Genomic DNA, 56,203 nt, shown 5'->3' with positions numbered 1-56,203 from the left:
GGAGAAGATGGCGTGATCGGTCAAGGGCAGCAGCCGCTCGAATACCTCGGCATCGGCCATGTCGCCGTCGAGCACCGTCGGAATGCCGCGCGATCGCGCTTCCCGGAACAACGTCGCGGCGCCTTCGACCCAGCGCGGATCGGCCAGCACGGACGATGCGCGCGCCACGGCTTCGAGCGGAAGCCAGTCTGCGGTTTCCGGGTAAAGGCCACGGAAATTCACGATCTGCCGCTCGCCGGAGCTGTCGACGATGACCCCGGACACGGACGAGCGGCCGTCGGGAAACAGCCGGAAATTCTCGACATCGACGCCTTCAGCCGTGAAGGCCGACTTCATCTCGTGGCCGGCGGCATCATTCCCTGCCCGTCCCCAGAACGCGACGGATGCGCCGAGCTTTGCCACGGCTACGCTCGCATTGGCGGCCATGCCGCCGCCGAGCGTGCCGTACTCGACGGCCTTGATCTTCTCGCTTCCACCCGCGAACGGCCGATCGACGCGCCAGACCTGGTCGAGCGCGGACAGCCCGAGGCAGATCACGTGCACGGGCCTCGCGCCGGACGCGACGTCGGCCAGCGCCGAGAGATCGCCGATGTTTGCCGACGCACTCACCGCAAGACCTGTCCGTTGGATGCAGCGAACAAATGCGTCTTGCCCGACTGTGGGCGCAGATTGATGCGATCACCAACCTTCGGCCGCAGCGCCGGATCGACCCGCGCGATGGCGGAGCCGCCGGCGAGATCGAAATGGATCAGCGTGTCCGAGCCGAGCGGCTCGACCAGCTTGACGTTGATGGCGATGCCATCGGCGGCATCAGTGGCGATGGCAAAGTGTTCGGGGCGAATGCCCAGCACGGCGTTGCCGGCCTTGCTCAGGCAGCCAGCGGTCTCGCCGTCCAGCGGCACCACCGTTCCGCCTTGCGACAGGATCGCGCGCTCCTGACGCCATTCGACCGGGAAGAAATTCATCGCGGGCGAGCCGATGAAGCCGGCGACGAACTGGTTGGCGGGCCGCTCGTAAACCGTCTCCGGTGTATCGTATTGCTGGATCGTGCCGCTCTGGAGCACGACGATCCGGTCGGCCATGGTCATGGCCTCGATCTGGTCATGCGTCACGAAGACCATGGTGGTCTTCAGCTCCTGCGACAGCGCCTTGATCTCCGCCCGCACCTGCCCGCGCAGCTTTGCATCGAGATTGGAGAGCGGCTCGTCGAACAAAAAGGCCTTGGGATTGCGCACGATGGCGCGGCCCATGGCGACGCGCTGGCGCTGGCCGCCGGACAACTCCTTCGGCTTGCGGTCGAGATAGGGCTCGATGTGCAGCAGTGCGGCCGCACGCCTCACGCGGGCGTCGATCTCGGCCTTCGGTGTGCCTCTCAGCTCCAGCGCAAACGACATATTGTCGTAGACCCGCATGTGCGGGTAGAGCGCGTAATCCTGGAACACCATCGCGATATCGCGCTGCGCAGCCTGGACGCCGTTCACGCGCTTGTCGCCGATGTAGAGATCGCCGGACGAAATCGGCTCGAGGCCGGCGATGATGCGCAACAAGGTCGACTTGCCGCAGCCGGACGGGCCGACGAAGACGACGAATTCGTGGTCCGCGATCTCCAGATTGAGATCGGGGATCACGGTGAAATTGCCGTAGCGCTTGGTGAGGTTGCGGATCGAGATCGAGGCCATGATCGCTCAGTCCAGCGCCAGCACAGGCTTGATCAGTTCGCCCTTGGCGAAGCGGGCGAAATTCTCGGGGAGAGCCTGCAGGCCGAACTCACCGTCGACGAGGACGCGGTACTCGTCCTTGTATTTGCGCAGCAGTTCGACATTGGGCTCGAAATCCGAGACCGGGAAGTAGAAGGTCCGGATCATGTAGAAATCCTTGCGGCGGAAGACCTTGCCTTCCTCGATCGTCCAGGGCGCGGCGTTCTCGCCGACCAGCACCAGCGCCCCGCGCGGCAGGACCAGCTCGATGCCGAGGTTGCGCGCCGCATGAGCGCCGGAGCATTCCATGATGAGGGCGAAGCGCTTCGAGGTATCTCCGACCGGGTGCGCCTTTCCGCCAAAGGACTGTGCGATCTTCAGCCGTGCCGCGTTGGGATCGGCGACGTAGATGTCGTTGTAACCGAGCGCGCGGAGCGCCAGCACGACGCCGAGGCCGACAGGCCCCGCGCCCATGACGAGGACCGGCCCCGCCTCGTTCGGCGGCACCACGCGGCTGACGAAGCGCACGGCGTGGCCCGACGTGCCGATGGTGTCGAGCAGCAGCGGCGCAAGGCTGTCCTCGATATCGTCAGGCACCGGCAGCAGGCAGTTCTCCGGCACCGGCACATATTCGGCATAGCCGCCGGGCCTGTTCCAGCCGATCAGGCTGGAGACTTCCAGGCACATCTGGGTATCGCCGCGCTTGCAAGCGGCGCAGTGACCGCAGTGCAAGGGGATATAGACGGCGCAGCGGCGACCGTGCAGGCGATGACCGGGCTGTTCGACGACACCAAAGATCTCATGGCCGGCGGTGAACTCGGCGCCCTTGTGCCAGAGCTTGAAGTCGGAGCCGCACAGCGCGGTGCGCGAGACGCGGACGAGCACTTCACCTGTGCCGACATCGGGCATCGCGACGCGCTCGATGGTGATGCGGTCATTGCCGTGGAAGACCGCGGCCTGCATGATCGAATTCGGACGGGGCGACACGTTCATTTCGATACCTAGCCTTTCACCGCACCGAGCGTCAGTCCGGACACCAGCCAGCGCTGAACCAGGGCCGCCAGCACCAGCGGCGGCAACGCGATCAGCGTCGCCGCAGCCATGAGGGCGCCCCATTGCGTCGAGCCTTCGCCGATGAAGTTGAAGGCCGCCGCGATCAGCGTCTTGGTGTCGCCGTTGGAGAGCACCAGCGCAAACAGGAAGTAGTTCCACGAAAACACGAAGGCGAGGATCGCCGAGACGGCGACGCCTGATGCCACCAGCGGCAGCGCGATGCGCCAGAGGATGCGCGTGACGCTGCACCCATCCACCTGCGCCGCCTCGAACACGCTGCGCGGAATGCCGTCGAAGGACGGCAGCAGAACCCAGATCACGATCGGCAGCGTGATGACGGCGTGACTGAGGATCAGGGCGGTGTAGGAGCCGATCATGCCGATTTGCCGGAACATCACGTACCACGGCAGCAGGAACAACGTGCCGGGCGCCATGCGCGCGGCGAGCGTCAGGATGGCCGGCCACGAAATCCGCGTCCATGAGACGGCGAAGGCAGCGGGAATTCCAAACAGCAGACCGAGTGCGGTCGAGCCCACGGTGACGATGAGACTGTTGAGCGCGTAGCTGAGGAACGGCGTGGTCCTGGTCAGCTCGACATAATTTTCCAGCGTCGGCGAGAAGCTCAGCGTCGGCGGATAGGCGGTGACCTCGAACGACGGCTTGAACGAGGACAGCACCATCCAGACCGTCGGCGCCATGATGAGCACGCCGGCAAGCACGAGCTGCACCGTGTTGAGCCAGCGGATCCAGCGGTCGGTGTTGGCGGCATCGTTCATGACATCACCAGGCCACTGCGCCGCGCAGGCGGTTGAAGGCGAGCACGGCGCCGAACACGATCGCCGTCAGCGTCAGCATCAGGGCACTGGCATAGCCGATGTTGAAAAACTCGAAGCCGACCCGGAAGCCGTAGATGTTGAGCGTGTTCGAGGCGTTGCCCGGGCCGCCCTGGGTCGTGATGTAGATGATGTCGAAGAAGCGCAGCAGATCGACACTGCGCAGGATCGCCGCGGTGACGATGGTCGGCAGCAGCAGCGGCAGCGTGATGCGCTGGAAAGTCCTGAATGGCGACGCGCCGTCGATCTGTGCCGCCTCGTAGACGCTCGGCGGCAGGGATTGCAGGCCGCCCAGCACGATCAGGGCGACATAAGGCGTCCACTGCCAGCTGTCGATCAGAGCCACGGTCGGAATGACCCAGGTCGGCGAGGCCAGCCAGTCCGACGGCGGCAGGCCGAACGACTGGAGGATATAGTTGGCAGCACCGAGCGACGGATCGAGGATCACCAGCCACATCATGCCCGCCACCACCGGCGGCATCATGAAGGGCGAGATGAACAACGAGCGCACGATGCCCGGCAGACGCTTGGCGTGGAACAGCACCAGCGCCAGCCAGACGCCGAAGACGAGTTGCAGCACCAGCGACAGCACGAATAGCGCAATGGTGATCCACAGCCCGTGCCAGAATTCGTAATCGGAGATCAGCTTCGAATAATTGGCGAGGCCGGCGAAGGACTGCTTGCCGGTCGAGGAGAAGGTCTGGAAGCCGAGCCAGATCGTATAGACGACCGGAAACGCGATCATCGCGACAGTGAAGATCACGGCCGGCGCCGAGAGCGCCGCCATCTCCAGCTTCTGCCGGTCCTGCGTGAGTGTCGCAGCCGTATCAGACATGCGTTCGTGTCCTCGATCGAGTTGGGTGCCGGCAGGCAGTAAGCCTGCCGGCATGAGGCCGTTAGTTCGGCGCGATCAGCGCATCCAGGGCCTTGTCGGCATCCGCGCAAGCCTGATCGACGGTCTTCTGCTTCAGGATCAGATCTTGCACCGCCTGCCCGATGAACTCGCGCGATTGCGGGTTGGCGACGATGGGATAGCCGACCTCGGAGGAGCCCTTGGTGGCGAGCACGTCGAGCGCGGCCTGCCATTCCTTGCGGACCGGCTCCTCGTCGATCCACTTGCGATATTCGGGATCCTTGGCAACCGACGGACGCGGCGGGGCAATGCCCTGAAGCGCCATCTTCTTCTGCACCTCTGGGCTGGTCGCCCACTGCACGAAGTACCAGGCCGCGTCCGGCTGCTTGCTGTGCGAGGACACTGCCATGCCCCAGCCGATCGTGGTCGGCACCTGGCCGGCATCGCCCGCCGGGAACGGCAGCAGGCCGGTGTCCTTCAGGCGCGCGCCGCCTTCCATCACCGTGCGCAACTCATTCGACGACTCAAACGCCATCGCGGCGCGGCCGCTGCGGTAGAGCGCCGAAATCTGCTGGAAGCTGTAGTTGACGACGCCAGGCGGTCCGAAATCTCGCAGCAGCCGGCTATAGGTGTCGAGCGCTTCCTTGCCCTTGGCCGAGCAGAGGTTCGACTTGCCGTTTGCGACATAGCTGCCGCCGACATTGTGCAGCATGTTGCTGAAGGTATAGGCAATCGCGGGCTTGAGACCGCGCGAGACGAACGGCGTCACCGTGCTGTCGCAGCTCTTGATCTTCTCGGCAGCGGCCTCGACGTCCTTGATCGTCTTCGGCGCCTCGAGGCCGCACTTTTTGAAGATGTCGGTGCGGTAATAGAAGATCGGGCCTTCGATGTTCATGGGCATGCTGGTCAGCTTGCCGCCGAAGGTCGCGGCCTTCAGCAGGGCCTGGCTCAATCCGTTGGGGTCGTATTCCTTGGCGACCTCGTTCTTGGCCATCGCGGTGAGATCGCCGTACCAGCCGGCGGCGGCGAACTGCTCGCCCTCGCGCGAGGGCAGCGTCATGAACACGTCCACCTCGTCGCTGTTCGCATTCATGACGGTCACCAGACGCTGGCGCATCTGCTGTTCCTGATAGCCGTCGACCTTGAGGGTCATGCCGGTCAGCTTCTCGAAATCGACCTTGTAAGTCAGCAGCGCCTGCGACACCGGATTGTTGTTGGCGAGAAAGGTGACGGTCTTGCCCTTGAACTTCATCCAGTCGAAATCGGCGGCGTGCGCCTGCGCGGTCGCCGCAGCAATCGCGAGAACGGGCAACGCGACGTGGGTCGCGAGCATCCTGGCCTTCATCGAACTCTCCTCCCGGCTGGCCGCCTTAAGCTGGCGGACCATTTTGAACACGTTAGAGTGGCACTTGAAAACGGTTACAAAATAGACCTCGCATCCGCCGTGTCAAGCGATGGACAAGTCGCACAATCTTCGGCAGATTCGCGACATTGCCGCTACCATGCGGCTCGCTACGCCCGATGTAACGTTACATTCATGAGACTGACCAACGCCAAGTCTGTTAAACAGGGCATCCGCGCCGTGGCGGCCCGCGCCGGCGTCTCGACGGCGTCGGTCTCGCGCGCCCTCAACAACCCCGACGCGGTGAGCCCTTCCTTGCGGGCGCGCATCGAGCAGGCCATCGACGCGCTCGGCTACATCCCGCATGCGCCGGCGCGCATCCTGTCGTCACGCCGCTCGCGCACGCTTGGCGCAATCGTACCGACGATCGACAACACGATGTTCGCACGCGGCATCGCCTCGCTGCAGCAATATTTGTCGTCGGTCGGATACATGCTGTTTCTCACCACGAGCGGCTACGATCTCGATGTCGAATTGCAGCAGGCGCGCAATCTGATCAGCCGTGGCGTCGACGGCCTCGTGCTGCGCGGCGATTGCCATCACGACGGCTTGCGCAAGCTGCTGGCGGACAAGGCGGTGCCCTTCATCAATGTCGGCATCTACCAGCCCGACCGGCCCTATCCCTGCGTCGGCACCAACAATGAAGCCGCCGCCCATCGCGCCGCCGCGCATGTCATCGAGCTCGGCCACCGCCGCATCGGGATCGTCTCGGCGCTCCAGCGCAACAACGACCGCGCCACCGCGCGCGTCGCCGGCTTTCGCCGCGCGCTGACGGAGAACGGGCTCGAATTGCCTTCGCAATGGCATGTCGAGGTGCCCTATACGCTGGACGACGCGCGCGAGGCGGCGCGCTATCTCCTGGGCCTCGAGGACCGCCCGACAGCCGTGGTGTGCGGCAACGACGTCATCGCCTATGGCGTGCTGCTCGAAGCCGAGCGCAGCGGTTTTTCGGTGCCGCGTGACCTGTCGGTGGTCGGCTTCGACGACCTCGACTGGAGCCGGCATTTGCGGCCGAGCCTGACCACGATCCACGTACCGACCGGAGAAACCTGGCAGCGCGCCGGCGAATATCTGGTGCGCAGCCTCGCCGGCGAGCAAACCATCATGCATCGCGAGATCGACTTCTCGCTGGTCGTCCGCGAGTCGACGGCTGCGCCTCCGAAATCCCTGAAGTGAGACACTCCCGATGAATCCGAATTTTTCTCTCGCCCCCGGCTTTCATGCCGTCGTGATCGGCGGCGCCGGCGACATTGGTGCCGCCATCAGCAATCAACTCTGCGATCTGGGTGCGACGGTGACTGCAACGGGTGCGAACGAGGCCGATCTTGCCCGCACCCTCCTCAAGCCACGCGCGGGCCTCACGCTCGCGACGCTCGATGTCACCGATGATGCGGCCATCACGTCCTTCGCCCGGAAACACAGGCGCGTCGACGCGCTGATCAATTGCGCCGGCATTCTTGCGCGCGACAAGGAATTCGAGATCGAGACCTTCATGAAGGTGCTCGACGTCAACCTCACCGGCACGTTCCGGACCTGCATGGCCTTCCATCCCCTACTCGCGCAGCAGACGGGATCGATCGTCAACATCGCGTCGATGAATGCCACACTGGCGCTGCCGCGGATTCCCGCCTATTGCGCCAGCAAGGGCGGCGTCGTGATGCTGACCAAGGCGCTGGCTTTGAAGTGGGCCGAAGAAGGCATCCGCGTCAACGCGGTCGCGCCCGGCTATATCGAAACCGCGATCAACGCCGCCGGCCGCGGCGACCTTGCGCATTATCAGCGCATCGCCGATCGCACCGCCTTCAAGCGCTGGGGACAGCCGGAGGACATTGCCGGCGCCGTCGCTTTCCTCTGCATGCCGGCTTCGCAATATGCGACCGGCACCGTCGTTGCCGTGGATGGCGGCTTTCTGGCGGGGTAGCGCGCGGGTCTATACGCCCAGCGCCTTGCGGTTGAACGTCCGCAGGAAGCGCAGCGACAACGTCCGCACGTTCGCGACGTTGAGCAGCCAGGCCGCAGCGGCGTAAGCAACCCCGCCCGCGGAGCTGACGACCATCAACGCCACGATACCGGTACCGCCGGCCTGCGTCCGCGCAACGAGGATAGCGCCCGCCATCGCCGCAGCCGAAGCCGCAACGCCGGCGAGGCGGTTGATGTCGAACGGCACGGGATGGGCGCGGTGCATCAGGGCAACGGCGATGACGAAGCCGAGCGCTTCGGTGGCGAGGGTGGCCAGCGCCGCGCCGTAAAGGCCGTAGCCGGCCACCAGCGCGAACATCAGCGCCACGCTCAGAACGAGCGTGAGGAACGACTGCGCCGCCAGCATGAACGGCCGCTCGGCGAGCTGAAAGCTGATCTGCACATAGAATTGATTGGCGATGCCGAAGAAGCGCGCGAGCACCAGCGTCGGCAGCAGCGCCGACACGCCGGCGCGGAAATCGACGCCGACGAGCGTGCCCGCGACCTGGTCGGCCGCCAGCGCGAGCCAGATGGCGACGGGTGCGACGACGACGAGCAGCAGCTCGAGGCTCTCGCTCAGGCGCTCCCGCGTCGCCTCGTTGTTCTTCTCCGACAACGACCGGAACACCAGCGGCACGGTTGCCGCGGCGACGCTGGAGGCGATCATGACCATGAACTGGCGCGGCAGATCGGCGGCGACGCCGAAAATGCCGGCGGCGTCCTTGCCGAGCAGATAAGCGACGATGAGCCGGTCACAGGCCGAATAGACCGCAACGGACAATCCGGCCAGCGTCAGCGGCAGGCCGTAGCGCGCCAGCTGCATGAACTGGCTGCGCTCGAAGCGCGCGATCTTGGTGCGGTCGCCGACGAGATTGAGAATGATGCCGGTGAGCGAGCCCAGGCCGAACGCGGCGAGCAGTCCCAATCCACCCCAGCCGAGCCAGATGCCGAGCAGGCCAAAGCCGACGCTCGACACGCTGCGGACGATCGAGATCGCCGCGAACCTGTAGGGGCGCAGTTTGGCGCGTTCGAATTCCTGGCCGACATCGACAGCATTGGCCATGATCGCGACGAACATGCTGGCGAGCAGCAGCTCGACACTGAGGTCGCTGCGGAACAGAATGACCAGCGGCGTGGTGGCGCAGAGGACCGCGGCCGTCAGCCCGAAGGCGACCATCGCCGTGCCGCGAAAATCCACCTCCGCCGATATCGCCTGATAGCGGGACACCGACAGCTTGATCCAGGCGAAGAAGATCGCGCCCAATATGCCGGCAAGGCTGATGCCGACGACATAGACGCCGTACTCGGCCGGCGTCAGCAGCCGCGTGTAGGCCGTGACCGCGAAGAAGCCCACCGCTGCGGGCAGGATGTAGGCAACGAGATAAATCGAGAAATGGCGGTTCAGCATGCGAGCACAGGACCGGCAACGGTGTTGCGATGGTGACGGCCGTTAATCAATGACCTTGGCGGGGCGAACGAACTGCGCCGCAGCATCTCTCAAGAGTGTCACATAAGTCTGCAGATCGGGCGGCGAATGAGGCTGAGAGGCCGCTTTCGCACGTTAGCGTTAAATTTGCCCTTTCCCTGGGGCGGTTCGAGCGATCACGACACGAAACCCTGATCCAGACTGGAACAGCGATGCAGCGCCACGCGCGTTGCGCACCGGACATCCGCAAAGGTTAACCCAACGACAGGAAACCCCGGCGTCGCAAGGCGCCGCTTGGTACGATGGCGCGTTGGTTCCAAAAGGAACGTCCCACCGTGACCAGGCTCGACAGACGCGAATTTCTCCTCGGCGGCGCCGCAGCACTCGCGGCGGGGGCAACGGCGTCCGCCGCGCCGGCATCAAAACTCGCGCAACGCCGTCCGGGCTTTGGCGCTGCGGCGACGCTCTGGGACCTGCAAGCCGATCCCAGGCTCGGTGATGCCATCAGTACCTATTGCACCCAGGTGGTGCCGGTGCTCGAGCTGAAATGGCCGATGCTGCGGCCGAACGCGCACACGTTCAACTTCGAGCGCGCCGACGCGATCCTGGATTTCGCGCGGGAGAACGATCTGACGATGCGCGGCCACGCGCTCGCCTGGTATCACGACATTCCGGACTGGGCCAAGCAGATCAAGGACACCAAGGGCGTCGAGCGCGCCTATGTCGACCACATCGGCACCGTCGTGTCCTACTACAAGGACAAGCTGACGTCGTGGGACGTCGTCAACGAGCCGATCCCGGACAATCCGAAGAAGATCACCGACCGGCGCGATACGTTCTGGACGCAGCATCTGGGCAACCGCTGGATTCCGCTGGCCTTCCGCACGGCGGCCGCGGCCGATCCCTTCGTCAAGCTCGCGATCAACGAATATGACATCGAGTCGGCGAAGGACTCGTTCATTGCCAAGCGCGCGGCGTACCGCAACCTGATCATGGACCTGCTGGACCAGGGCGTGCCGCTGCACGCCGTGGGCCTGCAATCGCATCTGCATGCCGAGCTCGAGATCGACACGCATGGGCTCGCCGAATTCGTCACCGAGTTGCGCTCCTGGGGCCTCGATGTGCTCGTCACCGAGCTCGATGTCGACGACCAGAAGCTGACAGGCAATCCGGCGGAGCGCGACGCCATCGTCGCCAAGCGCGTCGACGACCTCCTGACCGCGATCTCGACCAGCGGCCCGGTGCGCTCGATCCTGACCTGGGGCCTCTCGGATCGCTATAGCTGGATCAACGGCACCTTCGCCCGCGCGGACAAGCAGCCGAACCGCCCCTTGCCGCTCGACGGCGAGTTCAAGCCGAAGCCGTTCATGGACGTCATCAGCAAGTTCACGAGAGACGCCTGAGACGCGGCCTTAGCGCGTCTTCGCCGGCACTTCGAATTCGGCCGCATCACCCATATCTTCAGGAGACAGGCTCGGGCTGCGTCGATCCCTCGAGCTAAGGCGGAACACATCGCGGATGTCGTCGATCGAGGTCGACGAATAGGACTGGATGCAGAGCGCGACCTGTTCGGGCGAGGCCGCGCGCATCATCGCTTCGATGGCGGGACGGTCGAGGGGCGTGTCGTCCCAATGCGAGACCGCAATGCTGTCTTCGGTGACCCGATGGGTGGCCAGATGCGCGGGCGAGTTCGCGACGAAGTGTCCGTACATCAGATACTCCGAGAACTTCTTCTTCCGGCACAGCGCCAGAACCCAGTTCAAGCCCGTCGCCGCCTTGATGGCGTCGGTCATCGCGCGCGCGGTGTCCTTGTCCCAGACCAGTGCGTTACCGACATAGTCATCGGCGGGGAACGAGCGCTCCTTGATTCCGAGAAGCTGATCGACGGTGCGCAGCCACAGCCCGTGCAACGGGTGGTCGGCGCCGATGTCCTTCGGGGTGACGAACAGCGGCGTCTTCTCAGCGCCGGCATATTGGCCGACGTCGAATTCGCGGAAGAACAGATTGTCCGAGTCCAGGATGCAGACGCGCTGCTCCGGCGCGTTGAGGACGCCGGCGATCTTGAGGATCTGCTGGATGTGCCAACCATGCACCGGCGACGACAGCAGCGACAGCCAGACCCGGCGCTTGCTGAGGAACTGAAGCGCCGGCGGCAGCGCCCAGAGCCATTTCGGCAGATAATTCGAGGCCGGAACGATGACGCGCTTGTCGGACGCGAACCGCGCGAACAGCGGTACGTCCTCATCGTTAACGAGAACATAATGCCGCGTGTATCCCGAGAGCCAGGTGTCGATGCTCTCGCTGAGCAGCGAAAAGCGTTCGATATCCTTGGCGTAGCTGGCGGTCAGCAGGGCAACGGAATGCATGGAGCGCGCTCGAATGGCCATCAAGCCGCACTCATAGCCGCACCGCGAGATGCTGGAAACTCACAAACGGAATCAAGGTAAAACGAAACCAAGCATTAGCCATCCGACGGCAGCCCCTGCTCGATGGCGCGAAAACGCAGTGGCGCCAGTGCGGAGGCGCGCTGCCACCAGTCGGCGACGCGGTCGTCGAGTGCGGTCACACCGCGACCCTGGCCGGGGAAGATCCGGATCTGCTGCACCGCCTCGGCCTCGAACCCCCTGCCCTTGCGCGTGATCTTGAGGGCGGCGCCCTCACGGTCGCGCTGCGTCAGCGGCGCCAGGAGACGGCCGCGCGGACGGAGCGACTGAAGCCAGAGCGGATGCGGGTGCGGGAAGCCGGCATGCACGATGATCACGTCGGCCGGTTCGCCGATCTCCTCGCATCCATCGCCATGCACGACCTCGACATTGCGATAGGGGCGAAGGAAGTTCGCGGCACGCGCCGCAAGCCGCCCGTCGCATTCGATTGCACGCACCCTGCCCCTGGGCCCCACGATCTTCGACAACACCGCGGAAAAATAGCCGAGACCGCAGCCGATCTGGACCACGCGGTCCTTCTTCCCGACGTCGAGCAGATCGATGAAGTGCGCCCACAGGCTCGGCAGCCCGGTGTCGAGCTTGCGGCGCGCATCGATCGCGACCAGCACATTGTCGTAGAGATGAACGGGATCGGCATCCGGCGTCAGCCGGTAGCTGCGAGCCGCCTCGCTCTTGATGCGCCAGGGTCCCTTCGCCAGAAAATCCTCGCGCGGGATGGCGGCGAGCGCTTCGAGCAGGCGTGGCGAGGCGATCCGCTCTCGCTTCGCGATCAACTCGACGTAGCGCGCACGCGCGGCGGCAAGATCGCTCATTTCATCGCATCGGCCTGTTCAAGGACGGGCACGTCTCCGCCGAGCTCGCTGAGGAGCTGCATCGCCTGCTTCAGGTCCGGAGTATAAAAGCCCTCGCTGAACTTGCCGACGATCGGCAAGAGCAGAAGACTTGCGTGCTGGCGCTTGCCGGCTTGGTGCGACAGGCGCGCAAGACTGACGGCGGTCCGAAGCTCCCATGACAGCGCGCCCTGCTTGCGCGCGGTCTCCAGCGACAGGGCGAACAGGTCCTCCGCCTCCTGCACCGATGCCGGGTCACCGTCCGACATCGTGATCTCGCCCTGCAGCCGATAGACCTCGGCGAGATAGGAGTGATCGCCGGTCCGTCTCGCGGTCGCGAGCGCGCCGTCCAGCGCGCGCAAGGCGGCATCGCGCATCCCGACCTTGGCATAGGCTTCCGCAAGGAGGCAGCGGAACCAGCAGCCGGCGAGCCAGGAATCCATCGCCTCGTATTCGTCGAGGCCGAGGCGCATCTGGCTGAGACCTTCGTCGGCCTCGCCGAGCTGGGCCAGCGCCCAGCCGCGCAGGATCGCCGCCTGCTGCTTCCAGTGCAGGAAATTGTGTTCGGTTGCGATGATCATGGCGCGGTTGGCGTGGTCGCGCGTACCCTCGACGTCGCGCAAATGCTGGCACAGATAGGCGCCGAACACGAGCGCGAAGGCGAGCGTGAAAGGATGGCGGATCTTCTCGGCATTCGCGATCGCCTGCTCGCTGTGCTGGCGCGCCGCGTCGGGCCGGCCGAGGAACCAGAGGAGATAGCCGAGATAGGACAGCGAAACGACGCCGGGATCGGTACCGTGCCGCTCCATCAGATCGGAGTGCAGATCGGGACTGTAGAGGTTGATGCAGCGGTGCAGATGGTGCTGGGAGGCGGCAAAGCGGCCGCGATAGAGCATCGTCATCGCGATCGAGCGGTGCGCCTCGATCAGATATCCGGTCTGCTGCGCCGGCTGCGTGCGCTCGTTCAGCCGCTCGCGCTTGGCGAACTTCAACAGCTCGACGCTGAGATCGTGCGCGCGGCTGAGATCGGCACGGATGAAATGGCAGACCCAGAGCCCGCGCGTGGCGGCGAAGGCCTTCTCGTCGTCGTCGAGCTGCTGACCGAGCTCAAGCGCGCGGATGTAGTTCTCCTCGACCTCCTGCACGGCGTAGCCCTTGGCGGCAATCAATGCGTTGCCGAGCGCGATGCGCAGCTCCAGCTCCATCTCGTCGGCGCCCTGCATGCGCGCATTGGCCTGCACGACGCTCAAGCCCCGGCGCAAATGCCCGATCGCCTCCAGATTGGCACCGCTCTTGGCCGCCTGCTTGCCGGCCTTGAGCCAGAAGCTGGCGGCGCCCTCGCTCTGGCCGGATTCGGTGAGGTGATGGGCCAGCAGCTCCGGTTCGCGCTCGGTCTTCTCCGGATACATCTCGGCGAGCACCTGCGCGATCCGCGAATGCAGCTTGCGCCGCTCACTGTGCAGCAGGCTGTCGTGCGCGGCGTTCTGGATCATCACGTGCTTGAAGGAGTAGAGCGCGCCGGGCGGATGGCCGCGGCGCATGATCAACCCGGCCTCCTCCAGATGATTGAGCGCGGCCTCGATCTGCTCCGCCGGCGTGTTGGCGACCGCGTGCAGCGTCGCGTAGGAGAACTCGCGACCGATGGTGGCGCCGATCTGCGCGATGCGCTTGAACGGCCCCATCCGGTCCAGCCGCGCCATCAGCGAGTCGGTGAGGGTCGCCGGGATCGCGAGCTGCCGCCATGGACCCGACAGCACGTAGCGCCCGTGCCGCTCGGTCAGGAGGTTGGATTCGAGAACGGTCTTGGTCAGCTCTTCCAGGAACAGCGGCACGCCGTCGGTCTTGACGATGATCTCCTCGACCACCTCCTTGGGAAGCTCGCGGCCCGCGACGCGCTCGACCAGCGTCGTGCGCAGCTGCCGGCTCAGGCGGTTCAGCACCAGCGTGGTGATGTGCGAATGCGCGTTCCAGCTCGGCTGGAATTCGGAGCGCGCGGTGATGATGACAAGGACCGGCTGGTTCTGCACCCGGGCGACGAGGAGGTCGATCACCTCGCGGGAGGTCGGGTCGATCCAGTGCAGATCCTCAAGCGCGATCACCAGCGGCATGTCGCGCGCAAGGCCGAGGAAATGATTGACCAGCGCGGCGACGGTCGCATCCTTCTGCTGCTGCGGTGACAGGTCGAGCGGTGGATAGCGGTCTCCGGTCGGGATCGACAGCAGCGCGGCAAACAGCGGCGTGACCTGCTCGATGTCGCCATGGGCGGCGGCGATCGCGGTCTCCAGACCCGCCAGCGACGTCGCGGATGGATCCTCGCGGTCGAGGCCGAGCGAGAATTTGAGCTGCTCGGAGAACGGATAGAACGCCGTGGAGGTGTAATAGGGCGAGCACTGGAACGAGACGTGTCCATGGCGGTCGCCCGCGATCCGGTCGAAGATCTCCTGGATGATGCGCGACTTGCCGATGCCGGGCTCGCCGAACTTGACCACGACCTGGCCGTCGCCGTCCTTGACCTGCTGCCAGCGCCCCATCAGCAGCGCGATCTCCTCCTCGCGGTTGACGAGCGGGGTCAACCGCCCGCCCATGGCAGCGGCGAAGCGGGTCTCCGCCCGCGAGGCGCGCACCACGTGCCAGGCCTGCGTCTTCTCCGAGATGCCTTTCAGCGCATGGACACCGAGATTGCGGTAGTCGAACTTTCCCTTCAGCAGCGACTGTGTCGAGGACGAGATCACGACGCCGTTGGGCGGCGCCAGACCTTGCAGGCGTGCGGCGAGATTGACGGTTTCTCCGACCGCGGAATCGCGCTCCTCGGTGCCTTGGCCAACGAGGTCGCCGACCACGACGAGACCGGTTGCGATTCCGATGCGGACGGCGGGGGCGTGGCTCAGCGCACCGCGCGGCTCGATCGCGCGCGCAGTCGACAGCACCCGCACGATCTCGAGCCCGGCGCGCACCGATCGCTCGGCATCGTCCTCATGCGCGGTCGGATAGCCGAAATAGACAAGGATACCGTCGCCGACGAAGCGCGCGGCAAACCCCTCATAATGTTTCACCACACGGACACAGGTCTCGCGAAAGCTCGCGATCATGTCGCGCACGTCTTCCGGGTCGAACTGCACCGACAGCGAGGTGGAATCCACCATGTCGCAGAACATGGTGGTGAGCTGACGCCGTTCGGCACCGACTTCCGCCCGGACTTGCGGGCGCGCGGCCGTATCGGGCTTCTCGGCGGTCTCAGCGTGGAATAGCGCCGACATCGCGCGCTGAAGCCGCTTGCGATCGCCGAGCGGCAATCCGAGCTCGACCAGGTCGGATTCCGTCAGGTCCCCCATCACATCGAGATCGAGGCGGTGCTGCGCGAAGAGATCGGTGTAATGTCCAAGACCGACGCCTTCGAGCCAGCGCTTCAACCCGCCTTCAGTCCCCGTAACAGGCTCATTCTCCAGCATGGTGATTCTGCCCGACCTTCACTCCGTCGAAGGGCTTTAGGCCCCTCAACCACAGATTTTGGGGCCCGAACTTCACCTCAGACTGGACGCGTTCCCTAAGTCTTGGGAAGAATAGCTCAATCAGATCAAAAGGGAATGGCATTGTCCCATATTGCATCCGTAGCGGGAGAGGATTCGGACAGCGCAGGCGCCGAAACCAGGACCTTTGCCGATATCGGCGGCCTTCTCGACTTTTATGCGCGCAAGACGCCGGCGGCACCGGCTCTCCTCGCACCGGGCCGGCCGGCCCTCACCTACGGCAAGCTGGGTGAGTTGATCCAGCAACTGGTCCGCACCCTGCGGGGGCTCGGCATTGCCCCTGCCGACCGGATCGCCGTTGCGCTGCCGCGCGGCGCCGACAGCGCGCTGGCGCTGATCGCGGTCGCCTCGGCCGGCGCCTGTGTCCCGGTCAATCCCGATCTGACGGCCGACGAGCTGCAGCGCTATTTCAGCGAATTGAAGCTGACCGCGCTCGTCACCCGGGCCGACATGAACTCACCAAGTCGTGACGTTGCCAAGGCGCTCGATATCGCGGTGATCGATTTCGTGCCGGGGCCGGACGACAATCTCGGCGGCTGCGCGTTCATCGGCCCGGCAGTCGGGCCGGCCAGCACGAGCGGCGCCTCGCGCGGCGACGATGACGCCTTCATCCTGTTGACGTCAGGCACGGCGGCGCGGCCGAAAATGGTGCCGCTGACGCAGCGCAGTGTGTGCCTGTCCGCATACAATGCCGGCCGCGTGCTGTCGCTCGCAGCCCACGACCGCCTGCTCAATGCCCTGCCGCTGTTTCACGCCCATGGCCTGATCTCCGGCCTGCTGACGGCGCTGGCCGCGGGCTCCAGCGTGATCTGCACCAACGGTTTCGACGCATTGTCCTTCTTCGGCTGGATGCGAGAGCTGCGACCAACCTGGTACACGGCGGTGCCTACCATCCATCGCGCGCTGCTGACGGCGGCCGAGGCCGACCCGGACCGCGCCCGCTCGTCGTCGCTGCGCGTGATCCGCTCGGCCTCATCCTCGCTCGCGCCTGCGATCCTGAACGGGCTGGAGGCGATGTTCGGCGTTCCCGTGCTCGAGACCTACGGCATGACGGAAGCGGCCTCGCAGATCTCCGCCAATCCGTTCGAGCTGCGCAAGGTCGGATCGGTCGGCCGCGCTGCGGGCCCCGAGATCGCGATCATGGACGGGGCGGGCCGCACGCTTGCGAGCGGCGAGCATGGCGAGATCATGCTGCGCGGGCCGAACATGAGCCGCGGCTATTATAATGACGAGGCGGCGACACGGGCCGCCTTCCGCAACGGCTGGTTCCGGACCGGCGACCTAGGCTATCTCGACGCCGACGGCTACCTCTTCATCGTCGGCCGCATCAAGGACGTCATCAACCGCGGCGGGCAGAAGATCTCGCCCTTGGAGGTCGAAGAGGTCCTGCTGAGCCATCCGGCGGTGCTGGAGGCCGGCGTGTTCGCCGTCCCGCACCAGAAGCTCGGCGAAAACGTCGCCGCCGTCGTGGTGCTGCGCCCGAATTCCGAAGCAACTCCGGACCAGCTTCGGCAGTTCGCGCGCAAACGTCTTGCGGCGTACAAGGTGCCGAGCCTGATCCGCGGCGTGGCCGCACTGCCGAAAGGCGCGAGCGGCAAGGTCAAGCGCAACGCGCTGGCCGATCTGATCGCAACCGCGGAGCATGGCGTCGAAGCGCAATTGCCGCGCAACGCGCTGGAGACCCAGCTCGCGGGGATCTGGGCCGGTCTGTTGGAGCTGCCGCAGGTCGGCATCGACCAGGATGTCTTTGCGCTCGGCGCGGACTCGCTCGCGGCGACGCAGATGCGCTCGCGCTTGCGCGAACGCTTCAATGTCGACTTCTCCTTCGAGGACATCTTCGATTGCGCCACGGTCTCAGCGCTTGCGGCCCGGATCGAGACCGCCACAACCCATCGCGAGACGATGGTGCCCGCATGGCGCCAGGCGGCGGCAGCCGACGCGCCGCTGTCGTTCCAGCAGCAGCGGATGTATGTGCTCTCGCGGCTCGATCCGACCCGCTACAATTACAACGTCGTCGAGGTCGCCGTTCTCAAGGGCCTGGTCGACGTCGCCGCGCTTTCTGCGAGCCTCGCCTCGATCTGCGCGCGCCACGAGGCGTTGCGCTCGGTCTTCATCGAACGCGAGGGCGAGCCGGCGCAGCGGGTGCTGCAATCAGCTCCGCGGTTCGAGCGGATCAAGCTCAAGCCCTGCGCGGCGGACAAGCAGGGCGCAATCATCCGGCGCGAGGCGTTCGAGCTCGCGCAATATCCCTTCGACCTGGCGCACGAGCCGCCGCTCAAGGTTACCCTGCTGTCGTTCGACAAATCCAGCCACGCGCTGGTGGTCAACGTCCATCACCTCGTCACCGACGGCTGGTCGCAGCGGCTGTTCTGGGAGGAGCTTGCCGCCCATTATTCCGCTGCGCGCAAGGCAAGCGCGGTGACGTTGCCCTCGCCCGCCTTCCAGTATCGTGACTTTGCGCTATGGCAGCAGAGCTGGGCTCAGACGCCGGCGGCGAAGGAGCAGCTCGATTACTGGCGGACCCAGCTCGACGGTGTCACCACGCTGCCGCTGCGGACCGACCGGCCACGGCCGGAGGTCTGGAGCGGTCACGGCGCCCGTCACTATCTCGAATTCTCCAAGGCACTGTCGGCCGATCTGCGCGCGCTCAGCCAGGACCAGGGCGTCACGCCTTTCATGACGCTGCTCGCGGCTTTCCAGTGCCTGTTGTTCCGCCACACCGGACACGAGGATGTCGCGACGGGATCGCTGATCGCTAACCGCAACCAGATCGAGAGCGAGCGACTGATCGGGCTGTTCGCCAACACCCTGATCCTGCGCAACGATTTCGGCGGCGATCCGGGTTTTGGCGAGATGTTGCGGCGGGTGCGGCAGGTCACGCTGGATGCCTACCGCAACCAGGACCTCCCGATCGAGGAAGTGCTGCGCGCGCTGCAGATCGCGCGCCGGAGCGACGGCAATCCGCTGTTCCGGATCATGTTCATCCTCCAGAACGCCTCGATCGAGGCGGCACGTTTTCCCGGCCTGTCGACGCGGCGGCGGGAGGTCGACCCGAAAGTCGCGCGTTTCGACATCACGCTCGAACTGGTCGAGGCCGACGGCCGCTTCACCGGCTTCTTCGAATACGCCACGGATCTGTTCGACGCGGCGACCATCGAAGGCATGGCCGCTCAGTTCAAGACCCTGCTCAAGGCCGTGATCGCCAATCCGGAGCAGCGCATCTCGCGCCTGCCGCTTCTGACGGAGGCCGAACGCCGACAGTTGCTGGCGAAAGGCCAGGGCGTGGTGGCCAATTTCGCCACGCGCGGCAATCTTTGCGAACGCCTCGAGCGCCAGGCGAAGAAGACGCCAAACGCAATCGCCGTCTCCGACGGCCGCACCTCCCTGACTTATCGCGAGCTGGCGCGCCGCAGCCAGGCGGCGGCGCGCTGGCTCGCGCGCGAAGGTGTCGGCACCGAGAGCGTTGTCGCCTTGCTTGCGGATCGCGGGCCCGATCTGCTCGCCGCAATGATCGCCGCGCAGCGCGTAGGCGCAGCCTTCCTCAATCTCGATCCCGACCAGCCACCGGCGCGGCTTGCGACCATCCTCGGATCGAGCTGCGCCCGCATGCTGCTGACCGGGCGTGTCCAGTCGGCCATGGTCGAGGCGCTGCTCGAACCGCTGGTCGAGCGCATCCATGTCGCCGAGCTCGAGGACGCGATCGCACCCGGATCGACCAGGCCGACCCGCGCCGCGCGGCGCGCAGCCGCGAGCCTCGCCTATCTCATCTACACATCCGGCTCCTCCGGCGCGCCGAAGGGCGTCATGATCGAGCAGCGCGGGCTGTCGAACCATCTGGCGTCGCTCATTTCCGAGCTTGGCCTTACGGCCAGGGACGTGATCGCCCAGACTGCGCCGCAGAGCTTTGTCATCTCGGTCTGGCAGTTCCTTGCCGGTCCCATGGTCGGCGCCCGCGTCCATGTCTGCGCCAACGCAATCGTGCAGGACCCGATCCTGCTCGCGCGGGAGATCGAGCGTGAAGGCATCAGCGTGCTCGAGATCGTCCCGTCGCTGCTGCGGGTGATCCTCGACCGCATGGACGACGCGCAAGTCCAGCGCGCCTTTGCGGGATTGCGGCTCCTGATCTCGACCGGCGAGCCGCTGCCGGTCGATCTCTGCCGCGCCTGGTTCGCCCGCTGCCCAAAGGTGCCGCTGATCAACGCCTATGGCGCGTCGGAATGTTCCGACGACGTCTCGCTGCATCGCCTGACCAAGGCGCCGGCGGCGACGACGAGCAACGTCCCGGTCGGCGCACCGCTGCCCAACACCCAGCTCCATGTGCTCGATCAAAACCTCCAACCGCTGCCGGTCGGCGTGACTGGCGAGCTCTGCATCGGCGGCGCCGGTGTCGGCCGCGGCTACATCAACGATCCCGCGCAGAGCCGGCAGCGTTTCCTGCCCGATCCGTTCGCACGCCAGGAAGGCGCGCGGCTGTACCGGACCGGCGACCTCGCACGCCGCCGCGCCGACGGCACCATCGAATGCCTCGGCCGCGCCGACCATCAGGTCAAGGTCCGGGGCTACCGTATCGAGCTCAAGGAGATCGAGAACGCGCTTGCCGACCATCCTGCGGTGCGCGCCGGCATCGTCGAGCCGCGCCGCGAGGCGAGCGGCGATGTCAGGCTGATCGCACATATCGTCGCAACGGCCGGCAGCCAGAGCAGCGCCAGCGAGCTGCGCGACTTCCTGAAGAGCCGGTTGCCGGGCCATGCCATTCCGTCCGCATTCCTGTTCCTGGACCAGATGCCGCTCAATGCCCATGGCAAGATCGACCGGTCGGCGCTGCTGGCGCCCGCGCAGCAGGACGTCTCCGGACCCGACGCCGCCGTGCCGGCGCGGTACTTCACCGAAAAAGTGCTCGCGGACATCTGGGTCGACCTGCTGAAGGTCGAGAGCCTCGGCGTGACCGATAATTTCTTCGATCTCGGCGGCCATTCGCTGCTGGCGGGCCAGGCGATGGCACGCGTCGCCCGTGCGCTCGGCGTGTCGCTGCCGATCAAGACCATCTTCGAGGCTCCGACGATCGAAGAGCTCGCCCGGCGGGTTGACGAGGCCGTGGCAGCAAAGCCGCGCAAGCCGGCAACAGGCATGCTGCGGCCTGCTGAAAGCGGGCTCCCAACACTCTCGATCGCACAGGACCAGATGATGCGGATCGAGCAGAACCTGTCGGGCTTGCCGCTGTTCAACCTGCCCTTTGCCTTCCGCCTCCAGGGCCCGCTCGATCCGACTACCCTCGCGCAGGCGTTCGGCGACATCGTGCGCCGCCACGAATCGCTGCGGACCGGATTCGGCCGGAGCGGCGAAGAGCCCGTCAGCCGCATCGCCACCCCCGGCGAGCTCGGACCGGCCCTCACCATCGAGGTCATCGGCGACGGACGTCCCCACGACAACAAGCGGCGCAAAGCCCTCGAACTCAGGAAGATCGACCTCCTGATCGAGCAGGAGACCTACGCCCCGTTCGACACTGCGCGGCCGCCGCTGTTGCGGGCGCGGCTTTTGCGGCTCCATGCCGACGATCATGTGCTGCTGCTGACGCTGCATCATGCCATTGCCGACGGCTGGTCGATCGGCGTGCTGTTCGAGGAGCTGTCCAACCGCTATGCGGCGCTGGCCGGACATCCGTCCGTGCCGCTGCCGAAACTGCCGCTGGCCTTTTCGGACGTCGCCCGCTGGCAGCGCTGGTGGTGCGGCACCGACGCCGCCCGCCGCCAAGCCGCCGACTGGACGGAGAATCTGCGCGGCGCGGCCCCCGTCTTCGACGGTGAAGCCAGCCCCGGCGCGTCTACCGGGCACCACCCCTTCAGCCTCGAGCGCGAGCTGATCGGCCGGCTCACGGCGTTCGCCGGCCGGCATAACAGCACGCTGTTCATGTGCCTTCTCACCGGCCTGAAAGCCCTGCTGCTGGCGCAGAGCGGCCGCAACGACATTTCGGTCGCCACCGCCATGGCCAATCGCGCCCAGCCGGATACCGACCGGGTCGTCGGTCCGTTCGAGAACACGGTGATCGTGCGTACCCGAATCACGCCGGAGCTGTCGTTCGCGCAAGCCCTGGCCCGGGTGCGCCAGAGCGTGCTCGACGCGCATGCGCGCCAGGAGCTGCCGTTCAACATCCTGGCCGACCATCTGGAGCAGGAGGGGATCGATCCGGCCTCGCTGCTCCAAGTCTATTTCACCCTGCAAAATCCGCTACGCCAGCCGCTCGATCTGCCCGACGTCACGATCGAATCGATCGGCAACGTCGCGCGCGAAGGCCAGCCGGTGCTGCCGATCGACCAGACCTGGCTGTCGCTGATGCTCAAGGAGCGCCCCACCGGAATCACCGGCTCATGCAATTACAAGGGCGAGCTGATCGATGGCCGCAGGGTCGGTGAGTGGATGGCGCATCTCGTCGCGCTGCTGGATGCGGCCGTCGCCCACCCCAACACGCCGCTCGGCCGATTACTCGCTCGCAGGGCGGCATGACCGGCTGTACGGGACGGGAGAACACAGGTTCACTCGCCAAAGCTGTGCATGACCAAGTTGCATCTTGATTATTTGGCGCCAGCGCGCAAGATTATTCCCTCGATTTGATTTGGACGATTATTTTCAACCGGGGGAGTATGTTATGGGTTTCATCAAATTTACCAAGGGTACCTCGTTGAGCGACAAGGACCGCAAGGCCCTGCAAAAGCTGCTGGGCGCCGAGAAGAAGAAGCTCCAGTCCGCGCTCAAGGATGTCGACGCCAGCCTTTCGATGCTGGGCGGAGCGAAGAAAGCCAAGAAGAAGAAGAAGTAAGGATCGTCGGCCGGGACGCCGCACGAATCCTCAGGCTTCACTTTCCGGATATGGGCCGCTCGCTCGTCGAGTTGGGGTCTCGCACAAGCTTGCGCCTGTAAACCGGCCTGCAAATCGACAAGAAATTGCCCGGGTGGACCGTTAGAAGCGGTCCGCTCAGTTGATTCTTGCTCAGTTGTTTCTTCCGTCAGGGCCGGTCTTGGCCTCCGCCTGACGCCATGGGCCTTATTGATGGCAGACGACAGAATTGAACTGTTTGTCGGACTGATCGAGACCATTGACGCTCCGGGCGCAGTCGATGCGTGCCGACGCCTGCTCTCGGTCGACGAACGGATCCGCGCCGATCGCTTCATGTTCGAGCGGCATCGGCGGCAGTATATCTTCGCGCACGCGATGCTGCGCCTGGCGCTGTCGCAGGCCGCGCCGAACGTCGCACCCACCGATTGGTCCTTCGGGGCCGGTCGCTACGGGCGGCCGTTTGTCGCGGCGCCCGCGACCTCGACCGCGCTGCATTTCAGCCTGTCCCATGCCGATGGCTGCGTTGCCTGCGTCGTCTCCGGGCATGAGACCGTCGGCGTCGACGTCGAAACCGTGTCACGGCGGGTCGCGCCCCTGTCCACTGCGCTTCGCTTCTTTGCGCCGGAGGAGGTCGAAACGTTGCGCGGGCTGCCGGAGCCCGCCGCGATCGAGCGCTTTTTCGACTATTGGACGCTCAAGGAGGCCTATCTGAAGGCGAGGGGTTTTGGGCTCAATCTGCCGCTCGACGCTTTCGCGATGCAGGTGTCCCGCGAGGCCATCGAGATCAGCTTCAAGCCCGATATCGCCGACGATCCGCATGCATGGCGATTCTCGCTGTGCTCGCCGTCGCCCTCGCATCGCCTCGCGATCGCCGACGGCTCCCGCGCGCACGGCGGCCTTCCCATCACCCGCAATTCCTGGCCGTTCCAGGAAGCGGCTGAATGACGCCCCCGCGGCTGCGCGTCTTTCCCGCGATCTCGCGCAACCGCGATCCCAAGAAATATGTCGGCGAGCTGATGCGGGTGGCACAGTTCGCCGACCGTAACGGCTTCGAAGGCATCCTGCTGTTCGAAGGCAACGACGTGTTCGTCGAGCCCTGGGCGATGGCCCAGCACATCATGGGTGAGACCACGCGAAGCTCGCCGCTGATCGCGGTCAATCCGGTCTACATGCACCCGTTCACCGCGGCAAAATTCGTCTCGTCCTTTGCGCAGCTCCACGGCCGCAAGGTCTATCTCAACATGATCACGGGGACCGCGGTCAGCGATTTGCAGGGGCTGGGCGACGAGCAGTCGCATGCGGACCGCTACGTCCGGCTCGGCGAATTCGTCGCGCTGATGCGCCAATTGCTGGAAAGCCCCCGCCCGGTGAATGTCGAGGGCCGGTTCTACCGCGCAAGCAATCTGCAACTTCGCCCGCGCCTGCCGGCGGAACTGATGCCGGAATTCCTGGTCGCGGGCCAGTCGGAGGCCGCGCAGCGCGTGGCGAAGGAGACCGGCTGCATCAAGATGCAGATGCTGCCGCCCGATCTCGATCGCGGCCTCGATGCGCCCGGAATGAACTTTGGCATCTTCGCCCGCGAGGGACGCGACGAGGCACGGCAGGCGGCAACGGCGCGTTTCCGTGACAATGCCGATGACCGCGAGCTGCTCGCGCTCACAGTGGAGAACAGCGATTCCGTGTGGAAGCGGCGGCTGTATGAAGGCCAGAGCGGCGAGCTCGCTGACAATGGCTACTGGCTGCTGCCGTACCTCACCTTCCAGGCCGACTGCCCCTATCTCGTCGGCAGCTACATCGAGATCGGCGCAAAGCTGAAGGATTTTGCGGCGAAGGGCCTGACCACGATCATGCTCGACATGGTCGCCGACGAGGCCGAGATGCAGCACGTCCGCAAGGCGCTCGCGGCGAGCGGGATGTTCTAGGACGTCACGCCGAGCGGACTGAGCCGTGCCAACGGCTCGCTGCCCTCCGGCCGTCGCAAAAGCTGCATGACATGACGCTTCAGGCGTACGAACTCGGGTTCGGTCACGAGATCGTGGCTGCGTGGCCGCGCGAAAGGCAGCACGACATCCTCGATCACCCGGCCGGGTCTTGCGCTCATCACGACGATACGATCGGCGAGGAACAATGCCTCGTCGATGTCGTGGGTGACGAAGACGGTTGTGGTCGGGATCTTGCTCCAGATGTCGAGCAGGACCTCCTGCATCATGCCGCGCGTCTGCGCGTCGAGCGCGCTGAAGGGCTCGTCCATCAGCAGCACCCGCGGCTGGTTGATCAGGACCCTCGCAATTTCCACGCGCTGCTGCATACCGCCCGACAATTGCGCCGGATAGAACGCCTCGAAGCCGGAGAGGCCGACCAGCTTCAGGATCGCGTCGGCGGCACGGTCGCGCTCCCTCCTCCCGAGACCCCGCATCTTCGGGCCGAAGGCGACATTGTCACGCACCCGCTTCCAGGGAAACAGCGTGTGCTGCTGAAACACCATGCCCCGGTCCGGGCTCGGGCTCTGGACCTGCTGGCCGTCGACCGTGAGACGGCCAGCCGTGATCGGCAAATGCCCGGCCAGCGCGCCAAGCAGCGTGGATTTGCCGCAGCCGGAGGGACCGAGGATGCAGACGAGCTCGCCCGGCGCAATCGCGATGTCGAGACCGCTGACCGCTTCGAATGCGTCAGCGCCCGATCCGAGTGAAATCGAGACATCGGCGAAGTCGATCCGACCGACGCTGTTCGTGCCGATATCCGCGACCCGGATGTTCATCGCGCCACCTTCGGGCTACGCCAGGGCATCAGAAGCCGCCCGGCCGTCGTCAGCAGCCAGCTCGAACCCATGCCGAGCAGGCCGATGATCAGCATGCCGACGATGATGTCGGCGTAGTTCTGGAGCGTGTAGGCTTCCCAGGTGTAATAGCCGATGCCGAACTGGCCCGAGATCATCTCCGCGGTGACGAGGCAGAACCACGAGGTGCCCATGCCGATCGCAAGCCCCGTGACGATGCTGGGCGCGGCGTCCGGCAGCACGACTTCGCTCAGGATCGCCAACTCCCCCGCGCCGAGGCTGCGGGCGGAGGCAACCAGCCGGCGGTCGACATTCGCGACACCGTGGACGGTGTTCAGCACGATCGGAAACAAGGCACCGATGAAGGTGATGTAGATCATCGAGAGTTCGGACGACGGAAAGATCAGGATCGACAGCGGTATCCACGCCACCGCCGGAATCGGGCGCAGCAATTCCAGTGGCGGCAGCAAAAGGTCGCTCGCGGCGCGTGACCGGCCGATGGCAAAACCAAGGATCACGCCGATCACCACCGCCGCCCCGTAGCCCGCGAACACGCGCCAGAGGCTGCTGGTGACGTGTGCCGTCAGTTTCGGCGAACGAAACAGGGCGAGCGCGGATTGAACGACCTCGACCGGCGGCGGCACGTTGCGGAAGGTCACGATCCCCAGATTGAGATGCGTTGTCGAAGCGACCTGCCACAGGGCGATGCAGGCCAGGATCGAAAGGCCGCGGACCATCCAGCGGATGCCCGCAGGCCGCGCCTTGATAGCGGTGACCATCGCCTTACCGGCTCGCGACGAGGGACTCGCGCGCGGCCGCGAAGTCGAGCACCGCGCCACCGTTCTTCTTCGACCAGCCCTCGGCCGCCTGCTTGAGCAGGAACGCGCTCAGCTCGCCCTTGGACGACCGCACGAACCAGGCCTGATTTGCGAACAGCTTGATGCCGCTTTCACGATCCTGCGCATATACGACGCGGATGGTCTTGCCATCCTTCTCGAGGCCGGCGAGCGCCTTGAGCGCGTTCTCGGGCGAGGCATAGTGGCGTACATGAGCCTCGTCCTTGACCCAGATCTGTGCGACGCGGCTGAAGTCGCTGATCTCGGCGCCCGTTGCGGCGTCCTTGGCACGAAGCGGAAGCTGCGCGTAGTTCTTCAGTTCGGAGTCGTAATCGCGTCCCGCCTGCGCCGCCGCGATACGGATGAACTTGTCGGTCACGAACTGGTTGATATCGAGATCACTGTCCGCGCGCTTGAGCAGCTTCAGCGTCTTGATCGAGGTTGCGACCGCCTGGCGGTACTCCGGCTTCCAGGTCACATCGCGGGTCTGAAGACCGAGCGGCCCGTGAAAGAGGTAGTCGACCTCCGCCTCGATGCCGGTCACCTTCGCGATCAGCTCGCTGTACTTCTCCGGCTCTTCCGCGATCAGGCGGTCCGCTTCCAGCGCTGCGCGCAGATAGGCGACGACGATCTCGGGATATTTCTCGGCGTATTCCGCGTCGACCAACCCACCGTGGAATGTCGGGGCATTGGCCTGCGCGCCGTCAAAGATCTTGCGCGCGAAGCCGCGCCACGGGAACAGTTCGGCGAACGGAACGAAGTCGGCATGCGCCTCGATCTTACCGGTCTGCAAGGCCGGCCCCGCCACCTCCGGCGCCTGCGTGATGATGTTGACGTCGGTCTCGGGATTCCAGCCCTTGGCCTCGATCGCGCGGAGCAGCATGCCGTGCGAGGTCGAGGCGAAGGGAACCGAGATGGTCTTGCCTTTTAGCTCATCGAGCGATTGCACCGGCGAGTTCGACGGCACCACGATGCCGTTGCCACTGCCCTTGGTGCTGCCGGACAGCACACTGATGAAGAGGCTGCGGCGGCCAGCCTTTTGGAACGCTACGCCGTTGAGCGAGCCCGGAAAGTCAGCCATCGCGCCGAAATCGAGCTTGCCTGCGACCATCTCGTTGGTGAGCGGCGCGCCGCTCGTAAAATTCTTCCACTGGATGTCGTAGGTGACGTCCTTGTACTTGCCGTCATGGGGCAGAAATTTCTCAAGCAGCTTGAGCTCGCGAATGAGCAGTCCGCCGGTCGCGCAATTGATCGTCGTGTCCTGCGTTCCAACCGCCACGCGGATCGTCTCCGCATGCGACGGTCCGAACATCGCGATCGTCAAAGCCACAACGGCTGCACTCATTCTCAAAGAGCTGAAATCGATCATCGAACTGTCCTCGGAGGCCGGCCACGTGCCGGCGACGATGCCAGTCTTCACTATCGAAGGCGCGGCGCACCGCATGAAGCAATTACTTGCATCGCCGTCGAAGACTGCTCGCGTCGTGAATCCGTCGCGTAACGGCGCAAAGGATTTTCTCAGGACCGCGCTCTCGGCAGAGGAATCATTCCGCTGCCGGTCGCCGCACACATCAAGCTTTGCTAAGTGATTTGGAACGACCGCAAAGAGATGGACATCGCACCACCGCCGCACTTACCTATTCGCAAGCCCCTGGAGAGCTGACGGATTGCGATGACCATACTCAAGGAAGCTGCCGCGACCGAGCCTGCCGCTTTCGCCGACCGGCCTCATGCAGGCGTTCCGTTCGACTGGACCGACCACAAGAAGACGCGGCGGATCCGCGGCACACGTGCAAAGCCCGCAAGCTCGGCGCTGTTCATGAGCGAGACGATCGACGGGCTGAATGCCGGCGCGCATTTCCTCGACCGCTTGTCCGCGTCGGAGCAGGCGCGCGTGCACGCGGTCGGCCGCATCATCTCGGTGCCGCAGGGCGAAATGGTATTCAGCCAGGGCGATGGCCACGACGGCATCTTCATCATCCGCCGTGGACAGGTGCGGGTCTATTACACCGCGCCGTCGGGACGCGAGATCACGCTCGCCTATTGGACGCCGGGACATTTCATCGGAGGCCCCGAGATATCCGGCGGTGGCATTCACATGTGGTCGGGCATCGCCATCGAGGCCTGCGAGATCACGACACTCTCCGGGCCGGCGCTCGAGAAGCTGTTGACCGGCATGCCGAGCTTCGCGTTGGCGCTGATCGACGGCCTCATCGCCAAGGGCAAATGCTACTCCTCGATGGCACAGATCCTCGGCACGCGCTCGGTGATCGAGCGGCTGGCGCAGTTCCTGCTCACGCTGTCGGAGTTGCACGGCACGGCCGACGGCGACACCATCGTCATCGACCGCAAGATCACCCATGACCAGATCGCCGCCATGGTCGGCTCGACCCGGCAATGGGTGACGATGATGCTGAAGCGTTTCCAGAACCGCCGCATCATCGCCATCGACGGCAGCACCATCCGGATCAGGCGGATCGACCTGCTGGAGCAGATCCTTTTCAAGGACTGAGGTTCGCCTCTCCAGCGCTAGCGCTTTGGGCGTTGAAGCACCCTCAGCGTCATGGCCGGGCTTGTCCCGGCCATCCACGTCTCACCCCTCGGCGCAAAGAACGTGGATGCCCGGGACAAGCCCGGGCATGACGACCTACGCGGGGAGAGGTGAAGCTCACCGCCCCTCTTCGAATCCCGCCAGCACCGACGTCAAATTCGCGCCCAGAATATCCGAGAGATAGCCGCCCTCCTGCACGAACACGGTCGGCAGGCCCAGCTTCGCGATCGCCTGGCCGATGCGCCGGAAGCCCGGCGTGGTGACGGCGAGGCCCTTCAGTGGATCGTGCTCGGAGGCATCGAGGCCGAGCGCGATGACGAGGGCGCCGGGTGCAAAGGATTCGATCGCCTTGCGCGCGACATCCATCGCCTGGATGTAGCCGTCGTCACCGGTGCCGATGGCCAGGGGGATGTTGAGATTGGCGCCGAGGCCGGGTCCTTCGCCGCGCTCATGCGCGTAGCCCCACACATAAGGATAGTACGCGATGGGGTCGGCGTGGATCGACACCGTGTAGACGTCAGGGCGTGCGTAGAAGATTCCTTGCGTACCGTTGCCGTGATGGACGTCGACGTCGAGGATCACGACGCGCTCATGCTTGAGCCGCAGATGTGCGGCCGCGATCGCGCTGTTGTTGAGGAAACAGAAGCCGCCGGCCATGTCGCGGTAGGCGTGATGACCGGGCGGGCGGCAGAGCGCATAGGTCGCATCCTCGCCGTCCATCACCATCTGCGCTGCCGTGACCGCAACGTCGGTGGCGGCGCAGGCCGCGGCCCAGGTGCCGGGACCGATCGGCGCCGCGGTATCGGCGGTGTGCCAGCCAAGCTTGCCGACGATATGGGTCGGATAGGTCGCGGCATGGCGCACGGGATGGATGTTGCCGATCATCTCCGGGCCGGAATCGCCAAGCGCGGTCCAGGCGTCCCAGGCTTCGCTGAGGAACGACAGATATTCCGGGCTGTGAATCCGCGCACGCGGCCCCTGTCCGAATGTCGTCGGTTCGACCAGCTGATGCTTGCCGTCCTTCAACCCCTTGAGCAGGCGATCGGCGCGCTCGGGCTGCTCCGTGGTGCGCTTGACGACACCGCGAACCAGGAAGAATTGCGGATCGTGGCTGCGATGCAGTTCGGTATGGACGGCTTTCACTCAAACACTCCGTGGTCGCGTTGACGGTGCCCACAGATGTCTAAATGCCTGCGGCGGCCAGATGCAAGCAAGAAGAATGCCGCCGCTTTGGTGCTGCTCTGCGCCGGAGGCAGACCGCCCGTGATGCTCTAGCAGCGCCCGCGCTGGAGGCAGTGCTCGCGGCCCTGCTGGTCGGTGCGGAAGGACTCGACGAAGCCGCCCTGACGCTGGGTGACGAAGACGGTCTTGCCGTCGCTGCCGCCGAAGGCGAGATTGGTCGGCTCCTTGCCCTTCAGCGCGATCTCGCGTTCGACCGCACCATTGGGCTTCATCAGCGCGATGGTGCCCTTGAGGATGCGCGCGACATAGAGACGGCCGGCGACGTCGGTGCGCAGCCCGTCGACGGTGTCGGGCTGAAAGGCTTTGACGAGTTTTGCGCCGGTGAGCTCGTTGCTGCGGACGGTGTAGGACCAGATTTCGCCGCTGCTGGATTCCCCGACATAGAGCGTCTTGCCGTCAGGGCTGAGGTCGATGCCGTTGGTGGTGCCCATCGCGCGCGGCGCCGACATCACCTGCCCCTGCACCGTGCCGTCCGCGGATTTGGCGATCCGCCAGATGTGGCCTTCCCTGCCCTTCCAGTTCGGATCGCTCGCATAGATCGTGCCGTCGCGCGCGACCGTGATGTCGTTGGGTTGGTTCATCTCGTCGGAATGAAACCAGACGACGGGCTCGCTCGCGCCCTTCGGGATCGCGAAGATGTTGTGCTTCTTGTAGTCGGCGATGAACATGGTGCCGTCACGCGCAAAGCGGATGGCATTGCCGACGCTGCCCGCGGGCAGTGCCGTGAATTGCTCCGAAGCCGCGCCGCCCGCCGGCAGCTTGCCGATGGTGCCGGGCTTGCCGAAGTTGACCACGAAAAGATTGCCGTCGAGATCGGCCGCCGGCCCTTCGATGCCGAAGGTGTATTCGCCCGGGGGCGTCACCTGCACGCTTTCGAACAGCTTTGTTTCCGCATGGGCCGGCGATGCGGCGATGACGAGAAGGACGCTACTGCACAGGCACCAGAAATTCCTGCCGGATGTAATAGCCATCGTCGTCGCTGCACTCGCCATTCAAATAGGGATCGGCAGGCCGGAAGAATCGGCTGAAGCCGGCTTTGTCTACAGCGCTCCTTTGTGTCACGACAACGACCTTGCCGGCCGGTATTTCGCCGCATTCCTTGTTGGTCTTGCCAAAGAACTTGCGCTGCGGCGGGCCGGACTTGATCCGTATCCGCGTGCCCGGAACCATTTTCGCAACCAGCAGGTCCGCGGTATCGAGCAGCCGCGTGTAGCCAGGCTCTGACTTGGGCAGGCTTTCGCCGCCCGGCGGCATCAGCTTCTCGGCGCCGATGCCGCGCAGCCGCGTGCGCAGCTTGCCGGAGCCTGGATCGCCCGGATAGATCCAGCCGTCCTGCGACAGCATGAAGCGCAGCACCGTCGCGTCCTTTTCCGCATCCGATTGCCCTGCCTTCAGGCCGAAATCCGAGTGGCAGCCGACGCAGTGCTTTTCGACGAGCCCCTTACGCAGCGTGGTGAGCCGGACACTGTTCTGCGCGTCTTTGGCGACGAAGGCCGCGAGCTGGTCGATCATCGCCTGGCTGCGCATGTCGCAAGGCAATGGCGGCGGATCGCCAGCAGCGCGATCGATGCGGATTACCGTCTGGTTCTTGTCCTCGACCAGCCAGATTGCGCCGTCCTCTGCGACCGTCATGCCGACGGGCGCGCCCTGCGGCCGCGCGCCGTTGACGCGGTGCCAGCCTGCGATCAGTTCGTCGAATGGCGCGGCGGCGACTTCTCCGGCGTCGGTCTGAAAGCTGTGGGTCGGATCTGCCGCGCAACTGACGTGGTAGCGCACCGGCGCCGGGGCGGGCTTCGGGAAGCCATGGTCGTCGACGTCATAGACGAGGACGCGGCTGCCGGTCGGACGATAGCCGTGCAGGCCGACCAGCAGCTTGCCTTCCAGCTCCGGGAATTTCGCGCCGTGATAATAGAGCATCGCGAGCGGCGCGCCGTGCGGCGGCATCAGCGAGAACGGTGCCTTGTAGAGCGCATTGGCCGTGCAGAGCGACTTGTAGACCCCGGATTGCAGCACGAGCTTGAATTCGGGGCTCGGCGTCGAGAGGTCGTAGCAATAGGGCCAGCCATAATGCCTGCCCTGCTCGATCGCGTTGATCTCCTCGTTCGGCTTGAAGATGTCGGGCAGGTCGCGGCCSTTCTCGCCCTGCAGGAAGGCGTAGCCGGCATCGGGAAAATTCGGATGCAGCGCCAGCGCCATCGAATTGCGCAGGCCGCGCGCATAGACGGTGTGCGGTGGATCGGGATCGGCCGGCTTCAGCGCCGGGAAGGTCCCGCCTGCGGGCGGTGTGAACAGCCAGATCGAGGCCATCGCGGACGCTCCCTCGGCCGACGCGCATGGCCTTGTGATCGGCGCCGACGTGATGCAGTCGTCGCTGTGCGAGCCGACATTGACGAACAGCCGCCCGTTCCTGTCAAAGACGAACTGCTTGAGCGGATGCGCGCTCTCGTCGAGCCTGGTGCCGTCGGGCAATGTGATCCGGCGGCCGGGCATGTGCCGGATGATGGTCTCGACCGTGCTGCGGGGATTGTCGGCGAGCGGATCGAACCGGAAGATCGTCTCCGCGGTCGAGGCGTACAGCTTCTTGTCCGGGCCAACCACGAGGCCGAACGGATATTCGATCGCTGTCAGCAGCTCCTTGAACCGCTGCCCCTGGGGCGCATGCGGATCGAGCAGCAGCAGCCGTCCATCGGTGTGGCCCCAGCCGCCCATGTCGGCGACCACGAACAGGTCACAGCCTGGCACCTGGATGATCGAGCGCGGAAATTTCAGGCGATCCTCTTCGCTGGCGACGAGACCGGCGCAGAATCCCGCCTTCATGTCGATCTGGATTCTGGGAAAGGCGGGATCGCCGCTGCCACAGGTTTCCGTGCCGATCGCGTAGCCGCTTTTCCTCACCGGCTCGGAGGAGGCTCCCGGGGCAAGACCGAACAGCGCTCCGGCGACGATCGCCGCAAACAAGCTTCGGCGTTCATGCCAGAATGTGAGCTGGTTCACGGCGGTCCCCCGGACTTTCGGTCCAAAGTTGTTCCATGCCATGGGAACGCCGTCCAGTTGATCATCACCCCCCTGTGATCAAACCCGCTCGGGCCTTCGCAGCGACCAATCTCCGTAGATTCCCTTACCGGGCTCGCCCCGAATGTTTCGCAAAGGCCTCGGGTGGTATCGATTTGCCATCCCAGTCGCTCCCGACAGGAGACGCATATGGTCCAGGTCTATTTCCACTGCTCCAACACCGAAGGCACGCTGATCGATCGCAGCGGCACCGCGGTGGCCAGCCTGACCGAGGCGCGTGACCGTGCGACCCAGATCATGCACTCGATGATCTACACCCCGGGTGCCGAAGACTGGCGCGACTGGGTGATCCATGTCAGCGGCTCCGACGGCGAGGAGATCTTCGACCTTCCCTTCACCGCCATGCTCGGCAAGCCGCATTGAGGTGATGCCGTGCTGTTCGCTTCATTAACCCTGCTCTGCCAGCCCCTCAACTTCGTCGCCACCAAGTGGCAGAAGCTGGTGCGGATCGCAGGCAACCCCTACCGCCCCGAGCTTCACTACATGCGCGGGCCTGGCCCGAAATGGCACGCCAAATATCAGGCCAGCCGGCTGGATCGCAGGCTCTGAGCGCAGTCCGCGGCTGCTCCCCTACCTCCCCGTAAACTTCGCCTTGCGCTTCTCGACGAAGGCGGTGCGGCCTTCGATGGCGTCGGCGCTCTTGCGGATCGTGGCCTGAACCTCGATCTCGCGGCGGAACTGCGCCTCGTAAGCCGCATGCTCGCTCTCCTCGACAAGCGCACGCGTTGCGACCAAAGCGCGCGTCGGGCCGTCCGCCAGACGGCGCGCCAGGGCCAGCGCCTCGTCCATCAGCTTCGCATCGTCGACGACCTGCCGCACCAGGCCGATCTCCTGCGCGCGTTCGGCCGTCAGGGGCTCGTTCAGCAACATCAGCTCGAGCGCGCGCTGCCGGCCGACCAGCCGCGGCAGCAGCCAGGTCGAACCGAGATCGGGCACCAGGGCGATGCGGCTGAACACCTGGATGAAGCTCGCCGACCGCGCCGCAACAATCATGTCGCCGGCCATCGCAAGGCTGAAGCCGCCGCCGGCCGCGACGCCGTTGACGGCGACCACGACAGGCACGCGGCATTCGCGCAACGCCTTGAACGCGGGCCAGTAGAAGCGCATCACGCCGGCGGCGATGTCCTCGCCCAGCGCTTCCGATGCCTTCAAATTCTGTCCTGAGCAAAAACCGCGTCCCGCGCCGGTGAGGACCAGGGCGCGGACGTCCTCATCGCCAGTCATCTCGGCGACGGCGGCGGCGAGCGCGCCGAGCAGGTCCGGCGTCATCGCGTTCAGACTCGCCGGCTCGTCGAGGGTCAGAATTCCGACGGCGCCATCCCGCGCCTGTTTCACACCTGCCATGCCGCGTCTCCCTTTGGATTTTCTCGTTGGCGGCAATGTGCCATCCTTCGCGCGCCCCGCCAATGCTGCAGCTTCCGCGTCAGCGCAACGAAGCCAGAACAACCGAATCCAGAGATCAAGACGACATCATGCCTCATCAGTTCAGCCTCGCCCAAGCCGTCCGCAAACCCGCCGTCACATCCAAGGGCGGCATCGTCGCCTCGCAATCGCGGCGGGCGGCCGAAGTGGGGGCGCAGGTACTGGCGGCAGGGGGCGACTGCGTGGACGCGATCGTCGCGACCACCTTCGCACTGAACGTGCTGGAGCCCTGGAACAGCGGCATCGGCGGCGGCGGCGCCATGGTGCTCTACCGCGCCAAGGAAAATCGAACCGAGGTGATCGACTACGGCATGTGCGCGCCGCAGAGCCTGCGCACCACCGACTATCCGCTCAGCGGCGAAGGGGCGGCCTCCGATCTGTTTCCGTGGCCGCGGGTGAAGGACGATCGCAACATCCACGGCCCCGGCTCGGTCGCCGTGCCCGGCGTCGTCGCCGGCATGGAGGAGGCACATCGCCGCTACGCCAAGATGCCGTGGAAGGATCTGGTCGCGCCGGCCGCCGCGCTCGCCGGCGAAGGCCTGCTGGTCGATTGGTGGACCACGCTGACGATCGCGGCATCGGCAGCCGATCTCAGGCGCTATCCCGCGAGCGCGGCCACCTTCCTGAAGGATGGCCTGCCGCCGAGCGCGCCGTGGGGCATCAAGTCCGAGACGCGGCTGCCGCTGGCTACGTTGAAGGCGACGTTGTCGCACCTCGCCGAGGCTGGCCCCCGCGATTTCTACCAGGGCGATCTCGCCAAAAGCATCGCATCCGACATCAAGGCCGACGGCGGCTCGCTGTCGGTGGAGGATCTCGCCGCGTTTCGCGCCCATCTGCGCGAGCCGCTGGCGATCCCCTATCGTGACGGCAAGGTGTATGCGACGCCGGAGCTCACGGCCGGACCGACAATGGCGCATGCGCTGCGCCTGTTGCAGCAGAGTCTGAAGCCGGGAAGCGCACCCGATGCGACCACCTACAGCGAATATGCGGTGGCGCTGCAAGCAGCCTTCCGCGAGCGGCTCAAGGACATGGGCGATGCCGACGGCAAGCGATCGCTCGGCGCCGAATATCTGGCGCCCGCCTGCACAACGCATTTCTCCGTGGTCGACCGCCACGGCAACATCGCAGCGGTCACGCAAACGCTGCTCTCGTCCTTCGGCTCGAAATACGCGACGCCGCACACCGGCATCGCCATGAACAACGGCATCATGTGGTTCGACCCGACGCCGGGCACCACCAACTCGCTCGCTCCCGGCAAGCGCTGCCTCTGCAACTACACGCCCGTCATCGCCGAAACGAAGGACGGCAAGCGTCTCGCGGTCGGAGCCTCCGGCGGCCGCCGCATCCTGCCGTCCGTGATGCAGCTCGTGTCCTTTGCGATGGATTTCGGCATGGACCTCGACACGGCCATCCACCAGCCGCGGATCGACGCCAGCGAAGGCGCGGTCGTGATCGGCGACATCAGACTGCCCGCGGACGTGCGCAAGACACTTACCGCACGCTTCGATTATGAAGAGACGCACGTGCAGGCCGTGCCGCAGAAGTTCGCCTGCCCCAGCGTGGTGATGCGCGAGGGCGATACGAATTCGGGCGCGGTCGAGATCTTCCAGCCCTGGGCCGACGCTGTCGCCGAATCCTGAGCGTCACGACTCCTCCGCATTTGCACGCGACACCGCGATCGATGTTCGTTCGTCGAACGGACAGATGCGTGCCTAACAGGAGAGATTTCGGATGAAGAAACTTGCGCTCGCCGCAACACTGATCATCGCGGCCGGCTTCACCATGCCAAACGCCGCAATCGCCAGGGGCGGCCACGGTCATGGTCACGGCCATGGCCACGGTCACGGTCACGGCCATCATGGCGGATACCATGGACATCGCCATGCCACTCCTCCCGGATGGCATCACGGGCGCAAGGTCGGCTGGCGCGGCAGGGGCTGCCCGCCCGGCCTGTGGAAACAGGGCCGCTGCTGACGCCCTATCTGCAAGTCATGCAAGGCGTCGCTCCTGACGGGGCGGCGCCTTCTTCTTCAAACGCCCAGCCGATCCCGCACCCGGCCCGCGATCACAGCAGTCGTAACCCCCAAGGGCCAGAACGCGTGCATCGGGATCGGCTTGATGCCTGTGACGGGCATGTCGATCTCGGCCTTGGCACCGCCGATCAGCCGGCGCGCGAGCTGCGCGCCCATCGCGGTCGAGAGCGCGACGCCGCGGCCGTTGCAGCCGAGCGAGATCAGGATGTTTTCCGCCGGCTCGTGCACATGCGGATAATGATCCTTGGTGATGGCGAGCCGGCTGTTCCAGCCATGCGTCCAGGCGGCGCCCTTGAGCTGCGGCCATAGCCGCTCGGCATAACGCATGAGATAGGCGACGTCGTTGGGCGACTTGATCCAGCGCATCGGGCCGCGACCGCCCATCAAGAGGCGGTTGTGCTGATCGATCCGGTAATAGACCGTGATGTGGCCGCTCTCGTAGAGCACCGGCCTTGTCGGCATGATCGAACGGGCGACCGCGTCGGACAGCGGCGCGGTGGCGGCGATCGAGGAGAATACCGGCACGATGGTACGGCGAAGCGCCGGCCAGAGATCATCGGTGAAGCCGTTGGTGGCGAGCAGGACCTTGTCGGCATGCGCCACTGCGCGCGGCGTCTCGATGCGCCAGCGCGCGCCGTCGCGACGGAGCGACAGCGCCGGCGTTTCGCCATGGACCTTCGCGCCCGCGGAGATCGCAGCGCGCGCGAGGCCACGGGCGTAGCTGAGAGGATGCAGATCGCCGCCGCGCGAGTCCAGCATGGCGCCGATGTAACGGTCGGTGCCGGTCATCTCGCGCAACTGCTCGCGGTTCAGATACTTCACCGGCATGCCGCGGCGGATGCATTGCTGCGCCGTCTTCTCGATCGCGGCGGCGCTGGCCTCGTTGTAGGCCGCGCGCAGCGTGCCATTCTGCCGCGCTTCGCAAGGGATCTGGTAGCGAAGGATCAGGTCGTGCGTGAAATTGGTCGTGCCGTATGAGAAGTCGATCATGCGGCGGCCGAGCTCGGCGCCGAAATCGGCCTCGATCTGATCGGGGTCGTGCTTCAGGCCGGGATTGGTGTGGCCGCCATTATTACCCGACGCGCCCCAGCCCGGCTCCTGCGCCTCGAGCACCAGAGCCTCGACACCTTGCTCCGCCAGATGCAAAGCCGTGGACAGCCCGGTGTAGCCGCCGCCGACGATAGCAACGGAGACGGTCTTGTCGACATCGAGCGGCGGCGTGGCAACCGGCGCGACGGCGGTGTCGGCATAGAGCGAGGGCGGCAGAGGCAGGCGCATAGTCATGACGAGGACCGATCAGAGCGGATGCAGCACCCGGCGCAAAAAGTCCTGCGTGCGCGGATGCTGGGGTTGATTGAGGACGGCCTTCGCCGCGCCCTGCTCGACGATGACGCCGCCGTCGATGAACAGCACGCGGTCGGCGACGTCGCGGGCAAAGCCCATCTCGTGGGTGACGACGACCATGGTCATGCCGTCATCGGCGAGCTTGCGCATCACGCCGAGCACGTCACCGACCAGTTCGGGATCGAGCGCCGAGGTCGGCTCGTCGAACAGGATCGCCTTTGGCTGCATCGCGAGTGCGCGCGCGATGGCGACGCGCTGCTGCTGGCCGCCGGAGAGCTGCGGCGGATGCGCATCGGCCTTCTCGGCAAGGCCTACCTGGGCGAGCAGCGCGCGGCCACGCTCGAGCACCTGCGCACGCGGCTCCTTCTTTACAAAGAGCGGGCCTTCGACGACGTTCTCCAGCACGGTACGATGCGGGAACAGGTTGAAGCGCTGGAACACCATCGAGACCTGGGTGCGGACCTTCACGATGGAGGGCGCATCGCGATCGACCTTCAGTCCCTCGACGTTGATCTCGCCGCGGTCGTAGCTTTCCAGCCCGTTGATACAGCGCAGGATCGTCGACTTGCCGGAGCCCGAGGGGCCAATGATGCAGACCACCTCGCCCTTCTGGACGGAGGCCGTGATGCCCTTGAGCACCTCGTTCTGGCCAAAGCTCTTGTGGACGTCGGTGAGCTCGATCATTTCTTGCCCGCCCGCTTCTCGAAGTGACGGACCAGCAGGATCAGCGGAATGCTCATGGTGAGGTACATCAGCGCCACAAGCGTGAACACGTTGGTGTTCTTGAAGGTGGATGACGCGATCAGCTTGCCTTGCAACGCTAGCTCGGCGACCGTGATGGTCGAGGCTTGCGACGAGTCCTTCAGCATCATGATCATGACGTTGCCGTAGGGCGGCAGCACGATGCGCACCGCCTGCGGCAGCACCACGCGGCGCATGGTGAGCCACCAACCCATGCCGATCGACTGCGCCGCCTCGATCTGGCCCTTGTCGATCGCCTCGATGCCCGCGCGGAAATTCTCTGCCTGGTAGGCCGAATAGGCGATGCCGAGCCCGAGGATCGCGGCCTGCAAGGCCGACAGCGTGACACCGAGATCCGGCATCACGAAATAGAGGTAGAACAACAGCACGATGATCGGGATGCCGCGGATCACGTTGATCAGGCTGGCGCTGAGCATCGACAGCACCTTGATGCCGGAGACCCGCATCATCGCCCAGATCAGGCCCAGCACGGTCGAGAGCAGCAGCGAGCCGATGGTGACGATGATCGTCAGCGCGACGCCGCTCATCAGGATCGGGAAGAACTCGACGGCGTCGTGCCAGAAACCTTTCATCGGACAGCCTTGCCAGCCTCTGTCAATCAACCCTGCGCCTTCTGACCCCATTTCTCGAGGATCTTGTCGATGGTGCCGTTGGCCTTCAGCTTCGCAAGCGAGGCGTTGATCTTGCCGAGCAGCGCGGCCTCGCCCTTGCGGACGCCGATGCCGACCGAGCCGACGGTGACGGGCTTGTAGCCGTCGACGAGACGCACCTCGGGGAAACCACCCTGCTTCAGATTGTAGGCGAGGATCGGATAGTCGGCGTAGCCGGCCTTGAGCCGACCGGTGTTCACGTCGCGCAGGATGTCCGGGATGGTGTCGTAGGCCTTGACGTCGGCGAACAGGCCGGACTTCTTCAGCGCATCGACGAAGGCGGTGCCGACCTGGGCGCCGACCGTCTCGCCCTTCAGGTCTTCCTGCGTGGTATAGGCCTTGGTGTCGCTCTTCGGGACCACCAGGCCTTCGCCGTAGGTGTAGATCGGATCGGAGAAGTCGACGACCTCCTTGCGCGGCGCGGTGATGAACATCGCAGCCGCAATCATGTCGATCTTGCCCGATGTCAGCGACGGGATCAGCGCCGAGAACGCCATCGGCTCGATCTGCACGCTGAGGCCGGCGTCCTTGCCGATCTCGGTGACGAGATCGACCATGATGCCCTGGATCGTGTTGGTCTTGGTGTCGAGGAAGGTGAAGGGAATGCCTGTCGGCGTCGAGCCGACCTTCAGCACCTGCTGCGCCGAAGCCGGCATCACCGCTGCAATCGCGAGCGCCGCGACCACGGCCAGACCAAAACGCTTCATCGCATCCCCCTTTGGGCTTGGCCGATGTCGGCGCTCGCGCATGTCGTGATCAGACGTTGCGGGCCAAGCCGTTTCGGCCTATTTTCACCAATATGAAAATTTGGTCACACTTTCGCGGGCGATGCAAGCGGTTTTCATGCACATGAAGGAAGCGGTTTGACGTGAGCGGTGGCAAAAGAATGCGCAAACCGGCCGCCGCAAAGCCGGCGAGGACGGTGAAGGCCAGGAAGGTGCCGGTCAAGGCCAAGCCGACCGAGCCCGCGATGGATGTCGCGGTCGGCCGCCGTATCCGCGATCTTAGGCGTGTCAGACAATTCTCGCTCGAAACCGTCGCGGCGCGCACCGACCTGTCGATCGGCTTCCTCAGCCAGATCGAGCGCGGCCTGTCGTCGCCATCGCTGCGCGTGCTGGCAACGCTCTCCGACGTGCTCGGCGTCGGCATGGCCGCTTTGTTCGGTGCGAGCCCAAGTCCCGACGGTGCCTCCGACCAGGTGGTGACGCGCGGGCTTCAGCGGCCGGAACTGAAACTCTGGCGCAGCGGAATTTCGAAGCAATTGCTGAGCGCTGCGAGCAGCGACAACCGGCTCAACCTGTTCCTGGTGCATATCGATCCCGGCGGCTCCGCGGGCGACGAACTCTATACCCATGACGGCGAGGAAGCCGGCCTCGTGCTCGAAGGCGAGATGATGCTGACGGTGGACAACGAGACGTGGTCGCTGAAGACGGGCGACAGTTTTCGGTTCGCTAGCCGAAGGCCGCACCGGTTTTCCAATCCGGCCAATGATGCGAAGGCTGTGGTGCTGTGGGTGAATTGCGTGACGGGCGCGGGGTAAGCCCGTGCTCACCTTCCACCGCGCACGGCGAAAGTAAGAAAAGCCGCGACGTCTCCACATCGTCATTGCGAGCGAAGCGAAGCAATCCAGACTTTCTCCGCGGAGGCACTCTGGATTGCTTCGTCGCTTCGCTCCTCGCAATGACGGGCGGATGGAGTCTTAGCCGAACCGATACTTGTACCGGTCCACCGTCAGCGCACTCACATCGACCTCCGGCTTCCTGCCCGACAGCATGTCCGCGAGCACGCGGCCGGAGCCGCAGGACATGGTCCAGCCGAGCGTGCCATGGCCGGTGTTGAGGTGGAGGTTGCCGTATTGCGTCGGGCCGATCACCGGCGGGCCGTCCGGCGTCATCGGACGCAGGCCGCTCCAGAACGTCGCCTTGGAGAGATCGCCGCCGCGCGGGAACAGATCGGTCAGCGAATGATCGAGCGTGGCGCGGCGGGCGTCGTAGAGCTGGCTCGAATAGCCGGAGATCTCGGCAGTGCCGCCGACGCGGATGCGATTGCCGAGGCGGGTGATCGCGACCTTGTAGCTCTCGTCCATCACGGTCGATTCAGGCGCGCCGGAGGCGTCCTTGATCGGCACCGTGATCGAATAGCCCTTCACCGGATAGACCGGCAATGAGATGCCGAGCGGTGCAACGAGCCGCGACGACCAGCTTCCGAGCGCGAGAACGTAGGCATCGGCCTGCAACGTGCCCGCACTGGTCACGACACCACTGACGCGCGCGCCATCCGTGACGATGCGGTCGATGCCGGTGTTGAACATGAAGCGAACGCCGAGCGCTTCGGCATGCTTGGCCAGCGCCTGCGTGAACATGTGGCAGTCGCCGGTCTCGTCCTGCGGCAAGCGAAGCCCGCCGGCGAACTTCTCCTTCACGGCGGCGAGCGCCGGCTCGACCGCGATGCAGCCCTCCCGGCTCAACACCTCGAAAGGAACGCCATACTGCTTGAGCACGGCGATGTCCTCACCGGTGCCATCGAGCTGCGCCTGGTGACGGAACAGCTGCAGCGTGCCCTGTGAACGCTCGTCATACTGGATGCCGATGTCGCGGCGCAGGTCGCGCAGGCAATCGCGGCTGTATTCCGCGATCGGGATCATCCGGCTCTTGTTGACCGCGTAACGCGCGCTGGTGCAGTTGCGCAGCATCTTGGACAGCCAGACCCACATCACAGGGTCGAGCTTCGGCCGGATCACCAGCGGGCCATGCTTCATCAGCAGCCATTTGATCGCCTTCACCGGCACCCCGGGGCCGGCCCAGGGCGACGAATAGCCGGGTGACACCTCGCCCGCGTTGGCGAAAGAGGTCTCCAGCGCCGGCTCGGGCTGACGGTCGACGACCGTCACCTCATGTCCGGCACGCGCAAGGTAGTAGGCAGAGGTGACACCGATGACACCGCTGCCGAGGATCAGAACTTTCACGCTTCGTCAAACTCCCGCGGCATCACGCTCGCCGCTGCAAGAACAAACTCCGCAACGGCGAGAGCAATTATCAGGCCACCCGCTTGATGGCGTCGCCGAGGATCGAGACCATATCGTCGATATGGCTCTTCTCGACGATGAGCGGGGGCGACAGCGCGAAGGAGTCGCCGCTCATGCGGAAGTACAGACCGCGATTGAAGCAATCGACCATGACGTCGTAACCACGCGCGCCGACCGCACCGTCACGCGGCGACAGCTCGACCGCGCCCATCAGGCCGCAATTGCGGATGTCGACGACGTTCGGCAGGCCCTTCAGCGAATGCAGCGCATCGCCCCAGTACCCGGCGATCGACGCACCGCGCGTCAGCAGGCCCTCGTCCTTGTAGATGTCGAGCGTCGCGATGCCGGCGGCGCAGGCCGTCGGATGCGCCGAATAGGTGTAGCCGTGGAACAGCTCCATCTGGTTCTCCGGGCCGACCATCAGGCCGTCGTGAACCTTGCGGCTCGCGAACACCGCGCCGCAGGGAATGGTGCCGTTGGTGATGCCCTTGGCCGTCGTCATCAGGTCCGGCGTAACGCCGAAGAAGTCGGCGGCGAACGGCGTGCCGAGGCGGCCGAAGCCGGTGATGACCTCGTCGAAGATGAGGAGAATGCCGTGCTTGTCGCAGATCTCGCGCAGGCGCTTGAGATAGCCCTTCGGCGGCGGCAGCACCGCGGTCGAGCCCGGCACCGGCTCGACGATGACGGCGGCGATCGTCTCGGCGCCATGCAGGCCGACCAGACGCTCGAGATCGTCGGCGAGCTCGGCGCCATGCTCAGGCTGATCCTTGGCGAAGGCGTTGCGGGTGAGATCGTGGGTGTGGCGGATGTGGTCGACGCCCGGAAGGTGGGTGGCGAAGGCGCGGCGATTGGCGACCATGCCGCCGACCGACATGCCGCCGAAGCCGACGCCGTGATAGCCGCGCTCGCGGCCGATCAAACGGGTGCGGCTCGCCTGGCCGTTGGCGCGGTGATAGGCGAGCGCGATCTTCAGCGCAGTGTCGACCGACTCGGAGCCGGAGTTGGTGAAGAAGATGCGGTCGAGGCCCTTCGGCGCGATCTCGGCGAGACGCTCGGCGAAGTCGAATGCCAGCGGATGGCCCATCTGGAACGACGGCGCGAAGTCCAGCGTCATCAGCTGGCGCTCGACCGCCGCGGCGATCTGCTTGCGGCCGTGACCGGCATTGACGCACCAGAGGCCGGCGGAGCCGTCGATCACCTTGCGGCCGTCGACGGTGGTGTAGTGCATGCCCTCGGCCGAGGAGAACAGGCGCGGCGCCTTCTTGAACTGACGGTTGGCCGTGAACGGCATCCAGAACGAGTCGGTCTTGATAGTGTTCGGAATCTGATGAAGGGTCACGGGCCACGCTCCTTTGCTGACCGGATAGCAGAGGCACGGCTTCGGAAGCGCAACAAGTCCTTTTCTGGTCACCTGCAAGCCATTGATTTCACTGGGGCTGCCGGTCCATATTTGCGCGATCCGCAACACCTGCAACAGGGACCAGGGGCATGAGCGTCGACATCGGTGGACGGCTGCGATTCATCCGGGCGCACCACAAGCTGTCGCAGCGCGAGCTCGCCAAGCGCGCCGGGGTCACCAATTCGACGATCTCGCTGATCGAATCCAACCAGATGAATCCGTCGGTCGGCGCGCTCAAGCGCATCCTCGACGGCATCCCCATGGGGCTTGCCGAGTTCTTCGCGCTGGAGCCGGAGAGCCGGCGCAAGATTTTCTACCGCGCCGAGGAGCTGACCGAGGTCGGCAAGAAGCCGATCTCGTATCGCCAGATCGGCGACAATCTGTTCGGCCGCAGCCTGCAAATTCTGAAGGAGCGCTACGAGCCCGGCAGCGACACCGGGCGCGTTCACCTCGTCCATGACGGCGAGGAAGGCGGCATCGTGATCTCGGGCAAGCTCGAAGTCACCGTCGAGGACGAGCGCCGCATCCTCAATCCCGGCGATGCCTACTACTTCGAGAGCCGTCGCCCGCATCGCTTCCGCTGCGTCGGCGGCAAGCCCTGCGAAGTGATCTCGGCCTGCACGCCGCCGACGTTTTGAGGCGCATCGACATTATCCGGAATCTTACGGAGTGCCCCGGTATCTTACGGATCTTGAGGCATCTCAATCTCCGCGCGTCGACCCTCTATATGTTGCGAACCCAAGCCGAGAGACATTCCGGCGCCGCTTCATAACTGGGCTCGAAGATGAAGATCACGCTCGCCAATGCAGAGGCTGCGCTCGATGAAGTGCAGCGCGACACCGACAAGCTCCATTCGCAGGAGCTGCGCAAGGCTATTGCCGACTACATCGAGACGCAGCGAGAAGCGCTGAAGGCGCTCCGCAAGAAACTGCATTAGCAGGACGCGGCGGAACGAGAAGATCTCGTCCCGCCTTTTTGCCTCAACGCTGCGTCAACAACTCCTCGATCTTGATCGGGAAACGACGCACCCGCACGCCTGTCGCGTGCCAGACGGCATTGGCGACCGCGCCGGCGCTGCCGGTGATACCGATCTCCCCGACGCCCTTGATGCCGAGCGCATTCACATGCGGATCGTGCTCCTCGACCGTGATCACGTCGAGCGGCGGCACGTCGGCATTCACCGGGATGTGGTACTCGCCGAGATTGGCATTCATGATCCGGCCGCTGCGGCGGTCGGTGATGGCTTCCTCATGCAGCGCGAAGGACATGCCCCAGATCATGCCGCCGAACAGCTGGCTCTTCACCAGATGCGGATTGACGATGCGCCCCGCAGCGAAGGCGCCGACCATGCGGCTGACCCGGACCTGGCCGAGCTCGGGATCGACCTTCACCTCCGCGAACACCGCGCCGTGGGCATGCATCGCATACTCTTCCATCGCCGCAGGATTTGGCGCGCCGGTGCCGCGCGCCTCGACCTCGGCAACGCCAGCGCGCGCGAGGATCTCGACGTAGCTCTCGCCGCGGGTCTCGTCATCGCGCCGGATCAGCCGGCCATCGCGTGCGATCACGCCGGCATTGCCGGCACCGAACAACGGCGAGCGCTCGTCGTTGGTGGCGAGATCGGCGAGTTTTGCGACCACCGCCGCACCGGCACTGTGGATCGCAGCACCCGCGGTCGCGGTGTGCGCCGAGCCGCCGGCGATGCCCGCGTCGGGCAGGTCTGAGCTGCCCGCTTTGAACTCGACACGGTCGATGTCGAGCCCGAGTTCGTCGGCCGCGATCTGGGCGAGCGCCGTCCAGGCGCCCTGCCCCATGTCATGCGCGCCGATCTCCATCGCGCCGCTACCGTCGCGGCGGAGCACTGCGCGTGCCTCGGCCTGGAACATCAGCGCGGGGAAGGTCGCAGTGCCCATGCCCCAGCCGACGAGAAGGCCAGCATCGTCGCGCATCTGCCGCGGCTGGAGCGAGCGCTTCGACCAGCCGAAGCGTGCCGCGCCCTGCTCGTAACAGGCACGCAGCGCCTTCGAGGAGAACGGTTTTCCCGTGATCGGCTCGACCTCGGCGTAGTTCTTCAGGCGGAAAGCCAGCGGATCGATGCCGCAGGCCCAGGCCATTTCGTCGATCGCGCTTTCGAGCGCGATCGAGCCGGTGGCCTCGCCGGGCGCGCGCATGAACAGCGGCGTGCCGGTGTTGACGCGCACGGCGTCATGCGAGGTGCGGATTGACGGGCTCGCATAGAGTGTATGCGAGGCATCCGCCGCGGGCTCGTAGAAATCGTCAAACGTGCTCGACACGGTTCTGGCGTGATGATCGAGCGCGGTCAGGCGCCCTTCGCCGTCCGTGCCAATGCGCAGCCGCTGACGCGTCGGTGCACGGTGACCGACCGGGCCGTACATCTGCTCACGGCGCAGCACCAGCTTGACCGGCTTGCCGACCAGCTTTGCCGCCATGATGCCGAGGACCGGCGGACCAGCCATCAGCCCCTTCGAGCCAAAGCCACCGCCGAGGAACGGGCTGCGGATGTGGATCTTGTCATGCGCGATGCCGAACAACTCTGCCACGCGCGCAAGCGACAGCATCAGGCCTTGCGTGGGCATGTCGATCTGCAGACTGTCGCCATTCCATGCGGCCACAATCGCATGCGGCTCCATCGCGTTGTGATACTGCGGCGGCGTTTCGTAAATCGCGTCGATCTGCTTCTCGGCCGCGGCAAGGCCGGCCTCGACATCGCCGAGGTGATTTTCGGTGGGGTTGCCGACGCCGACGACCGGCGGCACGAAACTCTCGCCGGCGTCGAGACCGACCAGCGCAGGCAGCGTCTCGTAGCGCGGCGCCAGCAGCACCGCGCCTTCCGTCGCCGCCTCCAGCGTCTCGGCGATCACGACGGCGATGGGCTGGTTGGCGTAGCGGACCTCGTCGCTTTGCAGGACCTCCATCCGGAACACGAACGGATTGGTCTTGATCTCCGGATCGATTGCGAGCTGCGGCTTGTGGTCCGGCGTCATGACGTCGACGACGCCGGGATGGCGTTTTGCGGCGGCGACATCGAGCGAGGTGACGCGGCCACGCGCGATGCTGGAGACGGCCATCACGGCAAACAGCATGCCGGGCGGATGGTTGTCGGCGGCATAGGTCGCCTGCCCCTTGACCTTGAGGACGCCGTCGCGCCGGGTCAGGGGCTGGCCGATGTTCGAGCCGTGGCGCAGATGGGCGGGCGAGCTGGATAGATTAAGCTCAGGCATGGATGGCTCCGGACGTCGAGGCAAAGGGAGAGGCCGGCAGCGCGGGAATACGCGCGGGCGTACCGGCAGCGGCAAGGGTCAGCGCGCGCACGACGATGCGGCGTGCGAGCTCGATCTTGAAGGCGTTGTCGCCGGACGGCTTTGCGTCGGTAAGCGCGCGCCAGGCCGCTTCCTGGAAGGCATCTGCCGTGGGCGTAACGCCCTTGAGCACGTCTTCCGCGGCAAGAGCGCGCCAGGGCTTTGCGGCGACGCCGCCGAGCGCCAGCCGCGCCTCCGCGATCTTGCCGTTCTCGATCCGCAACGCCGCCGCGGCCGAGACCACGGCGAACGCGTAAGACGTGCGCTCGCGAACCTTGAGGTAGCGCGCATGCGTGGCGAAGCCGCGCGCCGCGGGCGGCAGGCGCACCGCGACGATGAGGTCGCCGGGTTCGAGCGCCGATTCACGCTCGGGCGTATGGCCCGGCAGGCGATGCAGCGCGTCGAGCGCGATCTCGCGGCGGCCGTTCCTGCCCTCGATCTCGACGACGGCGTCAAGCGCGACCAGTGGCACGCAGAAGTCCGACGGATGCGTGGCGATGCAGCTCTCGCTCCAACCGAGCACGGCATGCGTGCGGTTCTCGCCCTCACGGGCGTCGCAGCCCGAGCCAGCCTCGCGCTTGTTGCAGTGGCTGGCGGTGTCGTAGAAATAGGCGCAGCGCGTCCGTTGCAGCAGATTGCCGCCGACGGTCGCGGCATTGCGCAGTTGCGCGGACGCACCGGACAGCAGCGCCTCGGCGACGGCCGGATAGGATCTCGCGAAGTTTGCGTCATGCGCGAGATCGGCGTTGCTCACCAGCGCGCCGATGCGCAACGATCCGTCAGCGAGAGTCTCGATCTGATCGAGCCCATCGAGATGCGTGACATCGACCAGGCGATCCGGCCGGCTGACGCCGCCCTTCATCAGATCGAGCAGATTGGTGCCGGCGGCGAGATAGGCAGTGCCTGGCTGAGCGGCCGCCGCAACGGCCTCGGCCACTGTGGCCGGCCTGATATAATCGAACGGTTTCATGCGGAGCGCCTCTGATTGGATTCGTCCGTGCCGGCCTGGGCTTCCAGCACGGCATCGACGATGCCGGCATAAGCGCCGCAGCGGCAGAGATTGCCGCTCATGCATTCGCGGATGCGCTCGGGATCGTTGCCGGCCTGCGCCTCTTGCATCATGCCGATCGCGCTCATGATCTGGCCGGGCGTGCAGAAGCCGCACTGAAAGCCGTCGTGGGCGATGAAGGCTGCCTGCACGGGATGAAGCTGGTCACCGTGCGCCACGCCTTCGATGGTGAGGATGTCGGCACCATCATGACTGATGGCGAGCGCGAGACAGGAGTTGATGCGCTTGCCGTCGACGAGAATGGTGCAGGCGCCGCACTGGCCGCGATCGCATCCCTTCTTGGTTCCGGTCAGATGGAGGCGCTCACGCAGGAGATCGAGCAGCGTGACGCGCGGATCGTCGAGGACGAAGTCGCGCCGCGCACCGTTCACGGTGAGGCTGATGGAGTGGTTCATACAAGGCTCCGATCAGATATGGACATGAGTCATCGGCCAGCGCGCCACCTCCGTGGCCGCTGTCGATATGCGTTGGCCAGGCGGAACCCGGCCAACATCTCAAGGAAGATACGGAGGCACCCTCCGCTTAACAAGGGTCGCCGAAAAATATTTGGAATTCGTCAAAAGCCCATGCGCAGACAACGCGATGCACCCTTGCATGGGTTCATTGCGAGGGTTCAATCTAACCAATTCGTGATCTACATTACCGCCATGGACGACCAGACCGACCAGATTCGGAAGCCCCGCGCCGACGCCGTGCGCAATCGCGAGCGCGTGCTCGAGGCGGCGAAAATCGTGTTCAACGCGGGCGGTCCCGAGGCGAGCCTGGAAGCCGTCGCCAAACGCGCCGGCGTCGGCATCGGCACGCTCTATCGGCATTTTCCGACTCGCGAGGATTTGTTCGAGGCGGTGTACCGGCGCGAGGTCGAGCAGCTCAGCGAGCTTGCCGAGCAATTGAAGAATGCCAAGGATCCGGTCGACGCGCTGCGGCGCTGGCTGCGCTCCAACGTCGAATTCGTTGCCACAAAAAAGGGCATGTCGGCCGCGCTGGCGCTGACGTTCCAGAGCTCATCGGAACTCGCGGCGTTCTCGATGGACCGGCTGACCAAGGCGATCGGCTCGCTGCTCGACCGCGCGGTCGCGGCCGGCCAGATGCGCGGCGATGTCAGCCCGGAGGATCTGCTCAGGGCACTCGTCGGCATGTGTTACATGCACGACCAGCCCGGCTGGCAATCCTCGGTGCTGCGCATGCTCGACGTGTTCGTCGACGGGCTGCGGGTGCAGCCGGCCGGCAAGTCCGGCACCAAGGCCAAGGCGCGCGCCGCCAAACCCGCAAAGCCGGCGGTGAAACGGAAGCGATAGCGCGCCGTACTTCCCTGAGGGCGTGCTAGGATTGGCGTCGCCGGGATTTCAACGCGGAGCCTGTCATGCGCATCGCCGCCTTGCTCGTCGCCCTTATGATTACCCTTGGTGCCGCTCCAGCATGCGCCGCCGACGTTACTGCGGCACAGGGCGTCATCCGTGCCCAGGAGCAGGCCTTTGCGCGCGACGACGCTGCGGCGGCCTATTCCCACGCAGCGCCGGCGATCAGGGAAATCTTCCCCGCTCCCGATATCTTCATGTCCATGGTGCAAAACGGCTACGCGCCGGTCTACCGGCACAAGAGTTTTGAATTTGGCGAGAGCAGGAGCGAAGGCAACTGGATCTCCCAGCACGTCCACATCATCGACGCCAATGGCGAAGCCTGGGAGGCGCTGTACACGCTCGAACAGCAGAGCGACGGCAGCTACAAGATCACCGGCTGCTCGCTGCTGAAGCCGGGGCGGGAAGTTTAGGTCGCAAAACCCGGTCCCGTCTTGACCGCGTTCATTCGCGACCGGATCAGCAGCGTCAAAACGATGCCGACATTGAGGGCGTTCCAGGCCACCCCGTTCGCGAACGCCGCAGCATAGGAGCCCGTCGCGTCGAAGATGACGCCCGACACCCAACCGCCGAAGGACATGCCGAACACCGAGGCGAAGATCACGATGCCGACGCGGGTTGCCGCCTCGCTCGCCGGCATCGCCTCGCGCACGATGATGGCGTAGCTCGGCACGATGCCGCCCTGAAACAGGCCGAACATCGCGGAGATCAGATAGAGCGAAGTCAGGCTGTCGAAGAACAGATAGAACACCAGCGCAAAGCCCTGCGCCAGCGATCCGACCAGCAGCGTGCGGATGCCGCCGATCTTGTCGGCAAGGTAACCCGAGCCGATGCGGCTGACGATGCCGCAGGCCATCATCAGCGACAGCATCTCGGCGCCGCGCGCCACGCCGTAACCGAGATCGCCGCAATAGGCGACGATGTGCACCTGCGGCATCGCCATGGCGACGCAGCAGGAGATGCTGGCGATCGAGAGCAGCGCGGTCAGCGTATTGGTCGAAAGCTTCAGATCGACCTGCGGCGGCCGCGCATTGGCGTGATTGCGGACCTTGTCGTCGCCCATCTGTGCGCGCAGGACCAGCACCAGGATCGTCATCAAGACCACGCAAACGAGGGCGATGCCGATATGCGTGGTGCGCCAGCCGATCGTCTGCATGCCCTCGCTGATGAGCGGCGGCCACATTGTGCCCGCGACGTAATTGCCGCTCGCGACGATGGTCACGGCAAGTCCGCGATAGCGCTCGAACCAGTGCGAGGCCTCTGCCATCAGCGGCGCGAAGGTCGCCGAGGTGCCGAGCCCGATCAGGAAATAGGCCGCGACGAACTGCCAGAGCTGGGTCGAGAGCCCCGCCAGCACATTGGCAACGCCGATGAAAGCGATGCTGATCGCCATCGCCGGCACGATGCCGAACTTGTCGGTGATCTTGCCGGCGATCACGCCGCCGAGGCCGAAACCGAACATCATCAGTGTGAAGGCCAGCGACACCGCAGCACGCGTGGCGGCGAACTCGGTCTGCACGACGGGAATCACCACGACGACCGCCCACATGCCGACGCCACCGATCGAACCGATCAGCAGCGCGAGCAACAGCCGCACCCAAGCCTGACGCGAATCAGGGGTGAATGAGGCCGGTCTCTGTCCTGGAAGATTTGGCGCGTGCACGGGCCGGACCATGTTCGCTGATCGCCGCGCGGTCAAGCAACGTGCCGCGATATTGGGCATGCGCGGTGCACTGCGGTAAGAAGATGCTTGGCGAAGCCGCGCTTTGCCATTAGTTTGCAATCTGCGTGTGCAAGATTGCCGCGCGAGGAGCCTGTCGGCGGAATGCTGTTGCGATTGACGCGATCGATGCGGATCAGGGTGGGGCGGATCATCGCCCTCGCCTATCTGTTCTGCGTGCTCGCGCCGGCAGCAGCCCTCGCCTGGGGCAGCGGCCCGGCGCCGTGCCTCGACGACGCGCTCCTCGCCGATCTCGTGCCGGTGCATCACCAGATGCAGGCCGGCCACGTGCATGACGGTGTGTCGCATGACCACGCAGGCATGCACGCGCATCACCAGACTGCCGCACATGATGCGCCCGCCCAACATCACCATGGCGGCAAGACTGGCCCGTGCTGCGCGATGATGTGCGTGAGCGCCCTGCCGGCCGACCTGCCCGGCGTCGCCAAGCCGCTTCAGCCGATCTCCGCCTGCGCGCCCGAGATCGTGGTCAGCCTGCACAGCGCTGCGCCGCCTCAGCACTACCGCCCTCCCATCGCCTGATCCGACGCGACGACGTCAGGGCCGCACGCGCATCCGCGCGCGCGAACCTGTGGTCTCTACGACAGATCAGGGATGACTCATGCTTACGCTTTCCGGAGCGAAGTTCGCCGCCGCATCCGCGGCGCGTGGACGACACTTTCGATTCAATTGGCCGCTGCTGGCCGCAACCGCGTTGATATTGTCCGGCTGCATGCCGGCAACTGTGCCCGTGGCCGGCGCCGATCCGGCCGATCCGGCGGTGAAGCTCGCGCGCGTCGGCTATCGCTCGACGATTGCGCCCTACACCAGCCTGCGACCTGCGACGCCGGGGCCATGGCGCGACCGCAACGACGCTGTCGCACCGCAGCCGAAGCAAGACCGGTAGGGGCGCGCCATGACGCATCATTTTGCGCGGGGCCTGCTGGTGCTCACTGCGCTGGGACTCTCCGGCTGCATGGCATTCTCGCCGGACGGAGGCATGACGACGGTCTCGGACCTCACCAGCCAGACCATCAACAAGGACGTCGCCTTCGTGCGAACGGCCGAAGGCGCGGAGGCCGTCAACGCGACCGTCCGCCGCTTGCTGGCACGCACGCTGACCACCGAGACGGCCGTGCAGATCGCGCTGCTCAACAACAAGGGATTGCAAGCGACCTATAACGAGCTGGCGCTGGCCGAGACCGAGTTGGTCGAGCAGAGCCTGCCGCCCAATCCTGTGTTTTCGATCTCGCGCATCGCAGGCAATGGCGCGAGCGAGATAGAGCGTCAGGTAGTTGGCGACATCCTCGCGCTGGCCACCCTGCCGTTCCGCTCCGACATCGCCCGCGACCGTTTCCGTCAGGCGCAATTGCGCGCGGCGTTGGCGACGCTGCGGCTGGCCGCAGATGTCCGGCGCGCCTATGTCCGCGCAGTCGCCGGAAACGAAATGGTGGTGCTGCTCACCGACGCGAAGGCGACGGCGGAATCGACTGCACAGCTCGCGGTCAAACTCGGCGAGACCGGCTCGATCAACAAGCTCGATCAGGCCCGCGAGCAGGTGTTTTACGCCGAGACCACGGCCGACCTCGCTTCCGCGCGGCAGGCGGCAACGAGCGCGCGCGAAAGGCTCGCGCGCCTGATGGGGCTGTGGGACGGTGGCCTCGACTTCCGTCTGCCCGATCAACTGCCGCCGCTGCCGCGCCGGCCGCAGGCACTGCCCTCGATCGAGGCCGATGCGGTTGCCCATCGCATCGATCTTCAGGTCGCGCGGCTGGAGCTGACGGCGCTGGCAAAGTCACTCAACCTCACCGAGGCGACGCGCTTTGTCACGTTGCTCGACCTCGCCGGCATCTCCCGCCGCACCCAGGATCCCGAGGGCCCGCCGTTCCGCGAACGCGGTATTGACGTGCAGTTCCAGATCCCGATCTTCGACGGCGGCGAGGTGCGCGTGCGGCAAGCGGCGGAGACCTATAATCTCGCCTTCAACCGCCTGACCGAGCGCGCCGTGAACGTTCGCTCCGAGGCGCGCGATGCTTATCGCGCCTATCGCTCGACCTACGACATCGCCAGCCACTATCAGCGCGAAATCCTTCCCTTGCGAAAAATCATCACCGAGGAGATGCAGCTGCGCTTCTCCAGCATGCAGGTCGATATTTTCGCGCTTCTCACCGAAGCGCGGCAGCGCCTGGCATCGCTGCGCGGCGCGATCGATGCCAAGCAAAAATTCTTCCTCGCCCAGTCCGACCTCCAGACCGCCGTCAACGGCGGCGGCGCACCTGCGTCGGGCGGCGACACTTCAACCACCATCGCCGCGGCAACGCCTGCCGATGGCGGTCACTGAGATGGAGGCAAACATGTTTTCCCGTCGAGGATTTTTGGGCACCGCCGCGCTTGCCAGCGCGTCAGCCGTCAGCGGCCGTGTGCAGGCCGCGTCCATTCCGGAAGCACCGCACATGGACAAGGTGGTGATGCAGCCGCCGCTGCACCCGATCAGCGGACCCGACTATCGCCCCGTGGTGACGCTGAACGGCTGGTCGCTGCCGTTCCGCATGAACGGCGACTGGAAGGAATTCCATCTCGTCGCCGAACCCGTGGTGCGGGAATTCGCCGAGGGCATGAAAGTGAATCTGTGGGGCTATAACGGCCAGTCGCCGGGTCCGACCATCGAGGCGGTCGAAGGCGACAAGGTCCGCGTCTTCGTCACCAACAGACTGCCCGAATACACCACCGTGCACTGGCACGGCATGATCATTCCCAGCGGCATGGACGGTGTCGGCGGACTGACGCAGCCGCACATCCAGCCGGGCAAGACCTTCGTCTACGAATTCGAGATGAAGAAGAGCGGGACCTTCATGTACCACCCGCATTCCGACGAGATGGTGCAGATGGCGATGGGCATGATGGGCATGGTCGTCGTGCATCCGCGCGATCAAAGCTTCCGGCCCGTCGACCGCGACTTCGTCTTCGTGATGAGCACCTATCGCGTCGATCCCGGCACATACCTGCCGCAGGTCAACGAGATGACCGACTTCAACATGTGGACCTGGAATTCGCGGGTGTTTCCCGGCATCGATCCCTTGCCGGTGCGGCTCGGCGACAAGGTGCGCGTGCGCATCGGCAATCTCAGCATGACCAACCATCCGATTCATCTGCACGGCCACAGCTTTGCGGTGACCTGCACCGATGGCGGCTGGATTCCGGAGAGCGCGCAATATCCGGAGACAACCACCGACGTGCCGGTCGGCGCGGTGCGCGTGTTCGACGTGCTCGCCGACAATCCCGGCGACTGGGCGTTCCATTGCCACAAGTCGCACCACACCATGAACGCGATGGGGCACGAGGTGCGCAATCTGATCGGCGTGTCGCGCAGGGACCTCGCCAAGGCCGTCGGCAAGCTCGCGCCCGATGCCATGGCGATGGGCTCGACCGGCATGGCGATGGGCAACATGGAGATGCCCGCGCCCGACAACACGCTGCCGATGATGACCGGCACCGGTCAGTTCGGGCCGATCGAGATGGGCGGCATGTTCACGGTGATGAAGATCCGCGAAGACCTCGCGCGCGACGATTATCGCGATCCCGGCCCCTACAAATTCCCGCAAGGCACCGTCGCCTACGAGGTCACGCCGCCGGCCGCAGAGCCAGCGCGGCAGCAAGGCGCGCCGATGAAGAACATGAAGATGTGAGCGATTCGATGAACCACCAACTGGAGAACAAGATGAAGAAGACGATCAAACTCGGACTTGCGCTGGCTGCACTTTCGATCGCACCGGCGTTTGCCCACGACCAGCACGATCACGGGGCGTTTTCAGCCGGCGAGCCCGGCAATCCCAGGAAGCCCGCCCGCACCATCGAGATCCTGATGAACGAGATGGACTACACACCGGCCCGGATCGAGGTGAAGCGTGGCGAACAGGTCCGTTTCGTGCTGCGCAATGTCGGCAAGGAGGACCATGAATTCCTGCTCGCCACCACGAAGGAAAATCTCGCGCATGCCGTGGAGATGAAGAAGCATCCGCACATGGAGCACGACGATCCCAATGGCGTCAGGCTCGCACCGAACAAGACGGCCGAGATCCTCTGGAAGTTCAGCAAGGCCGGCACGTTCGAATTCTCCTGCCTGATTCCCGACCATCGCGACTACGGCATGGTCGGCCACGTCACCGTGAAGTAACAAGGAAGACTCCCATGAACCGGACCATCCGTATCGCCGCAGCGCTGGCGCTGACCGTCGGCCTTGCCGCCGAAGCCTTCGCGGCCCAGGGCGCCGCGATCAGCGGCGAGGTCAAGAAGATCGACGAGGGCGCCGGCAAGATCACGCTCAAGCACGGACCGGCGAAAAGCCTCGGCATGGATGAACCCATGACCATGGTCTATCGCGTCAGGGACCCCGCCTTGCTCAAGCAGGTGAAGGTCGGCGACAAGGTGACCTTCGAGGCCGAGGAGGCGGCTTCGGGGTATACGGTGACGACGATGCAGAAGGCGAAGTAGGGCTACGTCCTCCGCAGCTGATTTCGGCGCCAAACGCTTCCACAACGTCATGGCCGGGCTCGTTGTTTAGCCCGGACAGATCACTGACGGGTGTTCGGAGACATAGCTGACACATCAACATTGGCTGGATTGGTCCGATTCGGGAGGCCGTCCATGCCTTGGAGCGAGGTGTCAGTGATGGATCAGCGTCACGAGTTTGTGCGGCTGGCTTTGCAGGAGGGCGCCAACCGGCGCGAACTGTGCCGTCGGTTCAACATCAGTCCTGACGTCGGCTACA

General features: G+C 65.3%; 51 protein-coding genes and 1 pseudogene (1 of these 52 cut by a window edge). 25 read left to right on the top strand and 27 right to left on the bottom strand.

Features of this window, described 5'->3' with window-relative positions:
- From AC1DW2_RS27205 to AC1DW2_RS27180, 6 genes are all read right to left on the bottom strand, one after another.
- On the bottom strand, nt 1–609 hold the 5' portion of the coding sequence (locus AC1DW2_RS27205) for a sugar kinase (protein ID WP_477007531.1). It extends 351 nt beyond the left edge of the window; the window shows 609 of its 960 coding nt (coding positions 1–609); its start codon is at nt 607–609; its stop codon lies off the left edge, out of view.
- Nucleotides 606–1,679, bottom strand: a complete 1,074-nt coding sequence (locus AC1DW2_RS27200; RefSeq protein WP_208069594.1) for an ABC transporter ATP-binding protein — start codon at nt 1,677–1,679, stop codon at nt 606–608. The genes AC1DW2_RS27205 and AC1DW2_RS27200 overlap by 4 nt, the downstream gene beginning before the upstream one ends.
- Before the next feature lie 6 nt (nt 1,680–1,685).
- Nucleotides 1,686–2,690 (bottom strand): zinc-dependent alcohol dehydrogenase family protein, encoded by a 1,005-nt coding sequence (locus tag AC1DW2_RS27195; protein WP_477007530.1) that lies wholly within the window; start codon nt 2,688–2,690, stop codon nt 1,686–1,688.
- An 8-nt stretch (nt 2,691–2,698) separates the two neighbouring features.
- A complete protein-coding gene (locus AC1DW2_RS27190; protein ID WP_166349801.1) occupies nt 2,699–3,526 on the bottom strand; it encodes a carbohydrate ABC transporter permease in 828 nt (275 codons plus the stop codon).
- Between the two features lie 4 nt (nt 3,527–3,530).
- A complete protein-coding gene (locus AC1DW2_RS27185; RefSeq protein ID WP_071916389.1) occupies nt 3,531–4,418 on the bottom strand; it encodes a carbohydrate ABC transporter permease in 888 nt (295 codons plus the stop codon).
- Nucleotides 4,419–4,479: 61 nt separating this feature from the next.
- Nucleotides 4,480–5,781, bottom strand: a complete 1,302-nt coding sequence (locus tag AC1DW2_RS27180; RefSeq protein ID WP_477007529.1) for an ABC transporter substrate-binding protein — start codon at nt 5,779–5,781, stop codon at nt 4,480–4,482.
- Nucleotides 5,782–5,973: 192 nt separating this feature from the next.
- On the opposite strand from AC1DW2_RS27180, the gene AC1DW2_RS27175 reads away from it, so the two are divergent.
- Complete coding sequence (locus AC1DW2_RS27175; protein ID WP_477007528.1) at nt 5,974–7,014, top strand: LacI family DNA-binding transcriptional regulator; 1,041 nt, start codon at nt 5,974–5,976, stop codon at nt 7,012–7,014.
- 10 nt (nt 7,015–7,024) lie between these two features.
- A complete protein-coding gene (locus tag AC1DW2_RS27170) occupies nt 7,025–7,759 on the top strand; it encodes an SDR family NAD(P)-dependent oxidoreductase (RefSeq protein WP_477007527.1) in 735 nt (244 codons plus the stop codon).
- 9 nt (nt 7,760–7,768) lie between these two features.
- On the opposite strand, the gene AC1DW2_RS27165 is transcribed toward AC1DW2_RS27170, so the two are convergent.
- Entirely contained in the window at nt 7,769–9,205 is a 1,437-nt protein-coding gene (locus tag AC1DW2_RS27165; protein WP_477007526.1) for a lipopolysaccharide biosynthesis protein, read from the bottom strand.
- A gap of 353 nt (nt 9,206–9,558) precedes the next feature.
- Here AC1DW2_RS27165 and AC1DW2_RS27160 point away from each other — a divergent pair, with 353 nt between their 5' ends.
- Nucleotides 9,559–10,626: an endo-1,4-beta-xylanase gene (locus AC1DW2_RS27160; RefSeq protein WP_477007525.1), complete on the top strand. Its 1,068-nt coding sequence runs from the start codon at nt 9,559–9,561 to the stop codon at nt 10,624–10,626.
- 9 nt (nt 10,627–10,635) lie between these two features.
- Here AC1DW2_RS27160 and AC1DW2_RS27155 read toward each other — a convergent pair whose 3' ends face one another.
- The 3 genes from AC1DW2_RS27155 to AC1DW2_RS27145 form a co-directional block, all read right to left on the bottom strand.
- Nucleotides 10,636–11,589 carry a DUF6492 family protein gene (locus tag AC1DW2_RS27155; protein WP_477007524.1) on the bottom strand — a complete coding sequence of 318 codons (954 nt, stop codon included), beginning with the start codon at nt 11,587–11,589 and terminating at the stop codon, nt 10,636–10,638.
- Between the two features lie 95 nt (nt 11,590–11,684).
- Nucleotides 11,685–12,479 carry a protein-L-isoaspartate O-methyltransferase family protein gene (locus AC1DW2_RS27150; protein WP_477007523.1) on the bottom strand — a complete coding sequence of 265 codons (795 nt, stop codon included), beginning with the start codon at nt 12,477–12,479 and terminating at the stop codon, nt 11,685–11,687.
- Nucleotides 12,476–15,946, bottom strand: coding sequence for an ATP-binding protein (locus AC1DW2_RS27145; RefSeq protein ID WP_477007522.1), 3,471 nt, complete (start codon nt 15,944–15,946; stop codon nt 12,476–12,478). The genes AC1DW2_RS27150 and AC1DW2_RS27145 overlap by 4 nt, the downstream gene beginning before the upstream one ends.
- A gap of 135 nt (nt 15,947–16,081) precedes the next feature.
- On the opposite strand from AC1DW2_RS27145, the gene AC1DW2_RS27140 reads away from it, so the two are divergent.
- The 4 genes from AC1DW2_RS27140 to AC1DW2_RS27125 all read left to right on the top strand — a co-directional run bounded on the left by AC1DW2_RS27140 (nt 16,082) and on the right by AC1DW2_RS27125 (nt 24,778).
- Nucleotides 16,082–22,525, top strand: a complete 6,444-nt coding sequence (locus tag AC1DW2_RS27140; RefSeq protein ID WP_477007521.1) for an amino acid adenylation domain-containing protein — start codon at nt 16,082–16,084, stop codon at nt 22,523–22,525.
- A 142-nt stretch (nt 22,526–22,667) separates the two neighbouring features.
- Nucleotides 22,668–22,838: a hypothetical protein gene (locus tag AC1DW2_RS27135; protein WP_014497648.1), complete on the top strand. Its 171-nt coding sequence runs from the start codon at nt 22,668–22,670 to the stop codon at nt 22,836–22,838.
- A gap of 231 nt (nt 22,839–23,069) precedes the next feature.
- Entirely contained in the window at nt 23,070–23,801 is a 732-nt protein-coding gene (locus AC1DW2_RS27130; protein WP_014497649.1) for a 4'-phosphopantetheinyl transferase family protein, read from the top strand.
- Nucleotides 23,798–24,778: an LLM class flavin-dependent oxidoreductase gene (locus AC1DW2_RS27125; protein WP_477007520.1), complete on the top strand. Its 981-nt coding sequence runs from the start codon at nt 23,798–23,800 to the stop codon at nt 24,776–24,778. The genes AC1DW2_RS27130 and AC1DW2_RS27125 overlap by 4 nt, the downstream gene beginning before the upstream one ends.
- On the opposite strand, the gene AC1DW2_RS27120 is transcribed toward AC1DW2_RS27125, so the two are convergent.
- From AC1DW2_RS27120 to AC1DW2_RS27110, 3 genes are read right to left on the bottom strand one after another with little or no spacing between them, the layout of a single operon-like run.
- On the bottom strand, nt 24,775–25,614 hold the full coding sequence (locus AC1DW2_RS27120) for an ABC transporter ATP-binding protein (RefSeq protein WP_477007519.1): 840 nt from the start codon (nt 25,612–25,614) through the stop codon (nt 24,775–24,777). The genes AC1DW2_RS27125 and AC1DW2_RS27120 overlap by 4 nt on opposite strands.
- Nucleotides 25,611–26,411, bottom strand: coding sequence for an ABC transporter permease (locus AC1DW2_RS27115; RefSeq protein WP_477007518.1), 801 nt, complete (start codon nt 26,409–26,411; stop codon nt 25,611–25,613). The genes AC1DW2_RS27120 and AC1DW2_RS27115 overlap by 4 nt, the downstream gene beginning before the upstream one ends.
- A gap of 4 nt (nt 26,412–26,415) precedes the next feature.
- Nucleotides 26,416–27,813 carry an ABC transporter substrate-binding protein gene (locus AC1DW2_RS27110; RefSeq protein ID WP_477007517.1) on the bottom strand — a complete coding sequence of 466 codons (1,398 nt, stop codon included), beginning with the start codon at nt 27,811–27,813 and terminating at the stop codon, nt 26,416–26,418.
- On the opposite strand from AC1DW2_RS27110, the gene AC1DW2_RS27105 reads away from it, so the two are divergent.
- Both AC1DW2_RS27105 and AC1DW2_RS27100 read left to right on the top strand, forming a co-directional pair.
- On the top strand, nt 27,716–28,057 hold the full coding sequence (locus AC1DW2_RS27105; protein WP_477007575.1) for a hypothetical protein: 342 nt from the start codon (nt 27,716–27,718) through the stop codon (nt 28,055–28,057). The two genes, AC1DW2_RS27110 and AC1DW2_RS27105, sit on opposite strands and share 98 nt — an antisense overlap.
- Before the next feature lie 83 nt (nt 28,058–28,140).
- On the top strand, nt 28,141–28,980 hold the full coding sequence (locus AC1DW2_RS27100; RefSeq protein WP_477007516.1) for a Crp/Fnr family transcriptional regulator: 840 nt from the start codon (nt 28,141–28,143) through the stop codon (nt 28,978–28,980).
- A gap of 156 nt (nt 28,981–29,136) precedes the next feature.
- On the opposite strand, the gene AC1DW2_RS27095 is transcribed toward AC1DW2_RS27100, so the two are convergent.
- The 3 genes from AC1DW2_RS27095 to AC1DW2_RS27085 form a co-directional block, all read right to left on the bottom strand.
- Nucleotides 29,137–30,162: a histone deacetylase family protein gene (locus tag AC1DW2_RS27095; protein WP_477007515.1), complete on the bottom strand. Its 1,026-nt coding sequence runs from the start codon at nt 30,160–30,162 to the stop codon at nt 29,137–29,139.
- Between the two features lie 128 nt (nt 30,163–30,290).
- Nucleotides 30,291–31,232 (bottom strand): SMP-30/gluconolactonase/LRE family protein, encoded by a 942-nt coding sequence (locus AC1DW2_RS27090; protein WP_477007514.1) that lies wholly within the window; start codon nt 31,230–31,232, stop codon nt 30,291–30,293.
- Complete coding sequence (locus AC1DW2_RS27085) at nt 31,189–33,255, bottom strand: PQQ-dependent sugar dehydrogenase (protein ID WP_477007513.1); 2,067 nt, start codon at nt 33,253–33,255, stop codon at nt 31,189–31,191. Before AC1DW2_RS27085 ends, AC1DW2_RS27090 begins: the two co-directional genes overlap by 44 nt.
- Nucleotides 33,256–33,462: 207 nt before the next feature.
- On the opposite strand from AC1DW2_RS27085, the gene AC1DW2_RS27080 reads away from it, so the two are divergent.
- Both AC1DW2_RS27080 and AC1DW2_RS27075 read left to right on the top strand, forming a co-directional pair.
- A complete protein-coding gene (locus AC1DW2_RS27080) occupies nt 33,463–33,696 on the top strand; it encodes a DUF6894 family protein (protein ID WP_477007512.1) in 234 nt (77 codons plus the stop codon).
- 9 nt (nt 33,697–33,705) lie between these two features.
- Nucleotides 33,706–33,882 carry a hypothetical protein gene (locus AC1DW2_RS27075; protein ID WP_014497659.1) on the top strand — a complete coding sequence of 59 codons (177 nt, stop codon included), beginning with the start codon at nt 33,706–33,708 and terminating at the stop codon, nt 33,880–33,882.
- 21 nt (nt 33,883–33,903) lie between these two features.
- Here AC1DW2_RS27075 and AC1DW2_RS27070 read toward each other — a convergent pair whose 3' ends face one another.
- A complete protein-coding gene (locus tag AC1DW2_RS27070) occupies nt 33,904–34,677 on the bottom strand; it encodes an enoyl-CoA hydratase-related protein (protein ID WP_477007511.1) in 774 nt (257 codons plus the stop codon).
- Between the two features lie 128 nt (nt 34,678–34,805).
- Between AC1DW2_RS27070 and AC1DW2_RS27065 the strand changes: the two genes are divergently transcribed.
- Both AC1DW2_RS27065 and AC1DW2_RS27060 read left to right on the top strand, forming a co-directional pair.
- Nucleotides 34,806–36,395, top strand: a complete 1,590-nt coding sequence (locus tag AC1DW2_RS27065; protein WP_477007510.1) for a gamma-glutamyltransferase family protein — start codon at nt 34,806–34,808, stop codon at nt 36,393–36,395.
- A 91-nt stretch (nt 36,396–36,486) separates the two neighbouring features.
- Nucleotides 36,487–36,729, top strand: a complete 243-nt coding sequence (locus AC1DW2_RS27060) for a hypothetical protein (RefSeq protein WP_477007509.1) — start codon at nt 36,487–36,489, stop codon at nt 36,727–36,729.
- A 56-nt stretch (nt 36,730–36,785) separates the two neighbouring features.
- Here the strand turns inward: AC1DW2_RS27060 and AC1DW2_RS27055 are convergent, their stop codons facing one another.
- The 4 genes from AC1DW2_RS27055 to AC1DW2_RS27040 are packed head-to-tail and all read right to left on the bottom strand — an operon-like array spanning nt 36,786 to nt 40,251.
- A complete protein-coding gene (locus AC1DW2_RS27055; RefSeq protein WP_477007508.1) occupies nt 36,786–38,072 on the bottom strand; it encodes an NAD(P)/FAD-dependent oxidoreductase in 1,287 nt (428 codons plus the stop codon).
- A gap of 12 nt (nt 38,073–38,084) precedes the next feature.
- Nucleotides 38,085–38,816, bottom strand: a complete 732-nt coding sequence (locus tag AC1DW2_RS27050) for an amino acid ABC transporter ATP-binding protein (protein ID WP_477007507.1) — start codon at nt 38,814–38,816, stop codon at nt 38,085–38,087.
- Entirely contained in the window at nt 38,813–39,466 is a 654-nt protein-coding gene (locus AC1DW2_RS27045; RefSeq protein WP_354247010.1) for an amino acid ABC transporter permease, read from the bottom strand. Before AC1DW2_RS27045 ends, AC1DW2_RS27050 begins: the two co-directional genes overlap by 4 nt.
- Nucleotides 39,467–39,492: 26 nt before the next feature.
- On the bottom strand, nt 39,493–40,251 hold the full coding sequence (locus AC1DW2_RS27040) for an ABC transporter substrate-binding protein (protein WP_477007506.1): 759 nt from the start codon (nt 40,249–40,251) through the stop codon (nt 39,493–39,495).
- Between the two features lie 179 nt (nt 40,252–40,430).
- On the opposite strand from AC1DW2_RS27040, the gene AC1DW2_RS27035 reads away from it, so the two are divergent.
- Nucleotides 40,431–41,084, top strand: coding sequence for a helix-turn-helix domain-containing protein (locus tag AC1DW2_RS27035; RefSeq protein ID WP_477007505.1), 654 nt, complete (start codon nt 40,431–40,433; stop codon nt 41,082–41,084).
- A 159-nt stretch (nt 41,085–41,243) separates the two neighbouring features.
- On the opposite strand, the gene AC1DW2_RS27030 is transcribed toward AC1DW2_RS27035, so the two are convergent.
- Both AC1DW2_RS27030 and aptA read right to left on the bottom strand, forming a co-directional pair.
- Entirely contained in the window at nt 41,244–42,509 is a 1,266-nt protein-coding gene (locus AC1DW2_RS27030; RefSeq protein ID WP_264621889.1) for a D-amino acid dehydrogenase, read from the bottom strand.
- A gap of 70 nt (nt 42,510–42,579) precedes the next feature.
- Entirely contained in the window at nt 42,580–43,908 is a 1,329-nt protein-coding gene (aptA, locus tag AC1DW2_RS27025) for an omega-aminotransferase AptA (protein ID WP_166082131.1), read from the bottom strand.
- Nucleotides 43,909–44,057: 149 nt separating this feature from the next.
- On the opposite strand from aptA, the gene AC1DW2_RS27020 reads away from it, so the two are divergent.
- Both AC1DW2_RS27020 and AC1DW2_RS27015 read left to right on the top strand, forming a co-directional pair.
- The gene (locus AC1DW2_RS27020; protein ID WP_014497670.1) at nt 44,058–44,606 is read left to right on the top strand and encodes a cupin domain-containing protein; all 549 of its coding nucleotides are present in this window, start codon (nt 44,058–44,060) and stop codon (nt 44,604–44,606) included.
- Between the two features lie 146 nt (nt 44,607–44,752).
- Nucleotides 44,753–44,905 (top strand): hypothetical protein, encoded by a 153-nt coding sequence (locus AC1DW2_RS27015; RefSeq protein ID WP_166082130.1) that lies wholly within the window; start codon nt 44,753–44,755, stop codon nt 44,903–44,905.
- Nucleotides 44,906–44,948: 43 nt separating this feature from the next.
- Here AC1DW2_RS27015 and AC1DW2_RS27010 read toward each other — a convergent pair whose 3' ends face one another.
- The 3 genes from AC1DW2_RS27010 to AC1DW2_RS27000 are packed head-to-tail and all read right to left on the bottom strand — an operon-like array spanning nt 44,949 to nt 48,752.
- Nucleotides 44,949–47,210, bottom strand: coding sequence for a xanthine dehydrogenase family protein molybdopterin-binding subunit (locus AC1DW2_RS27010; protein ID WP_477007504.1), 2,262 nt, complete (start codon nt 47,208–47,210; stop codon nt 44,949–44,951).
- Nucleotides 47,203–48,258, bottom strand: a complete 1,056-nt coding sequence (locus AC1DW2_RS27005) for an FAD binding domain-containing protein (protein ID WP_477007503.1) — start codon at nt 48,256–48,258, stop codon at nt 47,203–47,205. Before AC1DW2_RS27005 ends, AC1DW2_RS27010 begins: the two co-directional genes overlap by 8 nt.
- Nucleotides 48,255–48,752 (bottom strand): (2Fe-2S)-binding protein, encoded by a 498-nt coding sequence (locus tag AC1DW2_RS27000; RefSeq protein ID WP_477007502.1) that lies wholly within the window; start codon nt 48,750–48,752, stop codon nt 48,255–48,257. Before AC1DW2_RS27000 ends, AC1DW2_RS27005 begins: the two co-directional genes overlap by 4 nt.
- A 252-nt stretch (nt 48,753–49,004) precedes the next feature.
- On the opposite strand from AC1DW2_RS27000, the gene AC1DW2_RS26995 reads away from it, so the two are divergent.
- Both AC1DW2_RS26995 and AC1DW2_RS26990 read left to right on the top strand, forming a co-directional pair.
- The gene (locus AC1DW2_RS26995) at nt 49,005–49,655 is read left to right on the top strand and encodes a TetR/AcrR family transcriptional regulator (RefSeq protein ID WP_193560905.1); all 651 of its coding nucleotides are present in this window, start codon (nt 49,005–49,007) and stop codon (nt 49,653–49,655) included.
- 65 nt (nt 49,656–49,720) lie between these two features.
- Complete coding sequence (locus AC1DW2_RS26990) at nt 49,721–50,128, top strand: DUF4864 domain-containing protein (RefSeq protein ID WP_477007501.1); 408 nt, start codon at nt 49,721–49,723, stop codon at nt 50,126–50,128.
- Here the strand turns inward: AC1DW2_RS26990 and AC1DW2_RS26985 are convergent.
- Nucleotides 50,125–51,390, bottom strand: coding sequence for an MFS transporter (locus AC1DW2_RS26985; RefSeq protein WP_477007500.1), 1,266 nt, complete (start codon nt 51,388–51,390; stop codon nt 50,125–50,127). The two genes, AC1DW2_RS26990 and AC1DW2_RS26985, sit on opposite strands and share 4 nt — an antisense overlap.
- 150 nt (nt 51,391–51,540) lie before the next feature.
- On the opposite strand from AC1DW2_RS26985, the gene AC1DW2_RS26980 reads away from it, so the two are divergent.
- The 7 genes and pseudogenes from AC1DW2_RS26980 to AC1DW2_RS26950 form a co-directional block, all read left to right on the top strand.
- Nucleotides 51,541–51,978, top strand: coding sequence for a hypothetical protein (locus tag AC1DW2_RS26980; RefSeq protein ID WP_477007499.1), 438 nt, complete (start codon nt 51,541–51,543; stop codon nt 51,976–51,978).
- A 79-nt stretch (nt 51,979–52,057) separates the two neighbouring features.
- A complete protein-coding gene (locus tag AC1DW2_RS26975) occupies nt 52,058–52,342 on the top strand; it encodes a hypothetical protein (RefSeq protein ID WP_477007498.1) in 285 nt (94 codons plus the stop codon).
- Between the two features lie 9 nt (nt 52,343–52,351).
- Nucleotides 52,352–53,776 carry a TolC family protein gene (locus AC1DW2_RS26970; protein WP_477007497.1) on the top strand — a complete coding sequence of 475 codons (1,425 nt, stop codon included), beginning with the start codon at nt 52,352–52,354 and terminating at the stop codon, nt 53,774–53,776.
- Nucleotides 53,777–53,789: 13 nt separating this feature from the next.
- Nucleotides 53,790–55,121 carry a copper oxidase gene (locus tag AC1DW2_RS26965; RefSeq protein WP_477007496.1) on the top strand — a complete coding sequence of 444 codons (1,332 nt, stop codon included), beginning with the start codon at nt 53,790–53,792 and terminating at the stop codon, nt 55,119–55,121.
- Nucleotides 55,122–55,153: 32 nt separating this feature from the next.
- Nucleotides 55,154–55,609 (top strand): cupredoxin domain-containing protein, encoded by a 456-nt coding sequence (locus AC1DW2_RS26960; protein ID WP_477007495.1) that lies wholly within the window; start codon nt 55,154–55,156, stop codon nt 55,607–55,609.
- A 14-nt stretch (nt 55,610–55,623) separates the two neighbouring features.
- On the top strand, nt 55,624–55,926 hold the full coding sequence (locus AC1DW2_RS26955; protein ID WP_166349698.1) for a copper-binding protein: 303 nt from the start codon (nt 55,624–55,626) through the stop codon (nt 55,924–55,926).
- A 153-nt stretch (nt 55,927–56,079) separates the two neighbouring features.
- Nucleotides 56,080–56,203, top strand: a pseudogene (locus AC1DW2_RS26950) (IS481 family transposase); the annotation flags it as partial.

The sequence above is a fragment of the Bradyrhizobium sp. P3_C3 genome, from assembly GCF_056402655.1.
The sequence above is the reverse complement of the archived record's forward strand: the minus strand, read 5'-3'. Positions and strand labels throughout refer to the sequence as shown.

Excerpts from the sequence above, each read along its gene's own strand:
- AC1DW2_RS27200 (WP_208069594.1), bottom strand. The coding sequence starts at position 1,679 with ATGGCCTCGATCTCGATCCGCAACCTCACCAAGCGCTACGGCAATTTC.
- AC1DW2_RS27195 (WP_477007530.1), bottom strand. The coding sequence starts at position 2,690 with ATGAACGTGTCGCCCCGTCCGAATTCGATCATGCAGGCCGCGGTCTTC.
- AC1DW2_RS27190 (WP_166349801.1), bottom strand. The coding sequence starts at position 3,526 with ATGAACGATGCCGCCAACACCGACCGCTGGATCCGCTGGCTCAACACG.
- AC1DW2_RS27185 (WP_071916389.1), bottom strand. The coding sequence starts at position 4,418 with ATGTCTGATACGGCTGCGACACTCACGCAGGACCGGCAGAAGCTGGAG.
- AC1DW2_RS27180 (WP_477007529.1), bottom strand. The coding sequence starts at position 5,781 with ATGAAGGCCAGGATGCTCGCGACCCACGTCGCGTTGCCCGTTCTCGCG.
- AC1DW2_RS27175 (WP_477007528.1), top strand. The coding sequence starts at position 5,974 with ATGAGACTGACCAACGCCAAGTCTGTTAAACAGGGCATCCGCGCCGTG.
- AC1DW2_RS27170 (WP_477007527.1), top strand. The coding sequence starts at position 7,025 with ATGAATCCGAATTTTTCTCTCGCCCCCGGCTTTCATGCCGTCGTGATC.
- AC1DW2_RS27165 (WP_477007526.1), bottom strand. The coding sequence starts at position 9,205 with ATGCTGAACCGCCATTTCTCGATTTATCTCGTTGCCTACATCCTGCCC.
- AC1DW2_RS27155 (WP_477007524.1), bottom strand. The coding sequence starts at position 11,589 with ATGCATTCCGTTGCCCTGCTGACCGCCAGCTACGCCAAGGATATCGAA.
- AC1DW2_RS27150 (WP_477007523.1), bottom strand. The coding sequence starts at position 12,479 with ATGAGCGATCTTGCCGCCGCGCGTGCGCGCTACGTCGAGTTGATCGCG.
- AC1DW2_RS27145 (WP_477007522.1), bottom strand. The coding sequence starts at position 15,946 with ATGCTGGAGAATGAGCCTGTTACGGGGACTGAAGGCGGGTTGAAGCGC.
- AC1DW2_RS27140 (WP_477007521.1), top strand. The coding sequence starts at position 16,082 with ATGGCATTGTCCCATATTGCATCCGTAGCGGGAGAGGATTCGGACAGC.
- AC1DW2_RS27135 (WP_014497648.1), top strand. The coding sequence starts at position 22,668 with ATGGGTTTCATCAAATTTACCAAGGGTACCTCGTTGAGCGACAAGGAC.
- AC1DW2_RS27130 (WP_014497649.1), top strand. The coding sequence starts at position 23,070 with ATGGCAGACGACAGAATTGAACTGTTTGTCGGACTGATCGAGACCATT.
- AC1DW2_RS27125 (WP_477007520.1), top strand. The coding sequence starts at position 23,798 with ATGACGCCCCCGCGGCTGCGCGTCTTTCCCGCGATCTCGCGCAACCGC.
- AC1DW2_RS27120 (WP_477007519.1), bottom strand. The coding sequence starts at position 25,614 with ATGAACATCCGGGTCGCGGATATCGGCACGAACAGCGTCGGTCGGATC.
- AC1DW2_RS27115 (WP_477007518.1), bottom strand. The coding sequence starts at position 26,411 with ATGGTCACCGCTATCAAGGCGCGGCCTGCGGGCATCCGCTGGATGGTC.
- AC1DW2_RS27110 (WP_477007517.1), bottom strand. The coding sequence starts at position 27,813 with ATGAGTGCAGCCGTTGTGGCTTTGACGATCGCGATGTTCGGACCGTCG.
- AC1DW2_RS27100 (WP_477007516.1), top strand. The coding sequence starts at position 28,141 with ATGACCATACTCAAGGAAGCTGCCGCGACCGAGCCTGCCGCTTTCGCC.
- AC1DW2_RS27090 (WP_477007514.1), bottom strand. The coding sequence starts at position 31,232 with ATGGCTATTACATCCGGCAGGAATTTCTGGTGCCTGTGCAGTAGCGTC.
- AC1DW2_RS27080 (WP_477007512.1), top strand. The coding sequence starts at position 33,463 with ATGGTCCAGGTCTATTTCCACTGCTCCAACACCGAAGGCACGCTGATC.
- AC1DW2_RS27070 (WP_477007511.1), bottom strand. The coding sequence starts at position 34,677 with ATGGCAGGTGTGAAACAGGCGCGGGATGGCGCCGTCGGAATTCTGACC.
- AC1DW2_RS27065 (WP_477007510.1), top strand. The coding sequence starts at position 34,806 with ATGCCTCATCAGTTCAGCCTCGCCCAAGCCGTCCGCAAACCCGCCGTC.
- AC1DW2_RS27060 (WP_477007509.1), top strand. The coding sequence starts at position 36,487 with ATGAAGAAACTTGCGCTCGCCGCAACACTGATCATCGCGGCCGGCTTC.
- AC1DW2_RS27055 (WP_477007508.1), bottom strand. The coding sequence starts at position 38,072 with ATGACTATGCGCCTGCCTCTGCCGCCCTCGCTCTATGCCGACACCGCC.
- AC1DW2_RS27050 (WP_477007507.1), bottom strand. The coding sequence starts at position 38,816 with ATGATCGAGCTCACCGACGTCCACAAGAGCTTTGGCCAGAACGAGGTG.
- AC1DW2_RS27045 (WP_354247010.1), bottom strand. The coding sequence starts at position 39,466 with ATGAAAGGTTTCTGGCACGACGCCGTCGAGTTCTTCCCGATCCTGATG.
- AC1DW2_RS27040 (WP_477007506.1), bottom strand. The coding sequence starts at position 40,251 with ATGAAGCGTTTTGGTCTGGCCGTGGTCGCGGCGCTCGCGATTGCAGCG.
- AC1DW2_RS27035 (WP_477007505.1), top strand. The coding sequence starts at position 40,431 with ATGCGCAAACCGGCCGCCGCAAAGCCGGCGAGGACGGTGAAGGCCAGG.
- AC1DW2_RS27020 (WP_014497670.1), top strand. The coding sequence starts at position 44,058 with ATGAGCGTCGACATCGGTGGACGGCTGCGATTCATCCGGGCGCACCAC.
- AC1DW2_RS27015 (WP_166082130.1), top strand. The coding sequence starts at position 44,753 with ATGAAGATCACGCTCGCCAATGCAGAGGCTGCGCTCGATGAAGTGCAG.
- AC1DW2_RS27010 (WP_477007504.1), bottom strand. The coding sequence starts at position 47,210 with ATGCCTGAGCTTAATCTATCCAGCTCGCCCGCCCATCTGCGCCACGGC.
- AC1DW2_RS27005 (WP_477007503.1), bottom strand. The coding sequence starts at position 48,258 with ATGAAACCGTTCGATTATATCAGGCCGGCCACAGTGGCCGAGGCCGTT.
- AC1DW2_RS27000 (WP_477007502.1), bottom strand. The coding sequence starts at position 48,752 with ATGAACCACTCCATCAGCCTCACCGTGAACGGTGCGCGGCGCGACTTC.
- AC1DW2_RS26995 (WP_193560905.1), top strand. The coding sequence starts at position 49,005 with ATGGACGACCAGACCGACCAGATTCGGAAGCCCCGCGCCGACGCCGTG.
- AC1DW2_RS26990 (WP_477007501.1), top strand. The coding sequence starts at position 49,721 with ATGCGCATCGCCGCCTTGCTCGTCGCCCTTATGATTACCCTTGGTGCC.
- AC1DW2_RS26985 (WP_477007500.1), bottom strand. The coding sequence starts at position 51,390 with ATGGTCCGGCCCGTGCACGCGCCAAATCTTCCAGGACAGAGACCGGCC.
- AC1DW2_RS26980 (WP_477007499.1), top strand. The coding sequence starts at position 51,541 with ATGCTGTTGCGATTGACGCGATCGATGCGGATCAGGGTGGGGCGGATC.
- AC1DW2_RS26975 (WP_477007498.1), top strand. The coding sequence starts at position 52,058 with ATGCTTACGCTTTCCGGAGCGAAGTTCGCCGCCGCATCCGCGGCGCGT.
- AC1DW2_RS26970 (WP_477007497.1), top strand. The coding sequence starts at position 52,352 with ATGACGCATCATTTTGCGCGGGGCCTGCTGGTGCTCACTGCGCTGGGA.
- AC1DW2_RS26965 (WP_477007496.1), top strand. The coding sequence starts at position 53,790 with ATGTTTTCCCGTCGAGGATTTTTGGGCACCGCCGCGCTTGCCAGCGCG.
- AC1DW2_RS26960 (WP_477007495.1), top strand. The coding sequence starts at position 55,154 with ATGAAGAAGACGATCAAACTCGGACTTGCGCTGGCTGCACTTTCGATC.
- AC1DW2_RS26955 (WP_166349698.1), top strand. The coding sequence starts at position 55,624 with ATGAACCGGACCATCCGTATCGCCGCAGCGCTGGCGCTGACCGTCGGC.